Source organism: Vitiosangium sp. GDMCC 1.1324 (assembly GCF_003044305.1).
Classification (GTDB): Bacteria; Myxococcota; Myxococcia; order Myxococcales; family Myxococcaceae; genus Archangium.
The window spans coordinates 344,205-401,186 of record NZ_PZOX01000010.1; the positions used below are offsets into that span (position 1 = coordinate 344,205).

The following is a 56,982-nucleotide window of genomic DNA, read 5'->3' on the forward strand; positions in this document are numbered from 1 at the left end:
CGCGCGTGGCGCGCGAAGTGGGTACGGAAGGAAAGCTGGGCGGCCAGGCCGTCGTGCAGGGCGTGTCCGGCACGTGGAAGGACCTCACGGACAACGTGAACTCCATGGCCAGCGGCCTCACCGCCCAGGTGCGCAACATCGCCGAGGTGACCACCGCCGTGGCCCGCGGCGACCTCTCCAAGAAGATCACCGTGGACGTGAAGGGCGAGATTCTGGCCCTGAAGAACACCATCAACACGATGGTGGACCAGCTCTCCTCCTTCGCCTCCGAAGTGACCCGCGTCGCCAAGGAAGTGGGCACGGAAGGAAAGCTGGGCGGCCAGGCGCAGGTGGAGGGCGTCGCCGGTACGTGGAAGGACCTCACCGACAACGTGAACTCCATGGCCGGCTCGCTCACCACCCAGGTGCGCGACATCGCCAAGGTGACGACCGCCGTCGCCAACGGTGACCTGAGCAAGAAGGTCACCGTGGACGTGAAGGGCGAAATCCTCGAGCTCAAGAACACCATCAACACGATGGTGGACCAGCTCTCCTCCTTCGCCTCCGAAGTGACGCGCGTGGCACGCGAGGTGGGCACGGAAGGAAAGCTGGGCGGCCAGGCCGTGGTGCGTGGCGTCGCCGGTACGTGGAAGGACCTCACGGACAACGTGAACAGCATGGCCAGCGGCCTCACCGCCCAGGTGCGCGACATCGCCAAGGTGGCGACCGCCGTTGCCAACGGTGACCTCGGCCAGAAGGTCACCGTGGACGTGAAAGGTGAAATCCTTGAGCTGAAGAACACCATCAACAAGATGGTGGACAACCTCAACACCTTCTCTGGCGAAGTGACCCGCGTGGCCCGCGAGGTGGGCACGGAAGGAAAGCTGGGTGGTCAGGCGAAGGTCGAGGGCGTGTCCGGCACGTGGAAGGACCTCACGGACAGCGTGAACTCCATGGCCGGTTCTCTCACCACCCAGGTGCGAGACATCGCGGACGTCACCACGGCAGTGGCCCGCGGCGACCTCAGCAAGAAGGTCACTGTGGACGTGAAGGGCGAGATCCTCGCCCTGAAGAACACCATCAACACGATGGTGGACAACCTCAACACCTTCTCCGGCGAAGTGACCCGCGTCGCCCGCGAAGTGGGTACCGAGGGCAAGCTGGGCGGTCAGGCCAAGGTGGAAGGCGTCAGCGGCACGTGGAAGGACCTCACGGACAACGTGAACTCCATGGCCAGCGGCCTCACCGACCAGGTCCGTAACATCGCCGAGGTGACCACCGCCGTTGCTCGCGGTGATCTGAGCAAGAAGATCACCGTGGACGCGAAGGGTGAAATCCTCGAGCTGAAGAACACCATCAACACGATGGTGGACCAGCTCTCCTCCTTCGCTTCCGAAGTGACGCGTGTGGCGCGCGAAGTGGGTACGGAAGGAAAGCTGGGCGGCCAGGCCGTCGTGCAGGGCGTGTCCGGCACGTGGAAGGACCTCACGGACAACGTGAACTCCATGGCCAGCGGCCTCACCGCCCAGGTGCGCAACATCGCCGAGGTGACCACCGCCGTGGCCCGCGGCGACCTCTCCAAGAAGATCACCGTGGACGTGAAGGGCGAGATTCTGGCCCTGAAGAACACCATCAACACGATGGTGGACCAGCTCTCCTCCTTCGCCTCCGAAGTGACCCGCGTCGCCAAGGAAGTGGGCACGGAAGGAAAGCTGGGCGGCCAGGCGCAGGTGGAGGGCGTCGCCGGTACGTGGAAGGACCTCACCGACAACGTGAACTCCATGGCCGGCTCGCTCACCACCCAGGTGCGCGACATCGCCAAGGTGACGACCGCCGTCGCCAACGGTGACCTGAGCAAGAAGGTCACCGTGGACGTGAAGGGCGAAATCCTCGAGCTCAAGAACACCATCAACACGATGGTGGACCAGCTCTCCTCCTTCGCTTCCGAAGTGACGCGCGTGGCGCGCGAGGTGGGCACGGAAGGAAAGCTGGGCGGCCAGGCCGTGGTGCGTGGCGTCGCCGGTACGTGGAAGGACCTCACCGACAGCGTGAACAGCATGGCCGGTGGCCTCACCGCCCAGGTGCGCGACATCGCCAAGGTGACGACCGCCGTCGCCAACGGTGACCTGAGCAAGAAGGTCACCGTGGACGTGAAGGGTGAAATCCTCGAGCTCAAGAACACCATCAACAAGATGGTGGACAACCTCAACACCTTCTCCGGCGAAGTGACCCGCGTCGCCCGCGAGGTGGGTACGGAAGGAAAGCTCGGCGGTCAGGCGAAGGTCGAGGGCGTGTCCGGCACGTGGAAGGACCTCACGGACAACGTGAACTCCATGGCCAGCGGCCTCACCGACCAGGTGCGCAACATCGCCGAGGTGACCACCGCCGTGGCTCGCGGTGACCTCTCCAAGAAGATCACCGTGGACGTGAAGGGCGAAATCCTGGAGCTCAAGAACACCATCAACACGATGGTGGACCAGCTCTCCTCGTTCGCTTCCGAAGTGACCCGCGTCGCCAAGGAAGTGGGTACGGAAGGAAAGCTCGGCGGTCAGGCCCAGGTGAAGGGCGTCAGCGGCACCTGGAAGGACCTCACGGACAACGTGAATTCCATGGCCGGCAACCTCACCGCCCAGGTGCGTGACATCGCCAAGGTGACCGCCGCCGTGGCCAATGGCGACCTCAGCAAGAAGGTCACCGTGGACGTGAAGGGCGAGCTCGCCGAGCTCAAGGGCACCATCAACACGATGGTAGACCAGCTCTCCTCGTTCGCCTCGGAAGTGACGCGCGTCGCCCGCGAGGTGGGTACGGAAGGAAAGCTGGGCGGCCAGGCCCTGGTGCAAGGCGTCGCCGGCATCTGGAAGGACCTCACCGACAACGTGAACAGCATGGCCAGCAACCTCACCGCCCAGGTGCGCGGCATCGCCACGGTGGTGACCGCCGTCGCCGCCGGTGACCTGAAGCGCAAGCTGGCCCTCGCCGCCAAGGGTGAGATCGCCGCCCTCGCCGACACCATCAACGGGATGATCGACACGCTGGCCACCTTCGCCGACCAGGTGACCACGGTGGCCCGCGAGGTGGGTATCGAAGGAAAGCTGGGCGGCCAGGCCAAGGTGCCCGGCGCGGCCGGCACGTGGCGCGACCTCACGGACAATGTGAACTCGATGGCCGGCTCGCTCACCACCCAGGTGCGCTCCATCGCCGAGGTGGCCACCGCGGTGGCCAAGGGCGACCTGACCCGAAGCATCTCCGTCGAGGCCCAGGGCGAGATGGCCGCCCTGAAGGACAACATCAACCAGATGATCGCCAACCTGCGTGACACCACGCAGAAGAACACCGAGCAGGACTGGCTGAAGACCAACCTCGCGCGCTTCACCCGCCTGCTGCAGGGCCAGCGCGAGCTGGAGACGGTCTCCAAGCTCATCCTCAAGGAGCTGGCGCCCCTGGTCCAGGCGCAGCACGGCGTCTTCTACCTCATGGACGGCGCCGAGAAGACGCAGGTGCTCCGGCTGCTCTCCACCTACGCCTACAAGGAGCGCAAGAGCCTCGCCAACTCCTTCAAGCTGGGCGAGGGTCTGGTGGGCCAGTGCGCCGTGGAGAAGGAGCGCATCCTCCTCACGGACGTGCCGGACGACTACATCCGCATCAACAGCGGCCTGGGTGAGGCCAAGCCGCTCAACATCGTCGTCCTCCCCGTCATCTTCGAGGGCCAGGTGAAGGCCGTCGTCGAGCTGGCCAGCTTCTACCGGTTCAGCGAGACGCACCTGTCCTTCCTGGACCAGCTCACCGAGTCCATCGGCATCGTGCTCAACACGATCGCCGCCGGCATGCGCACCGAGGAGCTGCTCAAGCAGTCGCAGAGCCTCGCCGACGAGCTGCGCAGCCAGCAGCAGGAGCTCACCGAGACGAACCGCCGCCTGGAGCAGCAGGCCAAGAGCCTCCAGGCCTCCGAGGAGCGCCTCAAGCAGCAGCAGGAGGAGCTGCAGCAGACCAACGAGGAGCTCGAGGAGCGCAGCCGCCTCCTCCAGGTGCAGAACATGGAGGTCGAGCGGAAGAACCGCGAGATCGAGCAGGCCAAGGTGGCCCTGGAGGAGCGCGCCCAGCAGCTCGCCCTCTCCTCCAAGTACAAGAGCGAGTTCCTGGCCAACATGAGCCACGAGCTGCGCACGCCGCTCAACAGCCTCCTCATCCTCTCCAAGCTGCTGGCGGAGAACTCCGAGGGCAACCTCAGCGGCCGCCAAGTGGAGTTCGCTCAAACCATCCACGGCGCGGGAAGCGATCTGCTCTCCCTCATCAACGACATCCTGGACCTGTCGAAGATCGAGTCCGGAATGATGAGCGTGGACGTGGACGAGGTGCCGCTCAACAGCTTGAAGGACTTCGTGGAGCGCACCTTCCGCCAGATGGCGAATGACAAGAATCTGGACTTCGAGCTCGCGTTCGCCCAAGCGCTGCCCTCGCACATCCTCACCGACGGGCGCCGGCTGCAACAGGTGCTCAAGAACCTGCTGGCCAACGCCTTCAAGTTCACCGAGAAGGGCCGCGTCACCCTCGACGTGCGCCCGGCCCTCGGCGGCTGGAGCATCGATCACCCCATCCTCAACCAGGGCGGCGCGGTGCTCGCCTTCTCCGTCAGCGACACGGGCATTGGCATCGCGGAGAACAAGCAGAAGATCATCTTCGAGGCCTTCCAGCAGGCGGATGGCACCACCAGCCGCAAGTACGGCGGCACCGGTCTGGGCCTGTCCATCAGCCGGGAGATCGCCAGGTTGCTGGGTGGCGAAATCAAGGTGGTCAGCTCCCTGGGCAAGGGCAGCACCTTCACCCTCTACGTGCCGCAGACGTATGTGCCGCCGTCCAACCAGGCGCGCCCGCAGCCCATCAGCGGCAACAGCAATGGCTCCAACGCCAGCCGGGTGGCGTCCGAGGAGCGGCTGCACGCCCTGCGCGCGGAGGTGGAGTCCGCGGTGCAGGACGCGGAGCTGGCCCGCGAGGAGGAGGTCGAGGACGACCGGCGCAACATCCAGCCGGGAGACCGGACGCTGCTCATCATCGAGGATGACATCGTCTTCGCCCGCATCATCCTCGGCCTGGCGCGCGAGAAGGGCTTCAAGGGCCTGGTGGCACTGCGCGGTGACACGGGCCTGGCCATGGCACGCCAGTACCGGCCGGAGGCCATCACCCTGGACATCGGGCTGCCCGTCATCGACGGGTGGAACCTGTTGGATCGCCTCAAGCACGACAGCCGCACCCGCCACATCCCGGTGCACATCATCTCCGCCAGCGAGGAGGAGCGCAGCCGCGGCCTGAGGTTGGGCGCCCTCGCGGTGCTGCAGAAGCCCGCCAGCCGAGACGCGCTCGGCGAGGCCCTGGGCCGGGTGAAGGGCTTCATCGAGCGGCCGGTGAAGAACCTGCTGGTGGTGGAGGACGATCAGCGCCAGCGCGAGAGCATCGTCACCCTCATTGGCAACGGCGACGTGAAGACGACTCCGGTGGGCAGCGGGCAGGAGGCCCTGGCCGCCATGCAGGAGAAGTTCTTCGACTGCGTGGTGCTGGACCTGGGCCTGCCGGACATGACGGGCCTGCAGCTCATTGAGCAGATGAAGGCCCAGGGACACACCCCGCCCATCATCGTCTACACGGGCAAGGAGCTGTCCGAGGAGGAGGAGACCGTCCTCAAGCGCGTCACCGACGCCATCATCATCAAGAGCGTCAAGTCACCCGAGCAGCTCCTGGACGAGACGGCGCTCTTCCTGCACCGCGTGGAGGCCAACCTCCCCGAGAACAAGCGGGCGATGATCAAACAGGTGCACCAGAGCGATCCGGTGCTGGCCGGCAAGAAGGTGCTGGTGGTGGACGACGACGTGCGCAACATCTTCGCCCTCACCAGCGTGCTGGAGAAGCACAAGATGCAGGTGCTCTACGCGGAGAACGGCCGCAAGGGCATCGACATCATCCGCACCACGCCGGACCTCAACGTGGTCCTCATGGACGTGATGATGCCGGAGATGGACGGCTACGAGACCATGCGCGCCATCCGCCAGGTCAACGAGCTGAAGACGCTCCCCATCATCGCGCTCACGGCCAAGGCGATGAAGGGCGACCGCGAGAAGTGCATCGACGCGGGCGCCAGCGACTACATCACCAAGCCGGTGGAGACCGAACAGCTGCTCAGCCTGCTCCGCGTGTGGCTGTTCCGCACCGCGGAGCGTCTGCACAACGGGTAACGGGCGATGAAGGATGCACTGGTGCGGGAGGCGGTGGAGGGCGAGCATGCCCTCGAGGACATCGAGCTGGAGCTGCTCCTCGAGGGCATCCTGCGGCGCTACGGACTGGACTTCCGTGGCTACGCCCGCGCATCGCTGAGGCGGCGGGTGTGGAACATGGCGCATGCCCGGAAGCTGGAGACCATCTCCGAGCTTCAGGCGAAGGTGCTGCACGACTCCGCGGTGATGGAGGAGTTGCTGCAGCACCTGTCGGTGAACACCACCACCATGTTCCGAGACCCGAGCTTCTTCGAGGCGTTCCGCGACAAGGTGGTGCCGCACCTCTTCTCGGCCCCCTTCGTGCGCATCTGGCACGCGGGGTGCTCGACGGGTGAGGAGGTGTACTCGCTGGCCATCCTCCTCATGGAGGCGGGGCTGTACGAGCGCAGCCGCATCTACGCCACGGACATGAACGCGGCCGTGGTGGAGCGGGCCAAGTCGGGCATCTTCCCGCTGGAGCACATGCGCGAGTACACCGCCAACTACCTGCGGGCCGGGGGCTCGGCGGCCTTCAGCGACTACTACACGGCCAACTACGACCACGCCATCTTCAAGGCCCCGCTGCGCAAGAACATCGTCTTCGCGCAGCACAACCTGGTGAGCGACGGCACGTTCAATGAGTTCAACGTGATTCTGTGCCGCAACGTGCTCATCTACTTCGGCCCGCAGTTGCAGGAGCGGGTACACCGGCTGCTGCACCAGTCCCTGCGCCGCTTCGGCATCCTCGCGCTGGGGCGCGGCGAGACGCTGCGCCACACGGTGATTGAAAACGACTACGACGAGGTGGACTTCCAGGAGCGCCTCTACCGGCGCCGGGCATAGGGCCCTTGCGCGGGCTCAGTGGGAGTCCGGTGGAGGGGGCTCGGCGTGCTGCTCGGGAGGGAGCTGGTGCTCCACCTTCTGGCGCACCAGACGTTGGGTGGCGATCTCCTCCTCCTCGGCCCGCTGGCGCCGGCGCACCAGGCCCTGCGACTCGTCCACGAACCAGAAGAGGACCCGGTAGAAGGCGGCGATGACGGTGAGGAGGATGGAGGAGAAGAACCAGCTCAACACGAGCCCCACCCAGCCCCCCACCACCACCCGGATGGGGTAGGTGCCCGTGAGCGGGACCAGGACGAAGGCAACATAGTGTGAGACGCAGTAGGGGCAGGACACGAGGTAGCCACACCATCGCTCCTTGCCCCCCAGCCGCTCGCGCAGGGGCGCGAAGATGCGCTCCTTGGTGATGGTCTGGGAGATGCCCATCACCACCGCGGCCACGGCGAAGAGCTGGAACAGGTCCGTCATGCGGCCAAAGGTGGCGACGGACCCGGGCGGATGCGTGGGCCCCCTTCACACGACCGGAGACCGGCCTTGCGAAGGGGCAAGCGCCGCTCAGCGCGCCCGCCGCTCCTGGCGCTCACGGGCTTCGGCCTGCTTGCGGCGCGAGGCCTCGGCGGCCGTCTCTGGAGGCACCAGCGCCTGCGGCCCACGGCCAATGAGGTCCTCCCGGCCCGCCAGTGACAGGGCCTCGCGCGCCAGCGGCCAGTGCTCGGGGTTCCAGTAGAGCAGCAGCGCCTTCTGCAGCCGCTTCTCCCTCAGGCCCTTCGCCGTGTAGACGGGCTCCATCTTCAGAGGATCGATCCCCGTGTAGTACATGGTCGTGGCCACGGCCATCGGCGTGGGGATGAAGTCCTGCACCTGGCGCGGGCGCTTGCCGTTCTTCTTCAGCCACAGCGCCAGCTCCACCATGTCATCCAGTGTCGAGCCCGGGTGGCCGCTGATGAAGTAGGGGATGTCGTACTGCTCCTTCCCCGCCTCCTCGCTGGCGCAGGCGAACATGTTCTGGAAGCGCTCGAAGCTCTCGATGCCGGGCTTCTTCATCTTCTCCAGCACCCGGGGCGACACGTGCTCGGGCGCCACCGAGAGCTGGCCTCCCACGTGGTGCGCGGCCAGTTCCTTCACATACTCGGGCGAGCGCTCTGCCAGGTCGTAGCGCACCCCGCTGGCGATGAAGACGTGCTTGACGCCCTCCTCCTCGCGCACCTGCCGCATCACGTCGATGAGCGGCCCGTGGTCCGTCTGCAGGTTCTCGCAGACGCCCGGGTGCACACAGGACAGCTTGCGGCACTTGCGCTCGATGTCCTCGCTCTTGCACTTGAGCTTGTACATGTTGGCCGTGGGGCCACCCAGGTCGGTGATGGTGCCGCGGAAGTCCCCCATGCGCCGCAGGGCCCGCACCTCGCGCAGCACACTCTCCGCGCTGCGGCTCTGGATGACGCGGCCCTCGTGCTCGGTGATGGAGCAGAACGTGCACCCGCCAAAGCAGCCGCGCATCAGCACGATGGAGTGCTTCACCGTCTCGTAGGCGGGGATGCGCTCCTTGTACATGGGGTGCGGAACGCGGTTGAAGGTCAGGTCATACAGCTCGTCCATGGCCACCGACGCGCCATCGCCCTTGCCCACCCCGTCCTCCAGCGGCCGCGCCGGAGGGTTGAAGTAGACGGCGCGATTGCCATGCCGCTGCGCCAGGGGCCGCCCGTTACCGGGGTTGGTCTCCATCTGGAAGTCGCGCGACATGCGGGCGAAGGCCTCCTTGTCCGCCGTCACCTCCTCGTAGGAGGGCAACACCACCACCTTCTGGTCCACGGCCCGCTTCGCCGGGTCCGCCTCGTGGGCCTTCATCTCCGCGTCGTTGATGATGTACGCGGTGCCACGCACGTCGCGGATGTCCTCGATCCGCTCGCCCCGGCGCATGCGGTCGGCCACCTCCCAGATGGGGCGCTCCCCCATGCCGAAGACGAGCAGGTCCGCCTTGGAGTCGAAGAGGATGGAGCGCCGCACCTTGTCGCTCCAGTAGTCATAGTGGGCGATGCGGCGCAGCGAGGCTTCGATGCCACCGAGGACGATGGGCACGTCCGGGAACGCCTCGCGGCAGCGCTGGGCGTAGACGATGGTGGCGCGATCCGGCCGGCAGTTGGTGCGCCCGCCCGGGCTGTACTGGTCCTCCGAGCGGTTCTTCTTCTGCGCGGTGAGCCGGTTGAGCATCGAGTCGAGGTTGCCGGCAGCCACCCCGAAGAAGAGCCTCGGCTTGCCCAGGGCCTTGAAGGGCTCGGCCGAGTGCCAGTCCGGTTGGGAGATGATCCCCACCTTGAAGCCGCGCCCCTCGAGAAAACGGGCGATGAGCACCGGGCCGAACGCGGGATGATCCACGTACGCATCCCCGGAGACGATGATGATGTCGAGCTGCTCCCAACCCCGGGCCTGCATGTCGGCACGGGTGGTGGGGAGGAAGGGATGCGAATAGCGGATCTGTGTTGCCATGGGGGCGCCCATCCTCCCCTAACCCTTGAAGACGCCCGGATGCAAACGAATGCTCTCCGGGGAGGGGGCCGTCCCCCTACCCGACTGTCCGCTACAGACCCGGGCCTGAACTCGCACCCATGGAGCACGAGGAGCAGGGTCACGAGCGCCAAGGAGGCGTTTCGCCGACATGGCCGCTGATAACAGAATTCCCCCGGAGGCCGTCTGGAGTGGTAGAGGCCAGGACACCTCGCCATGACGCCCCCGCCCAAGACGATCGTCTTCGACCTCGACGGCACGCTGGTGGACTCGCTGCCGGACATCATCGCCAGCTTCCAGTACAGCTTGACGAGCCTGGAGCTCCCAACGCCCTCGGACGCGGAGGTGCGCATGCTCATCGGCCAGCCCCTGGAGGACATGTACGCGCACTTCGCGCCCGCGCACGTGACGACCCTGTGCGCCATCTACCGCGAGCACTACCCGCGCAATTTCGTCAACCGCTCGCGCCCGTATCCGGGCGTCATCGAGTTGCTGCGAACGCTGCGCGAGCGGGGCTACAAGCTGGCCATCGCCACCACCAAGCGCACCGACATGGCGAGGCGCTTCGTCGAGGCGCTCGGGATGATGCCCGCCGTGGACCACGTGCAGGGCACCGACGGCTTCCCGCACAAGCCCTCGCCGGACGTCATCCACCGGGCCCTGGCCGCACTGGGCGCCGAGGGCCTGTGGATGGTGGGGGACACCACCGCGGACATCCTCGCCGGACGGGCCGCGGGGCTGCGCACCTACGGCGTCACCTGGGGCAACCACGACGCCGGAGTGCTCGCCACCGCGACCCCGGACGAGCTCCAGCCAGACCTGGCGCGCCTGCTCGCACACCTTCCTCCGCTCGCCTAGGCGGGCCACCCTCGAGCCGCTGCCCGTCCGCCAAGGCGCGAACCTGTGCTATCCAGAGCAGGTCTTCAACCCGGAGGGTTCCATATGGCTGGCAAGAAGCTGCTGATGCTGGTGGGCGACTACGTCGAGGACTACGAGGTGATGGTGCCGTTCCAGGCCCTGCAGGCGGTGGGGCACACGGTCCACGCCGTCTGCCCGGACAAGAAGACGGGCGAAACGGTGCGCACCGCCGTGCACGACTTCGAAGGGGCGCAGACCTACAGCGAGAAGCCGGGCCACAACTTCGCCGTCAACGCCACCTTCGCGGAGATCGAGGCCTCGCAGTATGACGGGCTGGTGATTCCGGGTGGCCGGGCGCCGGAGTACCTGCGTCTCAACCCGAAGGTCCTCCAGGTGGTGCGCCACTTTGCCGAGGCGCGCAAGCCCATCGCCGCCGTCTGCCACGGCCTGCAGATACTCGCGGCCGCGGGCGTGCTCGAGGGCAAGCGCTGCACGGCCTACCCGGCCTGTGGTCCCGAGGTGACGCTCGCCAAGGGCACCTACGTGCAGGTACCGGTGGATGATGCGGTGGTGGACGGCAACCTCGTCACTGCTCCCGCCTGGCCCGCGCACCCGCGTTGGATCGCCGGCTTCCTCCAGGTGCTGGGCACCCGCATCCAGCACTGAGCCTCCCCATTTCCCCCGGCGGTGCCCGGTGCCGCCGGGGCAGTTCCCCTGCCCGGAGCCCCACGTGGCTTCACGCCGAACCGGCCGCCGGTGAGTCCTCGCCGTGCAGGTGTGCCTTCTGCTCCCGGTAGTCGGTGATGTGCTCGTAGACGCTCTCCGGAAACTGGAGGTCCTTGTAGACGTTGCAGGCGTCCGGGTCCTCCGGGTTGGGGCAGAGAGGGAACTCCTGCTGCGCCTGGAATTGGAGCACCTTCTCGCGCCGGGGAGGGCTGTAGTCCCGCCCCTTCACCTGCTCGATGAGCGCGAGCGCCTGCCGTTCATCACAGGCCGGGTCTTGCAGGAGCGTCTCGCGCAACTCCCGCTCGTCGAGGAAGTAGCGCGCCACCATCGCGAACACGAGCCGGCCGAAGTGCCCGATGTCCTGGCCCGCGTCGAGCGAGTCCAGCAGGTGCGCCATCATCCCGTTGCGCCGAAGCACCTCCCGCCCGCTGCTGCTCCGGCCCTCCTTGCGTGTGCGTGCCATGACGGAAGTCCTCTCGTGGAATCGTCCGATTCCCACTCATCTGAAAACACGTTCAGTCGTCTTCTCGAAGTTAGGCACCGCCTGACGCATGGCCAGGGCACCGCCATGTTCGTCCGGCGAGCAGGCACTCGGACTGGCGAAGCGGCCCACCGTGCCCCATACAAGGGACCCGGGCGCGCATCGCCGCCCACCTGGTCTGCAACCCCTTGTCCTCCCAGGAGTCAATCGACCCATGGACCTCGAGCTTCGCAACCGCCGCGCCCTCATCACCGGCTCCACCTTCGGTATCGGCTTCGCCATCGCACGTGCCCTGGCCGCCGAGGGTTCCAGTGTGATCATCAATGGCCGCAAGACTGAGTCGGTCGACAACGCCATCGCCCGCATCCGGAAGGAGTTCCCCAGCGCCCAACTCGAGGGCGTGGCGGCCGATGCCAGCACCGCCGAGGGAGCCCAGGCCGTGTTCGCCCGCATTCCCCAGGTGGACATCCTCGTGAACAACCTCGGCATCTTCGAGCCCAAGCCGTTCTTCGAGATTCCGGACTCCGACTGGATGCGCTTCTTCGAGACGAACGTCCTGAGCGGCGTGCGCTTCGCCCGCCACTACGCGCCAGGCATGCGCGAGCGCGGTTGGGGCCGCATCCTCTTCGTCTCCAGCGAGTCCGCCCTCAACATCCCCAAGGAGATGATCCACTACGGAATGACCAAGACGGCCCAGCTCAGCGTCTCGCGCGGGCTGGCCATCGAGCTGGCGGGAACCGGGGTGACGGTGAACGCCCTGCTGCCCGGGCCCACGAAGACCGAGGGCGTGCAGGACTTCGTCCAGAACCTCGCCAAGGGCAGCGGCAGGACGCTCCAGCAGACAGAGACGGATTTCTTCCGCACCGAGCGCCCCACCTCGCTCATCCGCCGCTTCGCCACCCCCGAGGAGGTGGCCAACCTGGCCGTCTACCTTTGCAGCCCGCGAGCCTCGGCCACCACCGGCGCCGCGCTCCGTGCCGACGGAGGTGTCGCCAACTACATCCTCTGAGGAGGATCCTCTCGAAGCGGGTTTCCCTGGAGCGTGGGGATGCTATGTCCTCGGAGCCATGCCCACGCTCTCCAATCTGACTGACGCCCTGACCCGCCTCGCCTCCGCCGAGACCCTGCGCCGCGCGTGGGGCGTGCTGCGCCACGCTCCCGGGGGTGGAATCCTGATGGGGCAGCTCCTCGGCAACCTCGCGCCCTATACGGGCACCATCCACCCGGAGGTCCTCTCCCTGGAGGAGGGCTACGCCCGGGTGCGGATGCGCGACCGACGCGGCGTGCGCAACCACCTGCGCTCGGTGCACGCCATCGCGTTGATGAACCTGGGCGAGGTAGCCACCGGCGTGGCCATGATGTCCGCCCTGCCCGAGGGCATGCGGGGCATCATCAGCCACCTGGAGATGGACTACCTGAAGAAGGCCCGCGGCCCCATCACCGCCGAGTGCCGAGCCCCCACCGCCACGCCGGGCGAGCGGCGCGAATACGACGTCCAGGCGGACCTCACCGATGAGTCCGGCGAGGTGGTGGCCCGGGCCCGCGCGCGCTGGCTCATCGGCCCGGCCATTCACTGAACCGGGCCTTCGGGCTCCGTGGGGTCAGTGCCCCCCGTCGACTCCGCCATCCGTGGGCTGGGTGCCACCATCGGACAGCGTGCCACCATCACCGTCCACGGGCTCCTGGTCGTAGCAGTGGTACGAGTCGGTGCCACCATCCGGCGCGGGCGTGTCACAGGGGGGCATGCCGTAGCAGGCCATCAGCGTGATGGCCGCCACACCCGCGCTGGCCAGGCAGAACAGGCCCTTCACCATCACGCCTCCACGTGGCGCCTCCATCATCGGAGCGCCGCAGTGCACGCACTCGGCGCTCGCGGGCGGGACGAAACCACGACACTTCTGACAGGAGGAGAGAGCGGACATCGGTACACCTCGTTCCAGGGGCCACCCGCATGGTGGCCGGGTGGGCGGGCCACCAGCGAAGAGCGTGCCGCGTCCAATATACTGAAAGGACAGGGTTTTCCTCTCCACCCCCTCTGACACGCGTGTCAGGGGGAGGGCCTCGCGCCCGCTTCTTGCTCCGTCGGAACGTATGTCCATGTTGCGCCGACTCGACGTCACCCGCCCGGACCACCACCCCGCTTACGTGGTCTGGGAGCTGACCCTCCGTTGCGATCAGCCCTGCACCCACTGCGGCTCGCGAGCCGGGACACACCGTCCCGACGAACTCTCCACCGACGAGGCGCTGGACGTGGTCCGGCAGCTGCGCGAGATGCGCGCCCGAGAGGTGGTGCTCATTGGTGGTGAGGCCTACCTGCACCCGGGCTTCCTCGACATCATCCGCGCACTGAAGGAGGCCGGCATCCGCCCGGGGATGACCACCGGCGGCCGTGGCATCACCGAGGCACTCGCCCGGCAGGTGGCGGAGGCCGGCCTGTACGCGGCCTCCATCAGCATCGACGGCCTGGAGCCGACGCACGACCTGATGCGCGCCGCTCCGGGCAGCTTCGCCTCGGCCACGGCGGCGATCCGCTACCTGGCCGAGGCCGGCGTCCGCGTGGCCGCCAACACCAACCTCAACCGGCTCAACCAGGCCGACCTCGAGCCGCTCTACGAGCACCTCGAGGGGCTCGGCATCCGCGCCTGGCAGCTCCAGATAACGGCCCCACTCGGGCGCGCGGCCGACCGCCCGGCCATGCTGCTCCAGCCGTGGGATCTGCTCGACCTGCTCCCGCGCATCGCGGCCCTGAAGGCGCGCGCCTTCGAGGACGGCATCACCCTCATGCCCGGCAACAACCTGGGGTATTTCGGGCCCGAGGAAGGCCTGCTGCGCTCACCCCGCCCCGACGCCGGAGACCACTGGCGGGGCTGCATGGCCGGCCGGTACGTGATGGGCATTGAGTCGAACGGAGCCGTGAAGGGGTGCCCCTCCCTGCAGACGGCGCACTACGTGGGCGGCAACCTGCGCCAACAGCCCCTGCGCGACATCTGGGAGGGCTCCCGGGAACTCGCCTTCACGCGGACGCGCACCGTGGAAGACCTCTGGGGCTTCTGCCGCACCTGCCCCTTCGCGGCGACGTGCATGGCCGGGTGCAGCTTCACCGCGCACTCCCTGTTCGGCAGACCGGGCAACAACCCCTACTGTCACTACCGCGCCCGGACCCTGGCCCGGCAAGGACTCCGCGAGCGGCTGGCCCCCCAGGCTCCCGCGCCCGGCAAGCCCTTCGACAACGGCCTGTTCGACCTCATCCTCGAGCCCCTCGACGCACCGGATCCACGCCCCCCCACCCCGCGGGAGTTGGTGAGGAAACGAAAGTGGCCCGTGGCTGGTACGCCGTGAAGAATCCGGGGCATGCTGGCCCCTGTCGCAGCCGGCTCCTGAGGTTCCCATGGCATCCTCCGTGTTCGGATTCGCCGATCTGCATTGCCACATGATGGCGCACCTGGGCTTTGGCGGGCACCTGCTCGCCGGATTCCCGGATGGAGACATCGAGAGGGCACTCTCCCGGTGTGACATCTTCCCCCATGGCAAGTGGGGTCTCGGCTCCTTCGGGCGGGGCTGGTCGCTGGTGCAGCCCTTCATCGAGGGCACCTTGGGCCACGGGCCCTGCGGCCATGGCACCTATGCCAACTGGCCCTCCTTCACCACCATGGTCCACCAGCAGGTCTTCGTGGACTGGCTCAAGCGGGCCCATGACGGAGGGCTGCGCCTGTTGTGCAGCGTGGCCGTCAACAACGAGCTGCTGGCGGAGCAGTTCGGCCATCCCGACAAGGACGAGAGCTCCATCGAGAAGCAGATGCGCGAGCTGCGCCGCTTCACCGAGAGGCACGCGGACTGGATGGGCCTGGCCCTGAGTGCCTCGCAGGCCCGCCAGCTCATCACGTCCGGCAAGCTCGCCGTGGTGGCCGGGGTAGAGGTGGACTCCCTGGACAGCATCCTGGGGGACCGCGCGGCACTCAACCGCCAACCCCTCGCGCCCGAACAGCTCCCCCGCATCCTCCAATGGCTCCGGGAGCTGGGCTTCCGGATGATGACGCCGCTGCACCTGGCCAACAACAGCTTCGGCGGTGCCGCCGTCTATGACGACAAGTTCAACCTGCTCAACCACTTCCTGCGTGGGCGCTTCTTCGACGTGCAGGGCAGTCCCAGCGTGGGCTTCCGGCTCGGGCAGGATTTGGACACCCAGAGCAAGGCAGCCATCGTCTTCTACGAGCTGACACGCCGGGCGCACTACCCCCATGGCTATGCCCTCAACGCCCCGGGCCAGGGCCATGTCAACAAGCTCGGGCTCACGCCCATGGGCGAGGCCTTCCTGCGCGCGGCCATGCGCCAGGGTTTCATTCTCGACGTGCAGCACATGTCCGAGCGCTGCACCCATGAGGTGCTCACCCTGGCCGAACAGGCGGGCTACCCCGTCGTCGCCTCGCACTGCTCCTTCCGCGAGCAGGGCCTGGGCGCCCAGGAGACGAGCCGCAAGGAGAAGCGCGCGAGTGAATACATGACGACGCGCGATCATGCGCGGCGCATCCTCGCGCTGGGCGGGATGTTGGCCCCCATCACCCACCAGCGTGAGCTCCAGGACCTCCCCGGCAGCACGGTGGAGAACGACTGCGCGGGCTCGTCCAAGACGTGGGCACAGTCCTATCAGTACGCCCTCTCCGTGCTGCGAGAGGTGGGCTCCGGTGGCGTGGCGCTGGGCACCGACTTCAACGGACTCAACGAACAGCCGGGCCCCCGCTACGGGCCCAATGCCGCCCACGGATTGCTGAACGACGCGCTGCGCATCAAGCGGCGGCCCGTCCAGCAGAAGCGGCAGAGCGAGGAGCTGAAGCTGAAGTACACGGGCACCATGCACCGCACGGATGTGCCCTTCGTGAAAGCTCGCGCCGGCTCGCGCGAGTTCGACTACAACACCGACGGGCTCGCCCACGTCGGCCTGCTGCCCGACTTCCTCCTCGACCTCGTCCAGGTGGGCATGACCCCCGAGCAGTTCGACCCGCTCTTCTCCTCGGCCGAGGCCTTCCTCCACATGTGGGAGACGTGCGAGGCCCGAGGCGCGGCCCTCACCGCGGGCGAGCTGGTGAACGCGGCGATTCCCCGGTTCCCGGCGGAGCCCGCCCCGGAATAGCCCGCACCAACTCCAGACTCGACATCCCGGCGCTCACAGCGGTGAATCTGGCAACGAACAGCCGCGCGAGCCATGGGTGTCTCGTGCGTCACCCTGGCCTCGCGCCCGGGGGCGATTTCACCTCTGGTGCGCCACCATTATGAATCGTTGCATTCGCGTGGCGACGATTCCTTCGCATCGCCGCTCCACGCCACACAGGAGGCTGCCATGGCGGAGAGAATTGCCACGCTCGTGCTTTCCGGAGGAGGAGCCAAGGGTGCATTCGAGGTCGGTGCCGAGCGCGTCCTGCGCGAGGAGTTCGGGTTCCGATGGGAGCGCATCTTCGGAGTGTCCGTCGGAGCACTCAACGGCACACTCCTCGCCCAGGAGGAGTATGCGCGGCTGATGAACCTCTGGCTGACGATCCGGGAGGGGGACATCTACAAGAAGATCCCCTGGCCCCTCGTGGCATTCCGGGTCGGCATCCAGAGCAAACTCGGGTTCTACGACAACACGCCGCTGCGAGCGCTCATCCAGAAGCATGCCGCGGGGCGGCCCTTCCGCATCCCCGCCCATGTGGGCCGTGTCTCGCTCGTGTCGGGAGAGTACGAACAGGTCGACAGCACTGCGCCAGACTTCCTGGACGCGGTGTGGCACAGCGCGACGATGCCCGTCATCTGGGAGGCGATTGGTTCCATGGCCTACGTGGATGGAGGCCTGCGCAATGTCACCCCACTCGGCGATGCACTGAACTCCCAGCCGAAAGAGATCGTCGTCATCACCTGTAACTCGGCCCGTATGGATACGATCAAGCCACCCTCCAACATCCTGGATGTGGCCAAGCGCAGCCTCACCGACATCACCATCAACGAAATCCTTCGCAACGACGTCGAGGAGTTCGTCCGAATCAACGACCTCGTGAAGCAGGCACACGATGCAGGGGTGACGCTCAAGAAGCCAGACGGCACCCCCTATGTCTACTGCCCCATCGTCACGATCGAACCGGAGAAGCCGCTGGGAGACACCCTCGACTTCTCGCAGGAGACCATCCGGCTGCGCATGCGCCACGGCGAAGAGGTCGCACGGTCCGTCATCCAACAGACCGGGGTGGCCCGGCCCCAGCTCGCCGCCACACTGCCCACGCCCGAGCACCCCACCCCCGCGTAAGCCTCGGGCCGGGAATAGAAAAAGCCACTGGGTGTCGTGGGGAGCAACCAGGGGGCCGGGCCATTCGTGGCCCGGCCGCTTCCATTCCCTGCGCCCAGCCCCTTCGATTCCCGACCCATGACCACTTCCCGAAGGCAGTTCCTCCAGTTCTCCCTGGCCGCGGCCGCGTTGACGGCATGCAGCCCGGGCATGCGGGCCACGTCCTCGGATGGCCGCGCCGCCTCCAAGAAGAAGATCCTCGTCCTCGGCGGGACGGGCTTTCTCGGCCCCGCGTTCGTCACCGCGGCCCAGGCACGTGGGCACTCGCTGACGCTCTTCAACCGCGGCAAGACGCGGCCGGAGCTCTTCCCGGACGTGGAGAAGCTGCACGGCGATAGGGATCCAAACAAGGATGAAGGCCTGAAGGCGCTAGAAGGCCGCTCGTTCGACGCGGTCATCGACACCTCGGGCTACTTCCCGCGCATCGTCCGCGCCTCGGCGGAGCTGCTGGCCCCCAACGTCGGGCAGTACATCTTCATCTCCAGTGTGTCGGCCTACGCGAAGAACGACACACCCCACGCGGACGAAAGCGCGGAGACCGCGACGCTCGCCGACCCGAACGTCGAGACGATGGGCAAGAACTTCGAGTACTACGGCGGGCTGAAGCGCGCGTGCGAGGAGGCCGCCGAGAAGGCCATGCCGGGCCGCGTCACCGTCGTCCGCCCCGGCTACATCGTCGGGCCCGAAGATCGCTCGGATCGCTACACGTACTTCCCCCTGCGCTACGAAAAGGGCGGTCAGATGCTCGCGCCGGGCAGCCCGTCGGATCCGCTGCAGATCATCGACGTGCGAGACCTGGCCGAGTGGATGGTGTTGCTGGTCGAGCGCAACACCACCGGCATCTTCAACGCCGTGGGGCCGGAGAAGCCCTGGTCCATGGGTGAGATGTTCGCGGCCTGCAAGGAAGTGACGGGCAAGGACACGAAGCTCATCTGGGTGCCGGGGGAGTTCCTCCTGAAGAATGGCGAGGACGGAGAGGGAGCGCTCCCCATCTGGGCACCGGCCTTCGGGGCCTATGCGGGCATGCACCTGCGGAGCAACACCCGGGCGGTGCAGGCCGGGCTGAGGTTCCGCTCGCCGGTCATCACCACCCGGGACACGCTCGCGTGGTTCAAGAGTCTGCCCGAGGAGCGCCGCGACAAAGCACGCGCCGGGCTTCCCCCCGAGCGTGAGGCGGAGTTGCTCTCGCTCTGGGCCCAGGCCCAGGGCAAGCAAGGCGGTTGAGCTCGAACCGTGCGGGGGTCGACGCCGCCGTCACCCTCAGGTCTCCACCTTGCGGGCGAGCAACCCCCGCGCCGTCCTCTCGGGGCAAGACGATACGGAGGAGCGCTCGTTGCCGCTCCGCAAGGGAGCATCACCTTTGCGCGAGCCATCTCATGCAGGAGGCAAGCGCATGGCGAATACCGATGTCGAGACGCTCAACTCTTTCCTTCGCGGTGAGCTCTCCGCGGTGGAGACCTACCGGCAGGCCATCGATCATGTGTCGGATGACCGGATTCGCAGCAACCTGGAGGACTGCCTGCACGACCACGAGCACCGCGTGGAGACCCTCCGCGATCGCATCGAGAAACTGGGCGGTACGCCCTCCGAAGGCTCGGGTCTGTGGGGGACCTTCTCGAAGCTGGTGCAGGGGGGAGCAGCTCTCATGGGCGAGAAGGCAGCCGTCCAGGCGCTCGAGCAAGGAGAAGACCTCGGGCTCGCGGACTACCAGCGCGACATGGACAAGACGCACGGCGAGGCCCGGCGCTTCGTCCGGATGGAGTTGCTGCCCGCGCAGAAGCGCACCCATGAGCGGCTGAGCCGTCTCAAAAGGACCCTGCACTGACGGCAGTCGAGCGGCGTGGACGTGAGCGCACCACCCACGCCGCTCCCGGTCTCCCGCGCCCGGTCAGGGGCCATGTACACTCCAGGTGATGGAGAGTCCCCTGCCCAAGGCCTGCCCCCGCTGTGGTGAGCCTCGCATCCTCGCGCCGGAGTGTCCGAGGTGCGGAGTGCTCTACGCCAAGGCAGAGGCCCGTGCCGCGCAGATCTCCGCGAAGGCCTCACCACCACCTCCCGCCCAGGAGGAGCCGCAACCGCTCCCTCCCCTCACCTACGCCGAACCCGAGCGCCCTCCCCATCTCCCGCCGGAGAGTCCCTCCTGGGGCGGAGAGCTCGAGGACGCACGGCTGGAGCTGCGGCTGCGCCAGTTCGCCCTTCCCGTGGCGCTGGGCGTGGCCTGGCTGCTCGTGAAGAGTCCGATGTGGGGAGGCCTGCTTCGCATCTTCCTCTCCATGTGGATCCACGAGCTGGGCCACGCCGTCACCGCGTGGTTCTGTGGCATCCCCGCCATCCCCGGACCCTGGGTGACTCGCATCGGGGAGGAGCGCTCCACCGTCGTCTTCCTGCTGCTCGCCGCCGCCCTCGGGGGATTGGGCCTCCGGGGCTACCTCACCCGGAACCGGCTCCTGGTGATCGCGGGCGCCACGGGACTCGTCCTCCAGTTCGTGGGCACCGTGCTGCTGCCACCCTCGAAGGGCCTGCAGCTCGTCACATTCGGAGGCGACGCCGGCTGCATGGTGCTCGGCAGCCTCCTCATGACGACGCTCTACGCCCCCAGGGACTCCGCCCTGCGCCGGGGTTGGCTGCACTGGGGGTACCTGGTCATCGGCGCCGCCGCCTTCATGGACGCCTTCGAGCAGTGGTGGGCCGCCCGGACCGACTTCGCGCGCATCCCCTTCGGCGAGATGGAGAACGTCGGGCTGAGCGACCCCTCCAAGCTCGTCGACGTCTACGGCTGGGGCGAGCTGGAGCTGATCCACCGCTACAACGGACTGGGACTGGCCTGTCTGGCCGCACTCGCCGTCCTCTACGGGGTGGGGCTGCTCCGCGCCCGCACCGGGCTGCGCGCGCTGGAGCATCAGCCCGGCGCCTGACGGACGCCGGGGCACGACTCAGGTGCCGCGGGACTTCCCCAGGGAGTGTGCGCCAGAGGGCTCCGCCAGAGCCTGGATGGACTGGATGCGCCGCTCCGCCTCCTGGGCGTCAAGGAAGATGTGCAGCATGTCGCGGATGCTCGGCAGCGCCCTCGCCAGGGACGCGGGGGTGAGCAACTGCGGCTCCACCCCGGCCTTGCGGCACGCACGAGCCATGGTGGAGGGGGCGATGACAGGAGACAGACCGCAGCGCGCCACCAGGGCATCGAAGAGGGAACCATGGGGCGAGCCGACGGACGGCGCGGGAGTGGCGGGAGCCGCGTGCGGCGCGTGCGCCACCGGGGTGGCATGTGCATGTGCTACCGGGGCGGCCGGGGCCGCGGCGTGGGGCAGATGGGGCGCGGCCGGCGTGCCCGGAGCGGACTGCTCGGACTCCGCCCGGCGCCGCAGCTCGGTGCGCACCTGCGCGCGCAGCACCTCGATGTCCTCCGTCTTGGAGCAGAAGGCATCCACCTTCACCGCCAGCGCCTCGGAGATGAGCTTCGCGTCGAAGCCGGCCGTCAGCCCCACCACGGCCACCTGGGCCGTCGCCGGCAGGGACCTCACGGCGCGCACCCACTCCGGCCCATCCAATCCCGGCATCTCCAGGTCCAACAGGATGCAGTCCACCGGCTGGGCCTCCAGCAGCCGCATGGCGTCCTCACCGGACTCGGCGATGATGACGTCATGGCCGTCCTTGCGCAGCGCGTCCGCGGCGCGGTGGCGGAAGTCGATGCGGCCGTCCACCACCATCACCCGCCGGCGCCTGCCAGCCGACACCAACCGGGGCGTACCATCCGCCTCGGGCACCTGCGTCAGCTCGTGGGCACGCCGCACCACGTACGCCGAATCGTAGGGCTTGCCCACATAGTCGTTGGCGCCATGGGACAGGCCCTTGAGCCGCTGCATGACCGCCGCCTCGGTGGACAGCATCAGCACCGGCAGGTGCGCGGTGCGGGGCACCCGGCGCAGCTCCTCCAGCAACTCCACGCCCTCGCCATCCGGGAGCAGCATGTCCAGGATGACCAGGTCGAACTCACTCTCGCTCAGCGCCTTGCGGGCGACTGCGAGGCTCTCGCACAGCGTGGTGCCAAAACCCGCGGCGCTCAACACCCCGCGCATGTCCGCCCGGACCGTCGCGCTGTCGTCCACGATGAGCACACGTGCCTTCATGCCGTTCCTTCCCTGGCGCCCGCTCGCGCGAGAGCCGTCAGCAGGGGGGGGATGTTCGTCAGCCCCACCACGTGCTGTGCAGCCCCCAGCCGGATGGCCTCCCGGGGCATGCCGAATACCACGCAGGTCGATTCATCCTCCACCACCGTCGCGGCGCCCGCGCGTCTCAGCGCCGCCAACCCCTCCGCCCCGTCCCGTCCCATGCCCGTCAGCAGGCAGCCGATGGAGGCCGCCCCCAGTTCCCGGGCCACGGACTCGAAAAGCTCGTCCACCGAGGGCCGGCACGAGTGCCGCTCCGGCCCGTCCACCAACCGCAACCTCCCGGCCCGCACCACCAGATGCCGGTTACCCGGCGCCATCCGCACATTCAACCGGCCCGGCAACGGTAGCAACTCTCCGTCCACCGCGTTGCGCACAGTCAGGCCGCTCTGCGTTTCCAACCACTCGGCCATGGCGGTGTCGAAGTGTTCGGTGATGTGCAGTACCAATAGCACCGGTAATGGGAAATCCGGGGGCAGCGAGCGGAGGATGTGGCGGACGGCCGCCGGCCCACCCGTGGAAGCGCCCATCACCAGCAACCGGGGGGGCACGCTGGGCGCCGACACCCGCGGCGGCACGTGGACCTGGACCTCCTCCTGCCGCAGCCGGGCCCGGACGTGGGTGATGACCCGCACCCTCGCCGCCACCCGCACCCGCGACACCAGCGTCTCCATCCACTTCGCGTCCAGGAGGCCCGAGGGCTTGTCCACCGCGTCCACCGCCCCCGCGGCCAGCGCATCCATCGTCCGCAAGCCCTCCGTGCGATTCTCAGCCGCCGAGAGCACGACGATGGGGGTGGGACAGTGGGCCATGATGAGCTCGGTGGCCCGGAGCCCGTCCACCCGCGGCATCACCAGGTCCATCGTCACCACGTCCGGGCGCAGGCGCTGACACTGCTCGAAGGCCTGCTGACCATCCGAGGCCTCGCCCACCACCTCGCAGGTAGTGTCGAACGCGAAGGCATCCGCCAACCTGCGGCGCACCGTCAGCGAGTCGTCGACGATGAGGACTCGCAGGCGACTCATGCGGGCCTCCGCCCGGAGGCCGCCAGGCGGGCCACCGTGTCCAGGAAGCTGTGCTGGTGGAACTCGCCCTTGACGATGTAGGCCGACACGCCCGCGTCCCGGCCACGCCGCTTGTCCTCCTCGGTGGCCAGCGAGGACACCATGAGGATGGGGAGGGACTGCAGCGCGGGCATGGCGCGGATGCGGCGGGTGACGTCCAACCCCGACATCCCCGGCATCTCCACGTCGACGATGAGCAGGGAGTGGCCGCCACGCTGAACCTTCTCCAGGCCCTCCTCGCCCGAGGCGGCCAGTTCCACCTGGTAGCCGGCGGCCTCGAGGATGCTCTTCTCCAGCATGCGGGTGGTGACGGAGTCATCCACCACGAGGATGAGGTGCCGCTGCGAGACACGCGCCTTGGGGGGCCCACCCGAGGAGCCCGCCTGCACCAGGCGCACCAGACCCGCCGCATCCAGCAGCAACAGGGGCACCCCCTGCTCGTCGAAGCTGGCCCCGGCCACCAGCGGCAACTGCGGCACGGTGGCGGGCAGGGGCCGGCTCACCCGGCGGGAGATGCCCAGCAACTTCTCCACCCCCACCGCGGCCCGGCCCGCCGTACCCGCGTCGAGCACCAGCACGGACCATGCACGCGGCCGCTGCGTCCCACTGGTGTTCCCCAGTGCGTCCACCAGGGGGAGGAAGGGCAACACCTCGCCCGCGTAGGAAATGCAGGCGCGAGCCCCCGTCCAGGTGACGGCCTCGGCAGGCAGGTGGATGGCGCCGTTCAACGCCTCGAGCGGAACCAGCAGACGCTGTCCGCCGGCCTCCACTCCCAGCATCTCCAGCGAAGCCAGCGTGAGAGGCACTTCCAGCGTGATACAGGTCCCCAGCCCCTGCCGGGAGGTGATGTGCACCTCGCCCTTGAGCCGGCGAACCATGTCCCGCACCACGTCCAGTCCCACGCCGCGGCCAGACACCTCGGTCACGGCGCGGGCCGTGCTGAAACCGGACTGGAAGAGCAACTCCAGCAGCCCCTGCTCGTCCAGGGAGTCCACCTCGGCGGCGGTCACCACACCGCGCTCCACCGCGACCTGACGCACCCGCCCCAGGTCCACGCCGCGCCCATCGTCCTCGCACAGGAAGGAGACGCGTCCGCCGCGCCGCTGCACCTTCACCGAGAAACGGCCCGTGGGCGGCTTGCCCGCCGCCCGCCGCTCGTCGGGCGCCTCCAGGCCATGGTCCACGGCGTTGCGCACCACGTGCACCAGCGACTGGCGGACCGCCGCCAGCACGTGTCCATCAATCTGGATGTCACCGCCCTCGGCGCTCACCTCCACCTGCTTGCCCAGCAGGGCGGCCGCGTCGCGCGCGGCCAGCTCCAACGGCCCGAAGAGCGTCTGCGTGGGAACGAGCCGCAGGGTGTTGGCCCCATCCCGAAGGCGTGCCAGCTCCGACTCCACCTGCCCCAACCCACCGCCGAGCTGCCGTCCCGCTTTCACCAGAGAGGAACGAAGGCTCTCCGTCACGGACAGCACGCGCGACAACCAGCGGGCGCGCTCCGCGGGAGAACCACTGGAGGCCACCGGCGCGGTGAGCTGCTCGATGAGGCTGCTCGCTCCGTGCTGGGCCTGCGCCAGCGACTCCACCGCCCCGCGCAGTCCGCCGAGCTGCACCACCGCCTCGGACAGACCCTCCAGCAGCGTGTCCAACCGCTCCAGTTCCACACGCACCACTTCGGACGAGGGGCCCTCGGGGAGCACCAACGCCGGAGCCCCCTCCTGGGGCTGGCTCGTCTCCTCGGGAGCGGAGGCCGGCGTCGGGGCGCCCAACCCATCCAGCGCATCCGCCATCTGCCCCACCAGGCGCAGGAACTCGCGCACGCTGTCGGGAGGCAGGGACTGGCCGCTGTTGCGGTAGGGAGAGAGCGCATCCTCCACCGCGTGTGCCATCTCCGCAATGCGCACCTGCCCCACCACCCGCGCCGCCCCCTTGAGGGTGTGCGCGTAACGGAAGAGCTCGGGAACGGCCTGTGCACCACCCTCGCCATCATCCAGCGAGAGCAGGCCCTGCGTGAGCTGCTCGATCAGCTCCTGGGCCTCGATACGGAAATAGCGGTAGGGATCGCTGTCGAGGCTCATGCGGAGGCGCGAGAGTCGATGATGGAGTGGAGCTGCTTGGAGAGCTGGATGAGCCGGGTGGCCGTCTGCAGCGTCTGCGTGGAGCTGACCTCGGACTGACGCGCCGTCTGAGCCACCTCGAGGATGGCGGTGTTCACCTGCTCCACCGCCGTCGTCTGCTGCTGGGTGCTCAGCTCGATCTCCCGTGCCACATCGAGGTTGGCGCGCACCAACTCCGCGATGCGCCGGAAGCTGCCCGCCACATCGGAGAACTGCTTCGCACTACTCTGCACCGCCTTGGAACCATCCTCGGTGGCCATGATGGTGGTGTTGGAGGCAGCGCGGATTTCGTCGATGAGCACGCGGACGTCCTTGGTGGCACTGCCCACCCGGTCCGCCAGCTTGCGGATCTCCTCGGCCACCACGGCGAAGCGCTTGCCATGCTCCCCCGCCCCGGCGCTCTCGATGGTGGCGTTGATGGCGAGGATGTTCGTCTGCTCGGCCAGCTCGTTGATGATGTCCAGGATGCCGCCGATCTCCTGCGAGCGCCTGCCCAGCTCCAACATGTGGTTGACGATGGAGTCCACCTGGCGGCGCACCGTATCGATGGCGTCCTGGGCCTGGTGCACCGTCTCGTTGCCCGTGCGGGCGGCACCGGCCGTCTCGTCCGCCACGCGGGCCACCTGCTGCGCGCTCGAGGCGATCTGCCGCGAGGTGGACAGCAGCTCCTTGACGGTGGTGGAAATTTCCGTAGTGGCCGAGGCCTGCTCGCGCGCGCCCGTGGCCTGCTGAGAGGCCGCCGACTGGAGCTCGGCCGAGGAGCCCTGCACCAGCGAAATGGCCGCTCCAATCTTCTTCTGCAGGCCGATACCAACCAGGGTGGCGGCCAGAACGACGAGGAGGGTCGCCACGACGCCTCCCCACTTGTAGAGCCCCTCGAAGGATTCCGAGTCGCGCGCGAGCTGCGCATCCCGCGACTCGAGCCGCTTCAGCTCCGCCTGGCGCAGCTCCTCCATCGCGCTCCGGATGGCCGCCATCAACTCCTTGCCCTCACCCGCGCGGAGGGCAGCCAGGGCGGCATCGAAGCCCCGGGTGCGACGCAGCTCGATGTTGGCACTCAGGCTGTCCAGCTTCCGCGTCAGGAGGGGACGCAACGCCTCCAGGCGCTGCGCCTGCTCGGCGTCGTCGGCGACGAGCTCGCTCACGCGCGTGAGCTCCGCCTCGAGGCCGCGCTGCGACTCCTCATAGGGAGCAAGGTAGGACGCGTCACCGGTGAGGACGTAGCCGCGGTGCCCCGTCTCCGCGTCCTTCATGCTGGAGAGGACGCGCTCCAACCCGTTGATGACCCGGTGGGAGTGCTCCACGGAGGTGGCGGCCCCCGTGAAGTTCCGGGTGCTCTTGAGGGCCAAGGAGACGAAGAGACCGATCAGCAGCACCACCATGGCCACCGCGGCGGCGAACTGTTGGACCAGGGTCCATTTCGAGAGCGTCTTCATCATCGCACCTGCAGCGGGCCCGAGGCCTCCTCCAGCAACTTTCTCACGAGAGAGTCGACATCGAGCACCGGTACGGGAGGGATGTTCGGAAGAAGGATGCTGGTGCTCAGCATGGGGTGGGTGGACGCATCACCTGCGGGCCGCATCTGCTCCTGGGTGGCACGCAGCTGCCCCTCGAATCCCGCCGCCGCCAGCCCCACACGCCGGGTGCCGCCGGCCAGCAGGAGCCAGCGGGGAGCCTCACCGGTCTGCAGACCCAGCAGCGCCGCCAGGTCGTGCACGGCGATGAGCTGCCCTCGGAGCCCCGCCAACCCCAGCAACGAGGCCGGGCTCCCTGGCAGGCGCACCAGGCGGGGCATGAGGTGGAGGCCGGAGAGGTTCCCCAGCCGCACGGCCAATGAGGAGCCCCCCACGCGCAGCCGCAGCAGGGCCTCGCCGGGCTCCCGTTGTGGAGGAGGCGGACGGGAGAAGGAGGAGTCGAAGCTGTCACGCAGCTCGTCCAACCGCAGTGTCACCCGGGTGCGAGGCAGACTCATGAAACCTCCGTACAGGCATGCAACTCCTGCAAGACCACTTGCATCAGCCCGTGGCGGCCGAAGCCCCCGCCGAAGAGCGCCAGGTACAGCGGCTTCTCCTGGGGCAGCAGCGAGAGGGCCATCCGCAAGGACACCCGGGCGTCCACCACGTCCCCGGCCCGGCGCGCCAGGGTCCCCGCACGCAGCTGGCCCAGGGCGAAGGTGGGATCCGCGCGCACGGCCGCGGCGTACCGACTGCGGGCACCGAACTCGTCCCCGAACTGCTCCAGGCACAACCCCAGGAGATAGTGGGCCGGAGCCTCGGTGGCGCTCTCCGTGGCCAGCTGCCGCCCCAACTGCTCGGCCTGTCCCAGGCGTCCCGCATGCAGGTGCAGCACCGCGCGCAGGAGCAGCGCCCTGGGTGAAACCTGGGTCTGCGATTCCAGGAGCCCCCAGGCCTCGGTGTAGCGCTCCGCCTCGAGCAGATGCAGTACCCCCTCCAGCCCGTCCGGCAACGGCGGCGGGGTGTGAGACGAAAGCACCGGCAGCTCCAGGTGCGACGGTGTCCGCTGCGGGGCGGCGGAGGGCGCCGGTTGCCTCAGGCGGTAGTAGAAGGCGTCCCCCCCTCGCAGCAGCTCGAAGTCCTCGGAAATACCGCGCAGCGTCTCACTCGGTCCGAGGAAGAGGTAGCCGCCGGGAACCAGCGCCTGCGCCATGCGGGCGATGATCTTCCGAATCACCTCGGGAGGGAAGTAGAGCACCACATTGCGGCAGAGGATGGCATGGAAGGAGCCCGGGGCCCAGAAGGCGGGGGCCTCCTCCAACAGGTTGCGCTCCTCGAAAATAACCTGGTCCCTCACCTGGGGCCGGAGGGCGAAACCCTCGGGAGTGCGCTGGAACCACTGCTCGCGCATGGCGAGCGGCATGGCCCGCAGCGACCAGGGCGAGTAGCAGGCCCGGCGGGCGTGGGAGATGGCACGAGGATTGACGTCGACGCCGAGGATCCGCAGGCGGGAAACATCCACGCGGCCGCGCTCGCGGGCGAGGAGGGCGATGGAGTAGGGCTCCTCTCCGGTGGAACAACCCGCGCATAGCACGCGGATGTTGGGCGTCTGGCGCATGAAGGAAGGCAGCACCTGCTCCACCAACGTCTCGAGCTGGGTGGGGTGGCGCAGGAAGTACGTCTCTCCCACGGTGAGCCGCTCGGCGAGCGCCTTCCACTCCGCCTGCGAGGAGGTGGAGGCCAGCTGCTCCAGGTAGCGCTCCACGCCACTCCCGGCGGCTCGCTCGGCGAGCAGGGACTCCAGCTCACCCCATTGGGCCTTGTCGTAGTGCAGGCCCAGGCGCTGCTCCACGAGCGCGGCGAAGCGGCCCACGGGGGTACGGGGGGGCGTGGCAATCACGCGCCCCCCTCCTTGGCGGGGCTCTCCAGGCGGCGCCAGAGCTCCTCGGGCAGCAGGTGGGATGCGCCCAGCACGGCCAGCAGGCGGCCGTCGAACGAGCCCAGGTGCTGAAGGTGGCCGCTAGCGGTGGCACGCAGCAGGGCGGGTACGGAGTCCAAGGTGCCCTCCTCCAGCCAGCGCAAGCCCCGCACCTCCTCCACCTCGAGCGCCAGACGCCCCTCGGGCGCGCGCAGCGAGACGAAGCGCTGGCCGGTGCTGGCCTGGGCCTGACCTCCCCCCAGCAGCATCGCCAGGCTCACCACCGGTGCGGGTGCGCCTCGCATCACGCACACTCCCCGCACGAATGACGGGGCCGCGGATACCGGGGCGACCGGCAGCGGCCTCATCGTCTCCTCCACTTCCTCGAGCGGCAGCGCGCACATCCACTCCTGCGCCCTCACCACGAGGAAGCAGCGCGACCCCTGCCTGGGCATGACTCCCCCTTCGGGTTCGAAATCCACGCAAATCATGCACCGTCAGCGTATGTCAAGGCGAGGGCAAGCCGCGTCCGACGGCCGCCTGGATGGTCCGGCTCCGCCCCTGGGGGGGTACTCGAACGCACCCCCGAGCACACACACGCGGGAGCCACGGAAGCTTCACCCACTTCCCGAGCCCACGGCACATCCACCGACGGCCCCGCGTTAAAGTCAAACGGAAATTTGGCATGCGCGCGAAAACGATCCACGTACGCGGCGTCTTGCAAATCATTTCCCGTGAAGAATCCACGCCGCCCCATCACAAAGCCTCGACATTCCGCTCGCCATCCGGATAATTGAGAATTGCCGAGTAGGCGTGGTCGGACAAGGGATTACACCCGCCTTCCCTCGAAGCGAAACAGCATCTGGGTTGTGCTCGAAGCGGAGGGGCGCAGGTCTTTTTCCTGGCTGCGGGAAGTCATTACACGCATTGTCTTGGCTTGACTTGACCGACAGTGATTGCCACAAACCTGCCCTGAGCAGGCCGCCGGGTCGGAACCACGGGAACGGAGTCGACACATATGATTCGGATCGGGCGAAGGCAGTTCTCAGCAGGATTGGGGGCCTCGCTGCTGGCGACCCCGCTGTTGAACTTCCTTAGCGGGGAGGCCCAGGCGGCAACACCCGTGGCGAAGCGGCTCATCGTCTTCTTCACGCCCAACGGCACGGTCCACCGCTATTGGCGGCCGAGTGGCTCGGAGACGGACTTCACGTTCCCCGCTGGCACCATCCTGGAGCCGCTCAACCGGCACCGCGCCAACGTGCTCGTCTGCGAGGGCATCGACTTCGTGGAGGTGGACAACCACGAGGCGGGCATGGCCAACATGCTCACCGGCGGAGGCACGGCGCAGAGCATCTCCGGGGGCCTGTCCGTCGACCAGTTCATCGCGAGCAAGATTGGCCAGGGCTCGCGCTTCCAGTCGCTGGAGTTCGGCGTCCAGACGAGTCTCTGGGGTGCCGCGCGCTCGACGCGCATGTCGTACTCGGCCCCTGGCGTCTTCGTCTCTCCCGAGGACAACCCGCGCAATGCCTTCCAGCGCCTCTTCGGCGCGCTCGGGGGTGACACGGCCAGCGCCGACAAGCTACTGCGGCGGCGCAAGAGCGTGCTGGACCTGGTGCGGGGCGAGATGAACGACCTGTCCCAGCGGGTGGGCGCGGAGGAGAAACGCAAGCTCGAGCAGCACCTCGAGGCGCTCCGCCAGACGGAGAAGGGGCTGACCGAGCCCGTGGCGCTCCCAGGGTGCCCCTCCGCCACGGCGCCCGCCGCCATGGAAGTCTTCGCGAACGCCAACTTCCCCAACGTGGGCCGCGCCCAGACGGACCTGATGGTGAGCGCGCTCACCTGCGGCATGACGCGCGTGGCCTCCCTCCAGTGGGCCCATACCGTCGCGCCCCAGGTCTTCACCTGGGAGGGCGAGGCCGAGTCCCACCACGAGCTGTCTCACAAGGACGACTCCAACACCACGGGGCTCGCGGATTTCGTCAAATGCGAGCGATGGTTCGCCGAGCAGTTCGCCTACCTGCTCGACGCCCTCAAGGCCCGCCCTGACCTGGAAGGGGGCGGCACGATGCTCGACTCCACCCTGGTGGTATGGGCCAAGGAGCTCGGCGACAGCCGCCTGCACACCTGCCGCTCCGTCCCCTTCGTCCTCGCTGGAGGCGCGAGCAGCTACCTGCGCTTCGGGCGCTACCTGCGCTTCAACGGAGCCCCGCACCAGAAGCTGCTCACCTCGGTCTGCCACGCCCTGGGCGTCACCATCGACACCTTCGGTGATGCCACCAAGGCCACCGGTCCGCTCGCCGGGCTCGTCTGACCGCCCTCCCCCTTCACAGTCATCCCTCGCGATTAGGAGGCAGACCCGTGCTCAACTCCCGGCACCTCACTGCCCTTGGCGCCCTCTTCTTCTCCGCGGTCCTTCTTTCCGCCTGCAGCAAGTCCGATACGGGCGGCTGCCCTGATGATCTGGAGTTCTTCCGCTCCCGGATGTGGGAGCCGGTGATGTCGACGCAATGCATCGCCTGCCATAAGTCCGACGGGCTCGCGGCCGGAACACGCATGGTGCTGCTCCCCCCCTCCGAACCGGGCGCGGTGGAGAGCAACTTCATGACGGTGCGGGCGATGGCGCGCGAGAAGGTCGACGGCGTGCCCCTGCTCCTGCTCAAGCCCTCGGGCATGCACCCGCAGGGACATGGGGGTGGCACGCTCGTGGCCCAGGGCAGCACGCGCTACGTGGACTTCCAGCGCTTCACGGATCGCATCAACGGTGTCGAGGGGGCCTGTGAGGCCTCCCCCGTGGTGGCCTGCCAGCCGAACGCGCTCGACCCCAGCGCGAAGCGGCGCATCCGCATGCTCACCCGCTTCGAGTACGACAACACCCTGCGCGACCTGCTCTACCTGGACTCCAGCTGGGGACAGTCCCTGCCCGCGGAAGAGGTGGTGAACGGCTTCGACAACAACGCGGACGCGCGGGCGGTGGGTCAGTTGTTGACCGACAAGCTGCTCAGCGCCGCAGAGCAGGCGGCCGAAGCGGCCATGGCGAACCTGTCGCGGCACGTGTCCTGCGCGCCGGGAGATGCGTGCGCGCAGCAGTTCATCCAGGACTTCGGCCTGCGCGCCTTCCGCCGGCCGCTCACGGACGCGGAGCGGACCCGCTATCAATCCCTCTACACGAGCGTGGCGCTGGAGGATGGGTACACCGGAGGCATCAAGGCGATCATCACCGCCATGCTTCAGTCCCCGAACTTCCTCTACCGCACGGAGCTGGGACAGCATCTGGGTGACGGGCGGTACGCGCTGACGGACTACGAGATCGCCTCGGAGCTGTCCTATCTCTTCTGGGGCTCGATGCCGGATGAGACGCTCTTCGCCAAGGCGAGTGCGGGCGCCCTGCACTTGCCCGAGCAGATCTCCGTCGAGGCGCGCCGCATGCTGGCGGCCCCCCGAAGCCGCCCCATGCTCGAGCATTTCGTGAGCCAGTGGCTGGACCTGGAGAAGCTCAACCAGGCCCAGAAGGACGCCATTGCCTTCTCGGACTTCAGCCCCACCATCCGCGCGGCGATGAAGGCCGAAACGACGGAGTTCTTCGACTACATCGTCCGCAACAGCAGCGGGCAGCTCCAAGAACTCTTCTCCGCGGACTACACGTTCGCCTCGGACGGGCTGGCGATGTTCTACCGTCTGCCTTCCGGACCGGTGTCTTCCTCCACGGCAGCGGCCAGCAGCGGCCTGCGGATGTGGGAGCTGACGGGCTCGGGGCGCGGCGGCATCCTCACCCAGGGAAGCATCCTGGCCGCCCAGTCCACGCCGCAGACGTCCTCTCCCGTGCGCCGCGGCAAGCTCATTCGTGAACGGATGCTGTGCCAACCCCTCCCGCCTCCTCCGCCGGGCCTCAACGTGCAGCTGTCTCCCGTGGATGAGCAACTGCCCAACCGGGGACGCTTCCAGGAGCACTCGAGCAACCCGGCCTGTGCGTCCTGCCACAAGCTGATGGACCCCATCGGCTTCGGCTTCGAGCAGTTTGACAGCGTAGGCCGCTTCCAGCCCGAGCAGAACGGCAACCCGGTGGATGCGAGCGGCGAGGTGCTGTCCTCGTCCGCCACCAATGGCACCTTCAACGGTGTGGACGAACTCCAGCAAAAACTGGCGCAGAGCCCGGACGTGCACGCCTGTTTCTCGAAGCAGTGGCTGCGCTTCGGCTACGGCGTCTCCGGGGATGACGAGGCGTGCGTGAGCCGCCAGCTGACGGACACCTTCCGTCAGCAGGGGCTGAGCATTCCCGAGCTGGTCATCTCCCTGACCCAGCTTCCGCGCTTCACCCAGCGCCTGGGAGACACGAGCGGCACGGTCGACCCGGGTCCGGGAACGGGCGGCAACACGGGCGGCGGTAATACGGGAGGTGGCAACACGGGCGGCGGGACGGGGACTCCCCCACCGACCTCCAGCAACGCGCAGATCTCCATCTCCGTCCAGGATGACTGGGGAACCGGCTACTGCCACAACGTCAAGGTGACCAACAGCGGTACGGCCCCGCTCGTCTGGACCGTGACCCTGACCATCGAGGGCACCTTCACGCACGCCTGGAGCGCCAACTCCACCCATTCCGGAAACCAGAGCACCTTCACGGGCTTGGACTGGAACGACGAGCTGGAGCCGGGCGAAAGCACGAGCTTCGGTTTCTGCGCGACCCGGTAACCCTCTCGCCGGGCTTGAACCTCGCGCTTCCTGCCGCTAGGGAGGCGCGAGCCCCATGTCCCCCCTCCCGCGCCGTCCCTCCAAGAGAGGGCTCCTCGTCCTCCTGTTGCTCGCCCTCCTGATCGCCGTCAGTGGGTTGGCCGGGCATACATGGCTCCAGGGAGAGGCGGTACGCGCTCGGGTGCTCGCCCGCGTGAAGCCCGCCCTGGAGTCCCGGCTGGGTCCCGTGCACATCGGCGAGGACTTCCACATCGGGTGGACCGGTACGGTGATGCTGGGGCCGGTAGAGCTTCCGGGCACGCGGCCCGAGGGCCCTCCCGTGGTGAGAATCTCGCGTGTCACCGTGCACCTCCGGCGGATGGCACTGCTCTCGGGCCACGTCGAGGCGAGTCGGGTGGTGCTCTCGGGGGTGGCGGTCGAGGCCGGGCCACGGGGGCAGGAGGTGCGGGCACTCGTAGCGCGAGTGCGCGACGCGCGAGAGAAACGGCATCCCGTCCCCGCCTCGTCCTCGGATGGGGACTCGTCCCGCGAGCTGCCCGAGCTGGTGCTGAAGGACGTGCGACTGGCCTTCGAGCGACATGGCCGTGTGGAATGGGGTCCGCTCTCGGCCCGGGTGCGACTGGAGGGTTCGGCGGAGGCGCCTCGGCTCGAGGCGACAGCTGAGCTGCCCGGTGGAGGGAGCGCGGCATTGTCCGTCCAACGTGGGGAGTCGGGCTTCTCGGGGACGCTCCGGGGACAGGATGTCCAGGCCGGCCCACTGCTGTCGCTCGCGGAGCCTCCGGTGCGTCTGGAAGGGGGCACCCTGGAGGGTGAGGTGCGGGTGGACGCTTCAGGCGGGACCTTCTCCCTGGTGATGACAGGTCTTTCCGTGAGCAGTCCCCAGCTCGCTCCCGAGCCGATGGGGCCATTCGCCTTCTCTGCTGAAGGCCGTGCGCACTGGGACATGAAGGGCCGGCACGCGGAGCTCGAGTCCCTGCGGCTGACAGTCGGTGAGCACCGCGAGGCGCACGTCGAGGTACACGGCGAGGCCGCCTGGAGCCGGGAGCCCCACTTCTCGCTGCAGGCGGAGTTGCAACCACTCTCCTTCGAGCAAGCCATGGCGGCGCTGCCCGCGGCCCTGGTGCCCGGCTCCGAACTGGCGCGACTGGAAGGCCATTTCCAGGCCTTTCTGACGCTCTCCGGCCCGATGCTCCACCGCCGGGACTGGGAGGTGAAGGCGAAACTGGACCTATCCGAGCTGAAGCACTCGGCCAGGGCGGGACCCCTGGCATGGCTGCGCGAGCCCTTCGACTACCGGCCGCTGACGAATGAGGGCCGCGGGCGGGAGCTGAACATCGGCCCGGAAAACCCATCCTACGTACCGCTGGCCGAGCTCCCACGGCCATTGGTGCGCGCGGTGCTACGGAGCGAGGATGCCGCCTTCTGGATTCACCGGGGCTTCGACTTCGACTCGCTCCGGACCATCCTGCTGGCGCCCGAGGACAACAAGGTACGCGGCGGCTCCACCCTCACACAGCAGCTCGCCAAGAACCTCTTCCTGTCCCGGGAGAAGACATACGCGCGCAAGGTGAAGGAGGCGTTCCTCACGCTGGGGCTGGAGGCTTCGGTGCCCAAGGAGCGACTGCTCGAGGTGTACTTCAACATCATCGAATGGGGCCCCAATCTCTATGGCATTGGCGAGGCGGCACGACACTACTTCGGCAATGATGCGCGTGAGCTGAGCATCCGCGAGTCAGCCTTTCTGGCCACCATCATCCCCAACCCGGTGCGCTATCACGTGTACTGCAGCCGGGGAGCCCTCTCCGACATCTGGAAGAAGAACGTGGACGACCTTCTGACGGAACTGTACGCGGGGGGCGACATCACCCAGGCGGAGTACCAGGAGGCACTCACCGCCCCACTCGTCTTCGCCGGCCACCATGGCTCGCAACCACTCTCCGATGAGGAGACGCCGATCCGCGCCATTCCTTGAAGGCGACGGACACCGGCACGACGACCCGACCCCAATCCACTGCGCATCGATGCGCAGTGGATTGCCCCCACCCCATTTCACTGCGCATCGATGCGCAGTGGATTGCCCCCACCCCATTTCACTGCGCATCGATGCGCAGTGGATTGCCCCACCCCATTTCACTGCGCATCGATGCGCAGTGGAACCCGAACCTCGCGCGGAGGGACATCGGGAGTCCCTGTTCTTGGACAATCCCTCCGTGAGTTGAGATTCCCTTGCACCCTCCCACCACATAAATGTGCGAATTCAGGGGCCCGGATGCTGGCCTTCGAGTTGCTTGACGTCGCCCTGCCGCAATTCGCGGCTCTACCGCATCAAGGAAGGCGACACATGCAACCGACGAACGGAAACAACACACTTTCCGAGCTGACGCTCGAGCAGGTGCGTGACTCCATCATCAACTACCTGGAGCAAGGCAATTCCGGGCACTACAACATCGGCCGGCTCTACAACCACACCGTGGACCACAAGCTGGCGGAGAAGAACGGGTACGAGAACGCCCAGGCCTTCTTCAACCAGCACATCAAGGCACTCTCGCAGGCGATGCTGACGCGGTATGGCGCCGTGGCCCGGCAGTTCACCGAGGAGGCGTGCAGGAAATACGGTGTCACCAATCTGCTCGCCCTGCGAGCCTACGCGGTAGCGGCCAACATCCAGCCCACGAGCGGCGACCCGGGCCCCACGCCCATCGACGTTCCACAGGAGGGCGGCAACCCCGTGCAGAAATCCTTCTCCGAGTGCAGCGTGGCGGAGTTGAAGCTGGCGGTGAAGCACAAGCGGGCGCCCTCCCGGGCAAACGTGCCTACCGCCGACTCGGCCCGTGTCGAGTTCATCAGGGAAAGCTTCGCGCGGCACTTCGCCCAGCGCGCCCGCGTTCAGCTCAAGACGAGCGTCCAGGGCGGTGAGACCGTCCTCACCATCCAGGGCGTGCCGCTGAAGGAAGTGGATCGCCTCATGGAAGCGCTCCTGGATGGCTTCATGCCCCAGCCCGTGCGCGCGGCGGGCTGAGAACACGGGAGTCCGTCAATCCGGTCAGGTGTCCGCGCGAAGCGTGAAAATGGACACCTCGGCCGGCACACCGAGCCGGAAGGGCAGCCAGTGACCCGTGCCACCTGACACGTAGAGCTGGCCGTCCCCGCGCCGGTAGCGGCCCAGCATGTAGTCGAAGGCGAACCGGAACAGCGGCATGCCGAGGATCGCCACCTGCCCGCCATGCGTGTGGCCCGCGAGCGTGAGCCGCGCACCTCGCTCCAGCGCGAAGGGAAAGAAGTCCGGGTGGTGCGTCAGGCAGAGCACCACTTCATCCGCCGACGTGCCCCGGAAGGCCACCTCCGCCGAGCGCCGCATGCGATCCGCCTTCGCGCTCATGCCACGCCCGCGCCCCATGGGGTAGTCCACGCCTACCACGCGCACCCGCTGCCCGGCATGCTCGAGCACATGCGCCTCGTCCACCAGGAGGCGGACCGGACTCCCGCGGCGCTCACTCGCCGCATAGGCCTCACGAATGGGGTGGATGCCCCGCCAGTGCTCATGGTTGCCCAGGATGGCGAGCATCCCGTGCGGCGCCTGGCACGTTTCGAGCGCGGCCATCGTCTCGTCGAGCTGCGTCAGGTCGTCGATCAAGTCCCCCGTCATCACCTGGAGATCCACCTGCGCCTTGTTCATCGCCTCCACGGTGGCGCGCACGTACGCGGCGTCGATGAACGCCCCAACGTGGATGTCGGTAATCTGTCCGATCCGAAAGCCGTCGAGCGCCCGGGGCAGGCTCCGCAGCCGCACCTCCACCTGGCGCACCTCGAAGCCAGAGGAGCCGGCCACGATGCCCGCCGAGCTCGTCCCCGCCGCCAGCAAGGGCAATGCACGCCCCACCCCCGTGAGCAGACTCCTTCGTTCCATGTCGACCTCGACCACTGGAGCGGCGGCCACGAGGGCCGAGCCCTCCTGGCCTGATTGCAATGCGGGAACCAGGCGCGCCTGGGCGCGCGCGCTGCGGCTGCGCAGGAGCGCGAGGGGCCATCCCAGGAGCATCACCAACCCCACCGCGACAACCCACCCCGAGCTGAAGAGCTTCAGGGGCATGCCCACCACCGGCAGTACGCCGTGCTCTCCGAACCCCAGCGTCAACGGGAGGGCGAAGGCCAGGACCGAGAGTCCCGACAGCCCGAGGAATACCTGTCGGCGCCACCCCTCACGGATGCTGGGCCACAGCTGGCGCAGAACGAGAAACGAGCCGAGGTTGACGAGGACGATGAAGAGGAGTCTCCCCATGGGCGCCAGTGCATAACAAAGCGGGCATCTGGATGCCGGTCGAATGCACGTCCGCTCTCCAGGTCGGCCTTCGTGCGACGAGGCATCCGCTGGTGCCAGGAAACCTTGGCCAGGGTGTCCCCATGTGCGACGGTGGGGCACCATGAGTGAACAGGACAAGGGCGCGGCTCGGGACGTCCGCGAGCGCTACCGGGAGCTGGCCGCCAAGGTGGACACCTTCTTCACCCGCGTGCAGTCACGCCATGGAAGCGCCATGCAGTGCAAGGCAGGCTGCACGGCCTGTTGTCACGTACGGCTGTCCGTTACCGCACTCGAAGCCAGTGTCATCCGCGAGGGGCTTGCCGGATTGCCGGAAGAGGAGCGCGTACGGCTGGCCCACCGGGCGAAACAGGGGGCTCCGGGAGCCTGCCCGGCGCTCGAAGCGGACGGGCGCTGCGCCATCTACACCTGGCGTCCCCTGGTGTGCCGCTCACACGGAGTGCCCATCCGCCACCGGGAGCCGGATGGCGAAACATCCGTCTCCGCATGCGAGAAGAACTTCGAGGCCGGGGCCGGGTTGCCCGACGTGTCCCCAGACTGTGTGCTCGACCAGACAACCCTGTCCACCGTGCTGGGTGCCCTGGACGCGGCCTACGCGGACGCGCGAGGCGCCCGGCGGGGCGAGCGCATCCGACTCGACACGTTACTGGGGGACTCTCTCTTGTGAGGAAGGCTCTCTAGTATCCTGGGGACATGCCCACCAGCCTCCTGGTCGTCCATGTCCACGTCCACGTCAAGCCCGACTCGGTCGATGCCTTCCGCGACGCCACCCTCGCCAATGCGCGGGAGAGCGTGAAGGAGCCAGGCATCGCCCGCTTCGACGTCGTCCAGGACACCGAGGACCCGACGCGGTTCGTGCTCGTCGAGGTCTACAAGACACCCCAGGCGCCGGCAGCCCACAAGGAGACGGCCCACTACCTGAAGTGGAGGGATACCGTGACGCCGATGATGGCCGAGCCGCGCACGTCCCGGAAGTACGTCAACTGCTTCCCCGAGGATGCGGGGTGGTGAGATGAGTGTGACGGGCTTTGAGTTCACCACCGCCACACGCATTGTCTTCGGCGCCGGCAAGCTTGCCGAGGCTCCCGCAGCAGTGAAGGCCCTGGGCGCGCACAAGGTTCTGCTGGTCACGGGCCGAGATCCCACGCGCGCCGGGCCGCTGCGCGAGGGACTCGGCAGGCTCGGCCTCTCCACCGTGCCCCTGGCGGTGGAGGGCGAGCCCACCGTGGAGCTGGCTCGCGAGGGAACCGCCCTCGCGCGCACCGAGGGGTGCGACGCGGTGGTGGCCTTCGGCGGAGGCAGTGCACTGGACGCGGGCAAGGCCATCGCCGCACTGGCCGCCAACGGCGGCGAGCCGCTCGACTACCTGGAAGTGGTGGGGCGGGGGCAGGCGCTGACAAAGCCCTCGCTTCCCCTGGTGGCCATTCCCACCACTGCGGGCACCGGCTCCGAGGTGACGCGGAACGCGGTGTTGGGGGTGAAGAATGCCCAGGTGAAGGCCAGCCTCCGCAGTCCCCTCATGCTCCCCCGATTGGCCCTCGTGGACCCGGACCTGCTTGCGGGCGCTCCTCGAGGTGTGCTGGCGTCCAGTGGACTGGACGCGCTCTCCCAGCTCATCGAGCCCTTCCTCTCGGCCCGCGCCAACCCGCTCACCGATGCGCTGGCACGCGAGGGCATCGGCCGTTCGGCGCGCTCCCTGCGCCGCGCGGTATTGGAGGGCCCCGATGCGGCGGCGCGGGAGGATCTGGCACTCGCGAGCCTCTTCGGCGGCCTGTGTCTGGCCAACGCGGGCCTGGGCGCGGTGCACGGTTTCGCGGCTCCGGTGGGAGGCATGTTCGAAGCGCCTCACGGCGCGGTGTGCGCGGCACTGCTCCCCGCCACACTGGAAGTGAACCTGCGCGCACTGAGGGCCCGTACTCCGTCGCACCCGGCGATTCCACGCTTCCAGGAGGTGGCGGTACTGCTCACTGGACGTGCGAACGCCCAGGCCGAGGACGGCATCACCTGGGTGAGGGAGCTGTGTCAGGCGTTGGGCATTCCGGGGCTCGAGCGCTACGGACTCACCGAGGCCGAGGTGCCTCAGCTCGTAGCCCGGGCCAAGGCAGCCAGCAGCATGAAAGCCAACCCCCTTCCCCTCACGGACGAGGAGCTCACGGAGATTGCCGTCCGCTCTCTGTGAGCGCCCGCGCGGTGCGCTCCTGGTGGACGAAGACGAGAGGACCGCATGGCCAACAGGATCAGCCGCATCACCACCTACGTCGAAAAGAAGAAGCTCGGCTTCGGTGTCGCGCGCCTCATCATGATGAGCGGAGTAAATGTCCGCAGCTTTGGCCCGAATGATCCGGACCCGCCAGACGCACTGCGGCGTCTGGAGCAGGCGCTGCCCCAGCTGTTGTCGGCCCAGGAGCTGCTGGAGCTCCAGTCACTTCTCACGGAGGCATGAAGATGGCGGTCTCAATTGGAGTCGGAGTCGGAGATGCCGTGGACGTGGAGAAGGCCGTCCGGACGGCGGTGGAGCAAGCCCGAGCCGCGCTCGGAGGCGTGCCCGCCCAGGCGGCCTACATCACCGCGACAGTGGATTACGAAGCCCCACGCGTCCATGCCGCCTTCCGGGAAGCGCTGGCGGGAGTGCCTCTGCACGGGGTGACCACGTCGCTGGGAGTGCTCACTCCGGCGGGCGTGCGCAACGAGGGCCACGGCGCGGTGGCGGTGATGCTGGTGGGGGGTGCACCGGGAACGGCCTTCGTGGCCTCCTCCACGGAAGCGGACGGACGCCGGGCCGGGGAAACCGCGGCCCGGGAGTTGGTGCGCAAGGCCGGCGGGAAGATGCCGCGGATGATCCTCTTCAACGCCTCGCCCGGCGAGGAAGAGGAGATGCTGGCGGGCATCGCGAGCGTGTGTCCGGACGTGCCGTGCCAGGGCGGCAGCGCCGCGGACCATGCCATCGCTGGACAGTGGAGCGTCTTCACCCAGGAAGGTCCGGTACCCGCGGGCGTGTCACTGCTGGGTCTCTTCAACGAGGTGCGGGTAGGCACGGCGCTGTCCACGCCCTACAAGCCCACGGGAGTGCACGCCCGGGCCACGGCGGCCGAGGGCCGCACCCTGCTGTCACTGGATGGCCAGCCCGCCGCGCAGGTGCTGGGACGCTGGATGGAGGGAGCCATCGACGACCAGATGCGCTCGGGCGGCAACATCCTGGCGCAGACGGCGCTGAGACCCATTGCCGTGCGCCGCGAGGTGGGCCACCGGGACCATTACGTGACGGTGCACCCGGCCCATATCCACGCGGACCGGGGGGCGGTGGATGTCTTCGCCCGCATCGAGCCGGAGGACGAGGTCTGCCTGATGAGCGGCACGTCCGAGGGTCTGGTGAACGAAATGGCCCACCTCATCGACACGGCTCTGGCCCAGGGCGGCCTGACGACGCGGGACGTGAAGGGAGCCTCGCTCATCTTCTGCGCCGGGTGCGCGGGTGCGCTGGGGCCTCGCATCGACGAGGGCCTGCGGACCTTCGCACGGCTGCTGCCCGGGGTACCCGTGCTGGGCCTGTGCACCTTCGGTGAGCAGGGCCACATCCCCGGCCTGGGCAACGTGCACCAGGACCTGTCACTCAGCCTGACGCTCTTCGCCAATACCTAGCGCTGGTGCCCCTTCACCTTCCACCAGAGCAACCCGAGGAAGGTGTCGGGCAGCGGCGCTGGCGGACGGAGGGACTCGTCTTCAACCTCCGGTGGAGACGCGGGGCGGGGATGGGGGTGGGCTGGCTCGACCAGCGGCTCCGCTCGACCCAGACCCCGCTCCTGGCGCTCCAGCACCTCGGCGAAGGAGCGCCGCGACGAGCCCCGCCGCTCGACAGGCGCCGTCCCCGAGACGCGCTCCAGCGCGCGGACGCGGAGGATGACGTCCGCGCCCTCCGCGCGAGAGATGCCCGTCACGCGCTCCACTGGACCTCGGGGTCTGCGTCCGTATCCCATGCGGAGCCTCCCTTGAGTGAGGGCAGCGTAGCACGCGTGCGTCAAGCCCCACGCCCCATGCATCGGAAGCCTCCGAATTCGAGGACTCCGTAAAGCTCCGCCACGGGTGCCACACGGCCCGTCACATGGGTGCACTGCTCGTCGCACATCCAACAGACAAGGAGCCATCCGCGCTATACCTGCACCGTTCCCTCCGCTTCCGGCGGACGACAGGAGCGCGTCGCACATCATGGCTCGTCGGTCTCCCGTGCATCCCATCCTGGCGCTGGTGGCACTCGCCACGAGCGCCTGCGCGTGGATTCCTCCCGCGGAGCCCGAGCCCCCTCTCCCACCCGAGAAGAAGGCACCTCCACCCGAGGAGCCCACGGCCTGTCTGACGGCGCCCATCGTGACGAATGGCAGCCGGAGCCGGATGCGCATCGCCCTCACCTTCGACGCCTGCTCCACCCACAAGAACGAGTATGACGAGCGCGTCATCCGCACCCTGCTGGAGACGGGGACTCCGGCCACGCTCTTCATCGGCGGGGGTTGGGCCCTGGCCAACCCGAGACGTGTCCAGGAGCTCGCGCAGTATCCTGACTTCGAACTCGGCAACCACACCTTCAGCCATCCGAACATGCCCAAGGTGAAGGATGACCGGAAGGTGCTGGAGGAGCTGCAGCGCACGCAGCAGGTTGTCTATGACCTGACGGGCCGCATCCCCAAGTACTTCCGCCCGCCATTCGGGGAGGTGGACAGGCGGGTCGCTTGGCTCGCGTCCCAGGCCGCGCTCACCACCATCAACTTCGACCTCCCCTCGGGAGACCCGGACGAGACCGTCACGCCGAAGCGGCTGGTGGACTGGGTGCTGCGCAAGGCGAGCCCCGGCGGCATCGTGGTGATGCACATGAACCACAAGCGCTTCCCCACGGCCGAGGCGCTCCCGGAAGTCATCAAGGGGCTGCGCAAGCGCGGCTTCGAGCTCGTCACGGTGGGCACGCTTCTCGAGGACACCACCTGGCCCATGTGCAGGCCCACCGACGAGCCCGAGCGGGCCATGGTGGCGGAAGTCATCCCCTGACGCGCGGCTTCCAGAAGACGAACTCGGTGACGCCCGGGGCGGCGAATCCCGGGAGCTGGCCGACCTGGCGGTACCCATGCCGCTGGTAGAAGCGCTGCGCCCCCTCGTTGAAGTCCGAGGTGAGCAGGAAGTAGCCCCCAGGAGGCTCCCCACACCCGGCCTCGTAGGCCGCGAGCAGCTGAGCACCCAGGCCCGAGCCATGGCGGTCTTCCCGGATGGCGAGCGTCCGCAGGTAGGCGCCCGTACCGAAGGTGCCCCGGGTGAGGAACCAGCACACGCCCACCGGGCCACTCTCGTCGGAGGCCATGAGCAACCCCTCTCCCCTGTCGAGCGCGCCGCGGAAGCGGCCCGCCAGCGCCGTGGCATCCAGGCCATAGGCCTTGAAGAGCGGGAGTGGCGCCAACGCGGCGGCGAGCGCGGGGAGGTCCTCCGGGGTTGCGGGGCGGATGACTGCGGGCATCAGGTCCTCTCGGTTGCGGGAGCGCCGGGAGATTGGACCGGAGCGCCGTACCGTACAACAGGACTCGTTCTCAGCCATTGGCCAGAGCCACCGAGAGATGGGGGAGCACCTCGCCCGCACGCGCCTCCACGCGCACGTCCGCCAGCTCACCGCCACGACACTCACCCATGTTGATGAGGCCAATGGGCATGTGGCGATCGGCTGCTCGCTGGAGGAAACGGAAACCCGAGTAGACGGCCAGGGACGACCCCACGACCAGCAGCGCATCCCCCTCCTCGAGCAGCGCGAACGCGGCCTCCACCGTGGGGGGTGGAACGTTATCGCCAAAGAACACCACGTCCGGCTTCAGCGTCCCACCACAGCGGGTACAGCTGGCGACCTGGAAGGCCTGCACCGCCTCGACCGGCAGCTCGGCATCTCCATCTGGCCGCAGCTCGGCGGTACGCTCCGCGAAGCCGGGGTTGAGTGCCAGCAGCCGCTCCTGCAGTTCCGCGCGGGACTCGATGGCCTCACAGTCCAGACACCGCACCCGGGCGAGCGCACCGTGAAGCTCGATGACCCGCTGGCTGCCAGCGGCATGGTGCAGGCGATCCACGTTCTGGGTGATGAGGCCGCGCACGAAGCCGTCGCGCTCCAGGACCGCCAGGGACTGGTGCGCCGCATTCGGACGGGCCGACGAGAAACGCGGCCAACCGAGCAGGCTCCGGGCCCAATAGCGCGCACGCACCTCGGGCCGGGTGAGGAACTCGCGATGCTGGATGGGGTTGCGGGCACGGGCGCGCGTACCGGGCCCCCGGTAGTCCGGGATACCCGACTCGGTGCTGCATCCGGCTCCCGTGAGCACCACGACGCAGCGGCCTCGAAGCAGCGCGGCCAGGACTTCCGCGCCCTCGAGCGCATCGAAAACGGACGGTTGTTCCAGGCGGGCGGTCATTCGGGAGGAATCTATAACGTGCACCCGGTGCGCTCGCCGACTCCCGGCCTGGAGACCGGGCGTCCGGGCCTCCTATGGGCACTCCGGCTCCTCCTCCAGTACCACGTGTCTGGGCCGATGGAGGACGTACAACAGGCTGATGCCCACGAGGATGCCGCAGTGGTGCGCGGACATCCGACTCGGCGCCCAGGACACGGCCGGCGATGATCACCAGACAGACCAGCACGCCAGCGGCGGGGACGGCCACCGGCACCTCGAAAGCGCCCCGGGGCTCACCCGGACGAAGCTTCAGGACGCTCAGCCCCATTCACCACCACGAAGGCCCCCAGCAGCAGCAGCGACGTGGCGTCGGCGAGCTGGCGGATGTCGCCTCATGGTGCGGGCCAGGGTCGGCTGCGAGGAGGGAGTGTCTTCGCCAGCGGCCATGACGGGCCGTCTTATTCCCGGTGCCCTTCCGGCGGCTCCTGGCGTCGGGGCCAGCTGTCAGGAAGCAGCCAGCTGCCACCGGCCAGCTGGAAGCGCCTCAACGGATTCCCGCGCGTGCTGACATGATGAACACCATGAGGAAGGTGCTCTGGCTCGCTGGCTATGTCTGGGCGCTCCCGGTGACGTTGCTGGGTCTGACGCTCGCCTTACTCTTCGCACGCCTCGAATCCGTGGACGAGGAAGGCATCCTCCACTTCGTCGTCGAGCCCGGCGGACTTCTCTCCTGGTACGTGCGCCACTTCCACATCGCCGCCTTCACCCTGGGTGCAGTGGTGACCTACGCTGGAGCGGACGGTCCGAGGCAGATCCGCCTGGTGCGCCACGAGCGAGCGCACGTCGTGCAGACGCTCGTCCTCGGGCCGATGTTCCTCCCCCTCTACGGCCTCGCCTCACTCTGGCAGCTCGCGCGAGGGCGCCACCCGTACCGCGACAACTGGTTCGAGGTCCGGGCGCGCGCAGCCGAAGTGCCGGGCACTCGCACTCTGCGGCTCGTGCGTTAGACACGCCCGTGTGTGAAAGAATGAAGGCGTCATGCCAGCCCAGCCAGCCATTCGCGGCTTCATGTCCAGGATGATCCTCGAAGCGGCCAGGAGCCTGCCAGCCGACAAGAAACAGCGGGTATTCGCACTCGTGCCGCAGCAAGTGATTGCCCTCATCGACGCCACGCCCCGGTTGGGTTGGGTTCCACTCGAGGAGAACATGAAGCTGTCTGGCGCCCTCCACCAGGTGTTGGGCAATCCGGGCTTCCGCCAGTTCTTCTCGTCTCTTTCGGAACGCATGCTGACCTACCCGCTGCTGCAGTCTTTCTTCGACGGGGCGGTGCGGCTCTTCGGCCTGACGCCCCAGGCGCTGCTGAAGTGGACCACCTATGCCTGGGAACAGGCGTTCCGGGACTGTGGGAAGATCAGGTACCAACCCCACCGGGAAGCGATGAACCACGGCAGGGTGACGATGGTGCTCGAGGGTTTTCCTCCCGCGCAGCTCCGCACGGGCACCTTCATCGAGTCGCTCGCGGGTACCTTCGACATGTACCTGCGGCGGGTCTCCAAGAAGGGCTGGGTGGAGATCCACGACGCCGACAAGGACAAGGGCCTCGTGGCATATGAGATTTCCTGGGAGTAACGCCGGACGGATTCACCCGCGCAGAGAGACACCCTCAAGAATCGGAGGGTGCGACGGGTCCATGCCCTTTGGGCGGGGCGGCGGCGACAGGCATGGTGAAGAGGAAAGTGCTGCCATGGCCCGGCTCACTCTCCACCCAGATTCTTCCGCCATGCGCATCGACGAGCCCCTTGGCGATGGACAGCCCGAGACCGGAACCACGGCGGTCGCGCCGGTCGGCCTGCCAGAAGCGTTCGAAGATGTGCATGAGCGCCTCCGGAGCGATTCCTGGACCCGTGTCATGCACCTGAAAGCAGATGGTTCCTCCCTCCACCCGGGCGCTCACCTTCACCTCTCCACCAGGCGGGGTGAACTTCAACGCGTTGCCCAGCAGGTTGGAGAACACCTGTAGGAGCCGATCGCGATCCGCGAGCACTGGAGGCAGCACTTCGGGCAGCTCGAGCACCAGGTGGACTTCTTCGGCCTGGGGGCGGGCGGCCTCGATGACCTCCCGGAGAAGCGTCTCGGTGGGCTGCGGACTCGGGCGGATGGACAGTTGACCGGCATCCATCCGGGCCACGTCCAGCAGGTCGTCGATCAGCCGATTCATGCGCCGCACGGAGGAGACAATCGTCCCCAGTGCGTCTGCGGCCCGGGGGGTATCGGCTGCGGCGTTCCCCTTCCACCGCTGCAGCGCCTGGGCGCTGAGAATGATGGAATTCAAGGGGCTGCGGAGATCATGCGCCACAATGCCCAACACGTCGTCGCGAGCCCGGGTGGCGCGACGAGCGGACTGGTATGACCGCGCGTTCTCGACCGCCAGGCTGGCCAGCCGCCCCAACCCTCGTGCGAACTCCAGGTCATCCGCGGTGTAAGGTGCGCCCGGACTCGGAGGAGATGAACATGAGCGCCCCGAGCAGCCGCTCATTCGCCACGAGGGGAACACCCAGGAACGAGCGCGCCTCCAGCCGCTTGAGCAGCTCGAGGTGCTCGGCATTCTGCGCCATGGATGCGAGATGCTCCATCGTGGTGTGGGGGATGAGCAGGGGCTCCTGGTGCATGATCACCTCCCGCGCGAGGAAGGGCTGGAGCACATCGAGAGGGATGCGCTGGAGTTCCGCAGCCAGTTCCTGCTTGTCGGCCGTGCGGTGGACCACCTTCGGCCGGCGCATCGTGCCTCCCTCCCAAAGGTAGACGATGCACCAGTCCGCGAGTGACTGCACCGCGAGATGGGCGACGCTGGAGAGCGTCCGCTCATAGTCGAGGGAAGAGGAAGAGAGGAGTTCCCCGGCCCTCACCAGGAAGCGCTGCTCCTCCTCCACCCGCTTCTGGGCGGAGACATCCCGAAGGATGACGGTCAGGATACGTGCCCCACCCACCTCGAGCTTGGAGATGGCCGCCTCGGCGGGGAACTCCTCGCCGCTCTTTCGCAGACCGAAGAGGAGCCGACGCTCACCCATCCTCCGGGCCGACACGGTCCCCCCGGCGAAGGCCTGGATGAAATGGCGGTGGTGGGTCCGGAAGCGCTCCGGGAGGAGCACGTCGAGCGGTTGCCCGAGCACCTCCTGCGCGCTGTAGCCGAAGATGGTCTCCGCCCCGGTGTTGAAGATGGTGATGCGCTGCTCCTCGTCGACGGAGATGATGGCATCCGCGGCGATGGAGACGATGCCCGCGAACCGCGCCTCCGAGGCCGCGCGCTCCGCCGCGTTCCGCTCCGCCATTTCCTGCGCATCACGTCTGCGGTGGAACTCACGCATCACGATCGCCGCCTGCGTCACCAGGGCCGCCACGGCCACAGGAATCCCAAACAGGTACGCCCGCACCGAGCTGTCGACCACCTGGTTGGCCCAGCGCTGCGCGGCCTCCATCTCCTCCTGCTGATAGCGCACCAGGAGCGCCATGTTCTCATCCAGCGCCGCGCGAAGGGATTGCAGCTCTCCGTCGACGCGCGGCAGGAGCTGCTCGAGAGGCGCGCCTCGCTGGCGTTGCTCGAGCAGCTTCTGTGACTGGGCTCGGATGCGCGCCTCGCTTCGCGCGCTTGCCTCCAGCAACTCCCGCTCCCTGGGCGTCCGGCTCATCTCCAACATCCACCGCAGGAGAAGATCGATCTGCTCCCGTGAGCGCTCGATTTCCACCAGTGCCCGCGGGTCCGGAGAGAGCAGGTAGCTACGGACCATCCGCCCCTGGTACTGGAGCTCCGCGTTCAGGCGCTCGGCCTCCACGGACTTCTCGGCGGCGGTGGTGTAGCGCCGCAGCGAATCCTGCTCCACCCTCACCACACGGAGGACCACCAGCAGGGCCCCTACCGCAATCAGCGCGGGGAGGAGCACCATCGCGGTAGCGGTGGAGAGGAATCGGTGCATGTCGTGGCCAGTCCTGGCCCCAGCCCCAATCGGAGCACAGCACGTGGACAGTGCCCGGCGCCATGTACTGCGAAGCGCTGGGACCCACCATGCGACTCCAGGACAACGCGATTGCCGCCCGAGTGACGGCGGCCGGTCCGCAACGCACCGCGCCCCCGGTGGCCCTCACATGGTTTGAATTGAACAGATGAAAGGATTCTGCCGCGCCGCGTTACAAGGGCGGCCTCTCCCGGGAGAGCCCTTATGGCAACCCGTTCTGACCCGACCATTTCTTATCGAGCAGTTTTTCTGTTATATCGGCGAAGCCGGCGAATCAGCCGAGCCCCTGCTTCACTTTGTAATCCCGATATCCCAGGAGCCGTCCATGTTCTCTCGTCTCAACGGGCAAGGGGTGTCCCTTGCCGTGACGCTCGCGGCCACCCTCGTGGTGGGCGGTGACGCGTTCGCGAGCACCATCAATCAGAACACGTCGTGGACCATCAACCGCTCGGGCGCGACTTCGACGTACCGCGTCGTGGCCTACGGAGACTCCATCTTCGCGGGCTACAACGGCTCGCTCTTCAGCGTGGCGAAGCGTGCGGCGCCCCTCGTCGAGGGCGAGTATCTGGCCAAGACCTTCAACGCCAACATCGAGGTCGTCCGCCGCACCAAGTCCGGCGCGAAGGCCGATGACATCTATAACAACAAGATCGTCTCCGAGCGCTCGTACATGCAGGCGAGCAACACCCGCGCGGTGACGTTCGAGATGTGCGGCAATGACTACCTGCAGGCACGCTCTGCCTTCACGGACCAGACGGGCACCTGCAGCTACAGTGGCCTGGACACGGCCCTGGCCAACTGCACCACGTACACGGAGAAGGCCATGCAGGCCATCAACCAGTACGCGACGACGGCCACGGCGAAGATCGTCATGAACATCTACTACCCGGGCTACGACGCGGACAACGTGCTCACCGGCTGCACGGACTCCGCCACCGGCGCGAAGATCAACAAGCGCGCCAAGTTCCTGCCCTATCTGGCCAAGAGCAACTGGCGCACCTGTAACCTGGCGGAGAAGTACGGCTTCAAGTGTGCCGACGCGTTCGCCGAGATGATGGCGGCCGACTACGACTCCGACGGCGACGGGCAGATCGACCGTGACGCCATCCGCTACCGCTCGGGCGAGACCGAGGCCGCCTACGTCACCCGCGTCACCAGCACGTATGCCAGCACCCTGCGCGACGCCAACACGCACTTCGTCAGCTCGAGCGCCAGCTACGACTACATCCAGTCCGACAACACGCACCCGACCTACTACGGCGGAACGATCAGCACGGGCTCCGGCTCGGGCGCGGCGGACTTCACCGACGCGCAGATCGTGAGCGGCAAGAACCCGCAGTGGGACAAGTGGGGCCACGAGCGCTCGGGGTGGAGCCTCTCCACGTTCAACCCGACCACGCCGTAGTCGAAGGAAGCACCCGGGCAGGGACCCGTCTCCCTGCCTGGAATCCCCCGTCCCTCTTGCACTCCAGCAGAGGGCCGGGGTGAGGGGTCTGATAGGGTGCGCGCCCATCGCGGCAGGAGCCGCCCCCCCCCGATGAACCCGTCCCCCTCCCTGGTCCCGCCGCCTCCCCCCTCGTCCGAGCCCCTCCCCATGGAAGGTTGGCTCGCCCCGCTGGCACTCGCCGGCCATGCCTTGCTGGGCTTCGCGCTGGGGCGGACGCGAGGGCTCTACCGAAGCGACTTCATCATCGTGGTCGCGGGCGCCCTGCTGCTCTGGCTCGTGGGATTGCTGGCCGTGTCACGGCCGGGCCAGGCGGCTGTGGTGCGCAACAGGACACGCGCCTGGGCCTGGGGCGTGGCCGCCTTCTTCACGGTGTACAACCTCGCCCTTCCTCCGGGCCACAACATGGTTCCGGAAGCCGACCTGCGCCCCTTCTCGTTCCTGGGTGGGCTCGCGGTGCTGCTGGTGGGAAGCTGCGCCGTGCCAGCGGCCTCCTCCTCGCGGTTCGCCTGGTTCCTGCGCTCGGCTCGCACGGTGGGATTCTTCGTCCTCCCGCTGGCGCTCGGGCTCGAGCTCATCGCCGCGTCGCCCAAGCCCCTCATCGACGTGTGGGAGCTCCACCAACAGGGCGCGCACGCGCTGCTGAGCGGGCAGCCCGTTTACGGCGGGGCCCTGCACGCCATCGACACGCACACCTTCGCGAGGACGATCGACTCCTACGCGTACCCTCCGCTCAACCTGCTCCTCACCACCGCCGCGTATGCCCTCACGGGGGAGACGCGGCATGCCCAGCTCGCGTGCATCCTCGTGGGCGCCTTCCTCCTGTGGCGTGCCGCCCGGCGCGAGGTGGAGCCGGGAGATCCACTTCCCGAGCTGCTCGTGGCCTGCCTCGTCTTCCACCCTCGAGCCCTCTTCACCCTGGAACAGGCCTGGGGCGAGCCCCTCGCACTGCCGTTCCTCGGTGCCTTCGTGTACTTCCTCGGTAGAGGCCGAGGGACGGCCGCCGCGGTGGCGCTGGGCCTGCTCTGCGCGACGAAGCAGCACTTCGTGCTGTACCTGCCGCTCGCCCTGCTGCTGCCCGGGCCTCGCTGGCGGGGCGCGGCCATCGCCGTGGGGACGGCGGCGGCCACCTTCGTCCCGTTCCTCGTCTGGACGCCCGAGGGGCTGTGGAAGGACCTGGTGGTGCACCACCTCACCAACCCCTTCCGGCCGGACTCGCTCTCGCTGCTGGCCTGGTTCGCACACCAGGGCGTGTCCCTGCCGGGCTGGCTCGGGTTCGCGGGGGCGCTGGCGCTCTGGGTGCTGACGCTCGCGCGGCGCCGCGGCCCGGAGACGGTGGTGCTGGGCAGTGCGCTCGTCTTCGGGGTGTTCTTCTTCCTGGGCCGCCAAGCGTTCTGCAACTACTACTACCAGGCCGGGGCCACGGTGCTCGCGGCGGTCGTCCTGTCGTTGAGGAAGAACCGCCCGGTGGAGGAGGCCCGTGCCAGCCCGCCCGGCGAGGAGTCCAGTGCCGCCGGTGCACCTCCGCTGGCGGCTTGAGCCGGGAGTCCTTGAAGGGAACCCTCAACATCTCCGGTGTTCACAGGTAGGGTGCGCGACATGAATCGGATGCTGGAACTTCGAGCGCGGTGGACCCTCGTCACAGGCGCCTCTTCCGGACTGGGCCAGGAGATTGCCCGGTCCATCGCGAGGGAGCACGGCGGCAACGTGCTCGTGGTGGCACGGCGCAGGGAGCGGCTGGAGGCCCTGTGCGAGGAGCTGCGCTCGCGTCATGGCGTGCAGGCGGACTTCATCGTGGCCGACCTGTCGCGTCCCGAGGACGTGGAGCGCGTCTTCACCGAAGCCACCCGTGAGCGGGAAATCCACGGTGTCATCCTCAACGCCGGCGTGACGTACTGGGGCGAGGCGCTGAAGCTGGACTGGAAGGAGTTCCAGTCCATGCTGGACACCAACGTCACCAGCCTGGTGCGCCTGTCCACCCTGTTCGCGCGCTATTTCGTCGAGCGGCGGGTGGGAGGCGGGCTGATGTTCGTCTCCAGCGTGGCGGGGTTCATCCCGGTGCCGTACCAGGCGGCCTACAGCGGCACCAAGGCCTTCATCCTCAGCTATGGCCAGGCACTGGCACAGGAGGTGCGGCGCGAGGGCGTGTCCGTCACCGTCTTCGCGCCGGGCGGCATCTCCACGGAGCTGCTGGACAAGGCCGGGCTCTCCAACCGCTTCAAGGCGGGAGACATGGGGGTGATGAGTGCCGAGGAGTGCGCCTCCCACGCACTGCGGGCCTTCATCCACCGCAAGGAGCTCTACGTCCCCGGGTTGATCAACCAGACGCTGACTCTGGCCGCGAGGTTGCTCCCGCGTGGATTCCTGGCCCAGCGCACGGCCGCCATGTACCGGCCCTGACGCAGAGCCCTCCGGGGAGCCCCGTCCTCGCTAGACGTGCCTCGGCCGGCGCCAGAAGGAGGGGCGCCGGGGGCCTCGCTTCTCGAGCTGCTCCGCCACGTCCCCCCGTAGCGGGAGTTTGAGGCGCTCGCGCCGCAGGAGGAGCAGCTCGCGGATGACGATCTGACAGGTGCCCACGATGGGCACCGCGAGGAAGGCCCCGAGCACGCCGGCCAGCTCGGCGAAGAGGAGGATGCCGAGCAGCGTCACCAATGGGTTGAGCTTCACGGTGTGCTTGTAGATGACGGGCGCCAGCACGTGGTTCTCGAACTGCTGGTAGACGATTGTGTAGACGGCCACCGACAGACCGTCGAGCACCCCGCTCGAGGCAAGCGCCACCACGGACAGCAACAAGCCGGCCAGGGTGGCGCCCAGCAGGGGGATGAGGCTGCCCAGGCCGGAGAGGATTCCCAGCGGCAGGAAGAAGGGCACGCCGAGGATGGCCAGGAAGAGGGTGGCGCACGTGGCATTCACCACGGCGATGAGGGCCAACCCGCTCAGGTAGCCGCCCACGGAGTGGTACACCTTGTCCAGCACCCGCTCGTAGCGCTGGCGGTGGGCTGGAAGGGACTCGGCGAGCACTCCGCGCACCACCCTGCCGCCATAGGCCAGCATGAAGATGACGAGGAAGAGCACGGTGACGAAGGCCCCCAGTCCGGCCACCAGTCCCCGCAGCACGCGCAGGGCCGGGTCGACCGCCTGCTGCAACAACCCGGAGCTCCCCTCTCCGAGCGCTCCCAGCCGCTGCTCCAGGCCAATCCGAGCGTCGAGCCATTGGAAGAACCTCGTCTGGTGGATGCGCGCATTGAGCTCCGGCAGGCGATCGGCCAGGTCTCGCACCTGGCTCACCGTGGGAGGGATGATGAGGAAGCTCGCGCCGATGAGCGCTCCCACCACTCCGAACATCACCACCACGATGGCCAGAGGCCGCTTCAGTCCCCACCGCTCCAACCGCTCCACACCGTGGTTGAACGCCACCGCCAGGAGGACGGCCGTCACGGTGAGCGTGAGCATGACGATGCCGTGAATCACCACGTAGAGGGCGGCCAGCACCCCCACCACGGCGCCACAGATGGTGAGCACGGTCTTCACCGTCACCTGCGAGCGAGGCACCGGCACCGGCTCGAGATCATTCACCGGCTCGACAGGCGGACGAACGGGCCTCTCGGGATCCACACGCCACCTCCCCAGGAGCAAGGAGCCTCCGGGAAAGCTGGGGCTCCGCTGGCTGGAGCGGCAGTGCACTCCATCCGAGAAGATGCCGATGGGCCGTCCGCATGCCCGCCCGGGTGCCCTTCTTCAAGGATTCATCAGGGACACTCCCGGAAATCCAGGGAGAGGCGGGGTCCGCGCCGGGTCCCCGGTGGCGGGACCTTGCGCTTCAGAGCACCCGGCTAGAATGCCACGCCCATGGGTGCCAACCGATGGACCGATGAGTTCCTCGACGGGTGTCGCCAGCGGGGAGACCCGCTCGCGGACGAGACCGTGAAGAACCTGTTCCGCCAGGGGCAGGTGGAGACTGCCAACGCGCTGATGAAGCAGCTCATCCGGAACGACCAGCTCGTTCCCGAGAAGCTCCCCGGACTGCTGCGTGAGTACCTCGCACAGACCGGAGGCCTGCCGTCATGGGCGGACCCCGAGGTCATGCGCCAGGGCGAAGCACTGTTCGGCCGGTACGGGCCCCAGGCGGTCGTCGCCCTCTTCTGTGGCGCCCTGCCAGCGAGCTACGCGGCGGCCAAGGGGGTTCAGGTCATCCACCTCACCGCCCGGCTGGCGACGGATCCCTTCCGCCGCATCATGGAGACGGCGCAGATGCTGGTGGACGTGCTGGCCCCCGGGGGCCTCGAGCCGGGGGGCAACGGCCTGCGCAGCGCGCAGAAGGTGCGGCTGATGCATGCAGCCGTGCGCCACCTCATCCTCGAGAGCGGAGAGTGGAACCCCGAGTGGGGCCATCCCATCAACCAGGAGGACCTGGCCGGGACGCTGGTCGACTTCTCGTACGCGGTCGTCCTGGGACTCGAAAAGCTGGGCTGCACGATGTCCGAGCAGGAGCAGAACGCCTACCTCCACTGCTGGAAGGTGGTGGGACACGTGATGGGGCTGGACCCGGCCGTCATCCCGGAGGACATGGCGGACTGCGCGGCGCTCGCCGAGGCCGTCCAGCGGCGCCACTTCCGCGCGAGTCTCGAGGGTCAGGAGCTCACGCGCGCCCTCATCCAGATGGCCGAGCACGTCACGCCGGGTGATCTCTTCGATGGAATGGCGGCCTCGCTCATGCGCCACATCCTGGGAGAGGAGATCGCCGAGATGCTGAAGGTGCCGCCCGCGGACTGGACGCGGTATCTGATTGGCCCGATGGCGCTTCTGGGGAGGGCCTCGGACGAGTTGGGAGACCGCTCCCGGGCGGTGGCGAAGCTCGCGGAGATATTCGGCCGCAAGCTGGTGGAGGGGATGGTGTGGATGAACCGCGGCGCCGAACGGCCTCCCTTCCGGATTCCCCAAATGCTCCGGGACACGTGGCGCGTGGAAGGCCAGTAGCCGCCCGGTCCCGATGAACGCGCAGGCACGAGGGCCCGTACGCCACCCCCTGGCGTAACGGGCCTTCTTGCGTCAGCCCGTCCCCTGTCGAGCACCTCACGACCCCAGCCCGCGCCGGGACTCCAGACCGGAGGACCCCGGGCCAGAAAAAGTCCGCCGCATCAACATATGCAACTTGATTGCATGTGACTCGTGATGGCACAGTGTTGCCAGGTTCGACGGAAGACCTGGAAGCACCGGCGCCGGACAACGGCGGCACACCTGACGGTCCCCTGCCCTCCGCCACTCACGAAGCGTCAAAACAAGCAGTCCCCATCACAAAGGAGTCACACCTTGAAGAATGTGTTCAAGAAGCGCCTGCTCGCGACCAGCATGGCGCTGTTGCTCACCGGTTGCGGAACCATCGAGTCCGAGGAGGAGACGTCGCTGGAGTCCCAGGAGCAGTCGCTCGCCGCCTGCGAGAACACCACGGAGTTGGCGGAGGCAGCCGAGCACTCGTGCACCCATGCGGAACTCGGTCCCTTCCAGAACGTGACGGCCGCCGCGCTGGGAACCATCCCCTTCGTCGACGTGAGCGTCCCGCACACCGCCTACGTCGTGACCCTGCCGGCCGCGAGCTGCGGCGGTTACGGCGGCTCGGTCATCTTCACCCCGGAAGAGTCCACCGAGTACGCCTTCCTGACGTCGCGCTCTCGCGGCCTGCGCATCTTCGACGGCAACACCGAGGTGACGCGTGAGTGCCGTTACGAGGTGCCCCAGGACGTCTGCGGCAGCCTGCGCGCCGCCACCATCGCGGACCTCGAGGCCGGCAAGGACTACCGGCTCGAGTTCAAGGCCATCCGGCAGACGAACGCCCAGTTCACCCTCGTCATCGAGGAGACCGCCCACCACGACCACGAGGAGTAATCCCTCCTCCTCGGGCCTTCCAGTCTGACGCGAGGTCCGCAGGCCCCACGCCCGCGGACCCCGTCCGCGCCTTCATGTCTCTCGTTCACATGTCCACATCGCCGTGGATGGAAAGTCGCGCATGCGCCCTCTCCTCCGAGTCTTCGTCCTGGCCACCAGCGTCTCGGCGCTCGCCGCCTGTGGCCCCCCTCCAGAGCCGGAACCCGAACCTTCCGGTGACCCGCCCCAGGAGCAGGGAGATCCCTGCGCGCCCCACGGTCACATCCACCGGGAGCCCACGGGGGACTGGTGCCACTGCGATCGCGGCTACCTGGCGGCCGAGCAGGGTCTGTCGTGCCAGCAGGACCCAAACTACGTCCCACGCGAGGGCTTCGACTTCGGTGACAACGGCAAGCACGCGTGCTGGCATGTCACCAACGGTCCCTTCGCCACGGTGAGCGCGTCCGTGGACCGGCAGCCACGCGTGGATGCCTTCCATACCCACTACACCGTGAAGCTGCGTCCGGAGGGCGGGCAGTACGTGGGCACCTTCAATTTCAAGGGCTACGCCACGGGTGACTTCGTCGTCTACCTGAGTGACGCCAGCGTCCCCGTCTCGCTCAGGGAGGGAGCGCGCCTCGTGGAGCCGGTCGCCACCGCCCCCGTGCCCCCAGAGGTCTGCACCGGCCTCGTGCACATGGTGGGCTACGAGCTCACCGACAAGGTCCAATACACTGTCTCCTTCGGCCCCACCTCTCTTCCCGAGCTGGGCCTCGTCATCGAGCACCTGGAGTGAATCCCTCACGGCGCTCGAAGTGACGAAGACACTATTGCAACCATGTTACATATGCGGCATCACTGATCGCGCCGCGGAGCACGTGGTGCTGGCGCAAAGCGCCGCGCCGCTCCCGGTTCACTGAAAAGGACAAACCATGAAGATGACGATGCGAAACATCTGTGGCGCGATCCTCGGCCTGTCGCTGGCGGCCTGCGGGCCCGCCCTCGAGGCAGAGGAAGGCGCTGGGCAGCAGGGGCAATCGCTGGAAGCGGGCTGCACGCAGCTCGGCTCCAGCATCACCACCCACGCCTGCACCCACGCGAACAACAGCGCCGATCAGGTCTCCGTGACGGCAACGAGCGGTCTCACCGCCAGCACGCCGAGCATCAGCACCAACCACAAATACTACAGCGCGACGCTGCCTTCCGGCGCCGCGGGCACCGTGAAGTTCCGGCCGTCCGCCGCCGGCTCCTGGGCCTTCTATCTGACCCAGAACATCACCCTGACGGTGAAGGACTCCTCCGGCACTCCGGTCAGCCCGGTGCTGGGCCATGCCGTGTCCGCAACCGGCTGCTCGCTGGTGAAGGTGGCCGTGTATGACCTCACCAGCACCACCACCGACTATGAGGTGATTCTCGGGACCGCGTCCGGCAACCTGGTGGGCGTGGTGCCCGAGCGGCTCGAGGACAACCGCGTCCGTTTCTACCAGGACGCGGACAGTGACGCGTACGGCAACAGCAGCGTCTCCGTGTTCACCGCCTGCGTGCCGCCGGCCGGATACATCACCCAGCGGTTCGACTGCAACGACGCCGAC

General features: G+C 68.0%; 49 protein-coding genes (2 of these 49 running past the window's edge). 31 read left to right on the forward strand and 18 right to left on the reverse strand.

Going from position 1 to position 56,982, the window contains the following annotated elements; all coding sequences use genetic code 11:
* Window positions 1-6,203, forward strand: partial view of a HAMP domain-containing protein gene (locus DAT35_RS28745; protein ID WP_199243019.1) — the 3' portion only. 760 nt of this gene lie to the left of the window's left edge; 6,203 of the gene's 6,963 nt are visible here — the last part of the coding sequence; its start codon lies off the left edge, out of view; the stop codon is at window positions 6,201-6,203.
* Window positions 6,204-6,209: 6 nt separating this feature from the next.
* A complete protein-coding gene (locus DAT35_RS28750) occupies window positions 6,210-7,064 on the forward strand; it encodes a protein-glutamate O-methyltransferase CheR (protein ID WP_199243020.1) in 855 nt (284 codons plus the stop codon).
* A 15-nt stretch (window positions 7,065-7,079) separates the two neighbouring features.
* On the opposite strand, the gene DAT35_RS28755 is transcribed toward DAT35_RS28750, so the two are convergent.
* A complete protein-coding gene (locus DAT35_RS28755) occupies window positions 7,080-7,529 on the reverse strand; it encodes a hypothetical protein (protein WP_108070852.1) in 450 nt (149 codons plus the stop codon).
* 87 nt (window positions 7,530-7,616) lie between these two features.
* The gene (locus DAT35_RS28760; RefSeq protein WP_108070854.1) at window positions 7,617-9,545 is read right to left on the reverse strand and encodes a YgiQ family radical SAM protein; all 1,929 of its coding nucleotides are present in this window, start codon (window positions 9,543-9,545) and stop codon (window positions 7,617-7,619) included.
* 234 nt (window positions 9,546-9,779) lie between these two features.
* On the opposite strand from DAT35_RS28760, the gene DAT35_RS28765 reads away from it, so the two are divergent.
* Both DAT35_RS28765 and DAT35_RS28770 read left to right on the forward strand, forming a co-directional pair.
* Entirely contained in the window at window positions 9,780-10,421 is a 642-nt protein-coding gene (locus DAT35_RS28765) for an HAD family hydrolase (RefSeq protein WP_108070855.1), read from the forward strand.
* An 84-nt stretch (window positions 10,422-10,505) separates the two neighbouring features.
* Window positions 10,506-11,087 (forward strand): DJ-1/PfpI family protein, encoded by a 582-nt coding sequence (locus DAT35_RS28770; protein ID WP_108070858.1) that lies wholly within the window; start codon window positions 10,506-10,508, stop codon window positions 11,085-11,087.
* Window positions 11,088-11,157: 70 nt separating this feature from the next.
* Here the strand turns inward: DAT35_RS28770 and DAT35_RS28775 are convergent, their stop codons facing one another.
* Window positions 11,158-11,610: a hypothetical protein gene (locus DAT35_RS28775; protein ID WP_108070860.1), complete on the reverse strand. Its 453-nt coding sequence runs from the start codon at window positions 11,608-11,610 to the stop codon at window positions 11,158-11,160.
* A gap of 232 nt (window positions 11,611-11,842) precedes the next feature.
* Between DAT35_RS28775 and DAT35_RS28780 the strand changes: the two genes are divergently transcribed.
* Both DAT35_RS28780 and DAT35_RS28785 read left to right on the forward strand, forming a co-directional pair.
* Window positions 11,843-12,637: an SDR family NAD(P)-dependent oxidoreductase gene (locus DAT35_RS28780; RefSeq protein WP_108070862.1), complete on the forward strand. Its 795-nt coding sequence runs from the start codon at window positions 11,843-11,845 to the stop codon at window positions 12,635-12,637.
* Window positions 12,638-12,695: 58 nt separating this feature from the next.
* Entirely contained in the window at window positions 12,696-13,205 is a 510-nt protein-coding gene (locus DAT35_RS28785) for a hotdog fold domain-containing protein (RefSeq protein ID WP_108070864.1), read from the forward strand.
* A 24-nt stretch (window positions 13,206-13,229) separates the two neighbouring features.
* On the opposite strand, the gene DAT35_RS28790 is transcribed toward DAT35_RS28785, so the two are convergent.
* A complete protein-coding gene (locus DAT35_RS28790) occupies window positions 13,230-13,550 on the reverse strand; it encodes a hypothetical protein (RefSeq protein WP_108070866.1) in 321 nt (106 codons plus the stop codon).
* Window positions 13,551-13,725: 175 nt separating this feature from the next.
* Here DAT35_RS28790 and DAT35_RS28795 point away from each other — a divergent pair, with 175 nt between their 5' ends.
* The 6 genes from DAT35_RS28795 (at window position 13,726) to DAT35_RS28820 (ending at window position 20,856) form a co-directional block, all read left to right on the forward strand.
* The gene (locus DAT35_RS28795) at window positions 13,726-14,967 is read left to right on the forward strand and encodes a radical SAM protein (protein WP_233261763.1); all 1,242 of its coding nucleotides are present in this window, start codon (window positions 13,726-13,728) and stop codon (window positions 14,965-14,967) included.
* Window positions 14,968-15,016: 49 nt separating this feature from the next.
* Window positions 15,017-16,756 (forward strand): membrane dipeptidase, encoded by a 1,740-nt coding sequence (locus tag DAT35_RS28800; protein WP_108070870.1) that lies wholly within the window; start codon window positions 15,017-15,019, stop codon window positions 16,754-16,756.
* Between the two features lie 207 nt (window positions 16,757-16,963).
* Entirely contained in the window at window positions 16,964-17,902 is a 939-nt protein-coding gene (locus DAT35_RS28805) for a patatin-like phospholipase family protein (RefSeq protein WP_108070872.1), read from the forward strand.
* 117 nt (window positions 17,903-18,019) lie between these two features.
* Complete coding sequence (locus DAT35_RS28810; RefSeq protein WP_108070874.1) at window positions 18,020-19,165, forward strand: SDR family oxidoreductase; 1,146 nt, start codon at window positions 18,020-18,022, stop codon at window positions 19,163-19,165.
* 169 nt (window positions 19,166-19,334) lie between these two features.
* Window positions 19,335-19,766 carry a demethoxyubiquinone hydroxylase family protein gene (locus tag DAT35_RS28815; protein ID WP_108070876.1) on the forward strand — a complete coding sequence of 144 codons (432 nt, stop codon included), beginning with the start codon at window positions 19,335-19,337 and terminating at the stop codon, window positions 19,764-19,766.
* Window positions 19,767-19,932: 166 nt separating this feature from the next.
* Window positions 19,933-20,856 (forward strand): hypothetical protein, encoded by a 924-nt coding sequence (locus tag DAT35_RS28820; protein ID WP_233261764.1) that lies wholly within the window; start codon window positions 19,933-19,935, stop codon window positions 20,854-20,856.
* 18 nt (window positions 20,857-20,874) lie between these two features.
* On the opposite strand, the gene DAT35_RS28825 is transcribed toward DAT35_RS28820, so the two are convergent.
* From DAT35_RS28825 to DAT35_RS28855, 7 genes are read right to left on the reverse strand one after another with little or no spacing between them, the layout of a single operon-like run.
* Entirely contained in the window at window positions 20,875-22,068 is a 1,194-nt protein-coding gene (locus DAT35_RS28825; RefSeq protein WP_108070880.1) for a PleD family two-component system response regulator, read from the reverse strand.
* A complete protein-coding gene (gene cheB, locus DAT35_RS28830) occupies window positions 22,065-23,132 on the reverse strand; it encodes a chemotaxis-specific protein-glutamate methyltransferase CheB (protein ID WP_108070882.1) in 1,068 nt (355 codons plus the stop codon). Before cheB ends, DAT35_RS28825 begins: the two co-directional genes overlap by 4 nt.
* Entirely contained in the window at window positions 23,129-25,249 is a 2,121-nt protein-coding gene (locus DAT35_RS28835; protein ID WP_108070883.1) for a response regulator, read from the reverse strand. The genes cheB and DAT35_RS28835 overlap by 4 nt, the downstream gene beginning before the upstream one ends.
* On the reverse strand, window positions 25,246-26,727 hold the full coding sequence (locus DAT35_RS28840) for a CHASE3 domain-containing protein (RefSeq protein WP_233261765.1): 1,482 nt from the start codon (window positions 26,725-26,727) through the stop codon (window positions 25,246-25,248). The genes DAT35_RS28835 and DAT35_RS28840 overlap by 4 nt, the downstream gene beginning before the upstream one ends.
* Window positions 26,724-27,260, reverse strand: coding sequence for a chemotaxis protein CheW (locus tag DAT35_RS28845; RefSeq protein WP_108070885.1), 537 nt, complete (start codon window positions 27,258-27,260; stop codon window positions 26,724-26,726). Before DAT35_RS28845 ends, DAT35_RS28840 begins: the two co-directional genes overlap by 4 nt.
* Complete coding sequence (locus tag DAT35_RS28850) at window positions 27,257-28,642, reverse strand: CheR family methyltransferase (protein ID WP_233261766.1); 1,386 nt, start codon at window positions 28,640-28,642, stop codon at window positions 27,257-27,259. Before DAT35_RS28850 ends, DAT35_RS28845 begins: the two co-directional genes overlap by 4 nt.
* Window positions 28,639-29,115: a chemotaxis protein CheW gene (locus DAT35_RS28855; protein ID WP_108070887.1), complete on the reverse strand. Its 477-nt coding sequence runs from the start codon at window positions 29,113-29,115 to the stop codon at window positions 28,639-28,641. Before DAT35_RS28855 ends, DAT35_RS28850 begins: the two co-directional genes overlap by 4 nt.
* 563 nt (window positions 29,116-29,678) lie before the next feature.
* On the opposite strand from DAT35_RS28855, the gene DAT35_RS28860 reads away from it, so the two are divergent.
* The 4 genes from DAT35_RS28860 to DAT35_RS28875 all read left to right on the forward strand — a co-directional run bounded on the left by DAT35_RS28860 (window position 29,679) and on the right by DAT35_RS28875 (window position 36,368).
* Window positions 29,679-30,971 (forward strand): DUF1552 domain-containing protein, encoded by a 1,293-nt coding sequence (locus DAT35_RS28860; RefSeq protein ID WP_108070889.1) that lies wholly within the window; start codon window positions 29,679-29,681, stop codon window positions 30,969-30,971.
* Window positions 30,972-31,018: 47 nt separating this feature from the next.
* Complete coding sequence (locus DAT35_RS28865; protein WP_108070891.1) at window positions 31,019-33,349, forward strand: DUF1592 domain-containing protein; 2,331 nt, start codon at window positions 31,019-31,021, stop codon at window positions 33,347-33,349.
* 55 nt (window positions 33,350-33,404) lie between these two features.
* Window positions 33,405-35,321, forward strand: coding sequence for a biosynthetic peptidoglycan transglycosylase (locus DAT35_RS28870; protein WP_108070893.1), 1,917 nt, complete (start codon window positions 33,405-33,407; stop codon window positions 35,319-35,321).
* A 369-nt stretch (window positions 35,322-35,690) separates the two neighbouring features.
* Entirely contained in the window at window positions 35,691-36,368 is a 678-nt protein-coding gene (locus DAT35_RS28875) for a hypothetical protein (protein ID WP_108070895.1), read from the forward strand.
* 24 nt (window positions 36,369-36,392) lie between these two features.
* Here the strand turns inward: DAT35_RS28875 and DAT35_RS28880 are convergent, their stop codons facing one another.
* Window positions 36,393-37,628: a metallophosphoesterase gene (locus DAT35_RS28880; RefSeq protein WP_108070897.1), complete on the reverse strand. Its 1,236-nt coding sequence runs from the start codon at window positions 37,626-37,628 to the stop codon at window positions 36,393-36,395.
* A gap of 142 nt (window positions 37,629-37,770) precedes the next feature.
* On the opposite strand from DAT35_RS28880, the gene DAT35_RS28885 reads away from it, so the two are divergent.
* From DAT35_RS28885 to DAT35_RS28905, 5 genes are read left to right on the forward strand one after another with little or no spacing between them, the layout of a single operon-like run.
* Window positions 37,771-38,334: a YkgJ family cysteine cluster protein gene (locus tag DAT35_RS28885; RefSeq protein WP_108071027.1), complete on the forward strand. Its 564-nt coding sequence runs from the start codon at window positions 37,771-37,773 to the stop codon at window positions 38,332-38,334.
* Between the two features lie 26 nt (window positions 38,335-38,360).
* Entirely contained in the window at window positions 38,361-38,678 is a 318-nt protein-coding gene (locus DAT35_RS28890; RefSeq protein WP_108070899.1) for an antibiotic biosynthesis monooxygenase, read from the forward strand.
* Between the two features lies 1 nt (window position 38,679).
* Window positions 38,680-39,846: an iron-containing alcohol dehydrogenase gene (locus tag DAT35_RS28895; RefSeq protein WP_108071029.1), complete on the forward strand. Its 1,167-nt coding sequence runs from the start codon at window positions 38,680-38,682 to the stop codon at window positions 39,844-39,846.
* Between the two features lie 45 nt (window positions 39,847-39,891).
* A complete protein-coding gene (locus tag DAT35_RS28900; protein ID WP_108070902.1) occupies window positions 39,892-40,110 on the forward strand; it encodes a hypothetical protein in 219 nt (72 codons plus the stop codon).
* A gap of 2 nt (window positions 40,111-40,112) precedes the next feature.
* Window positions 40,113-41,306 (forward strand): FIST signal transduction protein, encoded by a 1,194-nt coding sequence (locus tag DAT35_RS28905; protein ID WP_158501912.1) that lies wholly within the window; start codon window positions 40,113-40,115, stop codon window positions 41,304-41,306.
* Here DAT35_RS28905 and DAT35_RS28910 read toward each other — a convergent pair.
* On the reverse strand, window positions 41,303-41,641 hold the full coding sequence (locus DAT35_RS28910) for a hypothetical protein (RefSeq protein ID WP_146209916.1): 339 nt from the start codon (window positions 41,639-41,641) through the stop codon (window positions 41,303-41,305). The two genes, DAT35_RS28905 and DAT35_RS28910, sit on opposite strands and share 4 nt — an antisense overlap.
* A gap of 229 nt (window positions 41,642-41,870) precedes the next feature.
* Here DAT35_RS28910 and DAT35_RS28915 point away from each other — a divergent pair, with 229 nt between their 5' ends.
* Entirely contained in the window at window positions 41,871-42,701 is an 831-nt protein-coding gene (locus DAT35_RS28915; RefSeq protein WP_108070908.1) for a polysaccharide deacetylase family protein, read from the forward strand.
* On the opposite strand, the gene DAT35_RS28920 is transcribed toward DAT35_RS28915, so the two are convergent.
* Together DAT35_RS28920 and DAT35_RS28925 are read right to left on the reverse strand one after the other, a co-directional pair.
* A complete protein-coding gene (locus tag DAT35_RS28920; RefSeq protein WP_158501913.1) occupies window positions 42,691-43,161 on the reverse strand; it encodes a GNAT family N-acetyltransferase in 471 nt (156 codons plus the stop codon). The genes DAT35_RS28915 and DAT35_RS28920 overlap by 11 nt on opposite strands.
* Window positions 43,162-43,231: 70 nt before the next feature.
* A complete protein-coding gene (locus tag DAT35_RS28925) occupies window positions 43,232-44,095 on the reverse strand; it encodes an NAD-dependent protein deacetylase (RefSeq protein WP_108070912.1) in 864 nt (287 codons plus the stop codon).
* Between the two features lie 560 nt (window positions 44,096-44,655).
* Here DAT35_RS28925 and DAT35_RS28930 point away from each other — a divergent pair.
* On the forward strand, window positions 44,656-45,081 hold the full coding sequence (locus tag DAT35_RS28930; protein WP_146209917.1) for a hypothetical protein: 426 nt from the start codon (window positions 44,656-44,658) through the stop codon (window positions 45,079-45,081).
* Between the two features lie 31 nt (window positions 45,082-45,112).
* On the forward strand, window positions 45,113-45,703 hold the full coding sequence (locus DAT35_RS28935; protein WP_108070916.1) for a hypothetical protein: 591 nt from the start codon (window positions 45,113-45,115) through the stop codon (window positions 45,701-45,703).
* A 34-nt stretch (window positions 45,704-45,737) separates the two neighbouring features.
* Here the strand turns inward: DAT35_RS28935 and DAT35_RS28940 are convergent, their stop codons facing one another.
* Complete coding sequence (locus DAT35_RS28940) at window positions 45,738-46,610, reverse strand: sensor histidine kinase KdpD (RefSeq protein WP_255415215.1); 873 nt, start codon at window positions 46,608-46,610, stop codon at window positions 45,738-45,740.
* The gene (locus DAT35_RS28945) at window positions 46,543-48,045 is read right to left on the reverse strand and encodes a PAS domain S-box protein (protein WP_108070921.1); all 1,503 of its coding nucleotides are present in this window, start codon (window positions 48,043-48,045) and stop codon (window positions 46,543-46,545) included. The genes DAT35_RS28940 and DAT35_RS28945 overlap by 68 nt, the downstream gene beginning before the upstream one ends.
* A 364-nt stretch (window positions 48,046-48,409) precedes the next feature.
* Between DAT35_RS28945 and DAT35_RS28950 the strand changes: the two genes are divergently transcribed.
* The 3 genes from DAT35_RS28950 to DAT35_RS28960 all read left to right on the forward strand — a co-directional run bounded on the left by DAT35_RS28950 (window position 48,410) and on the right by DAT35_RS28960 (window position 51,928).
* The gene (locus DAT35_RS28950) at window positions 48,410-49,489 is read left to right on the forward strand and encodes an SGNH/GDSL hydrolase family protein (protein ID WP_108070922.1); all 1,080 of its coding nucleotides are present in this window, start codon (window positions 48,410-48,412) and stop codon (window positions 49,487-49,489) included.
* 189 nt (window positions 49,490-49,678) lie between these two features.
* The gene (locus DAT35_RS28955; protein WP_146209919.1) at window positions 49,679-51,067 is read left to right on the forward strand and encodes a hypothetical protein; all 1,389 of its coding nucleotides are present in this window, start codon (window positions 49,679-49,681) and stop codon (window positions 51,065-51,067) included.
* 60 nt (window positions 51,068-51,127) lie between these two features.
* On the forward strand, window positions 51,128-51,928 hold the full coding sequence (locus tag DAT35_RS28960) for an SDR family oxidoreductase (RefSeq protein WP_233261768.1): 801 nt from the start codon (window positions 51,128-51,130) through the stop codon (window positions 51,926-51,928).
* A 30-nt stretch (window positions 51,929-51,958) separates the two neighbouring features.
* Here DAT35_RS28960 and DAT35_RS28965 read toward each other — a convergent pair whose 3' ends face one another.
* Window positions 51,959-53,143: an AI-2E family transporter gene (locus DAT35_RS28965; protein ID WP_158501915.1), complete on the reverse strand. Its 1,185-nt coding sequence runs from the start codon at window positions 53,141-53,143 to the stop codon at window positions 51,959-51,961.
* A 234-nt stretch (window positions 53,144-53,377) separates the two neighbouring features.
* Here DAT35_RS28965 and DAT35_RS28970 point away from each other — a divergent pair, with 234 nt between their 5' ends.
* From DAT35_RS28970 to DAT35_RS28985, 4 genes are all read left to right on the forward strand, one after another.
* On the forward strand, window positions 53,378-54,505 hold the full coding sequence (locus DAT35_RS28970; protein WP_108070930.1) for an oxygenase MpaB family protein: 1,128 nt from the start codon (window positions 53,378-53,380) through the stop codon (window positions 54,503-54,505).
* 342 nt (window positions 54,506-54,847) lie between these two features.
* The gene (locus tag DAT35_RS28975; RefSeq protein ID WP_233261772.1) at window positions 54,848-55,411 is read left to right on the forward strand and encodes a hypothetical protein; all 564 of its coding nucleotides are present in this window, start codon (window positions 54,848-54,850) and stop codon (window positions 55,409-55,411) included.
* Window positions 55,412-55,532: 121 nt separating this feature from the next.
* Window positions 55,533-56,186: a hypothetical protein gene (locus DAT35_RS28980; RefSeq protein WP_108070932.1), complete on the forward strand. Its 654-nt coding sequence runs from the start codon at window positions 55,533-55,535 to the stop codon at window positions 56,184-56,186.
* A 136-nt stretch (window positions 56,187-56,322) separates the two neighbouring features.
* On the forward strand, window positions 56,323-56,982 hold the 5' portion of the coding sequence (locus DAT35_RS28985; RefSeq protein WP_108070934.1) for a putative metal-binding motif-containing protein. Its footprint extends 78 nt past the window's final position; the window shows 660 of its 738 coding nt (coding positions 1-660); the start codon lies at window positions 56,323-56,325; its stop codon lies off the right edge, out of view.

Bases quoted from the DNA above. Each gene is read 5' to 3' on its own strand.
- DAT35_RS28750 (WP_199243020.1), top strand. From the start codon at position 6,210: ATGAAGGATGCACTGGTGCGGGAGGCGGTGGAGGGCGAGCATGCCCTC.
- DAT35_RS28755 (WP_108070852.1), bottom strand. From the start codon at position 7,529: ATGACGGACCTGTTCCAGCTCTTCGCCGTGGCCGCGGTGGTGATGGGC.
- DAT35_RS28760 (WP_108070854.1), bottom strand. From the start codon at position 9,545: ATGGCAACACAGATCCGCTATTCGCATCCCTTCCTCCCCACCACCCGT.
- DAT35_RS28765 (WP_108070855.1), top strand. From the start codon at position 9,780: ATGACGCCCCCGCCCAAGACGATCGTCTTCGACCTCGACGGCACGCTG.
- DAT35_RS28770 (WP_108070858.1), top strand. From the start codon at position 10,506: ATGGCTGGCAAGAAGCTGCTGATGCTGGTGGGCGACTACGTCGAGGAC.
- DAT35_RS28775 (WP_108070860.1), bottom strand. From the start codon at position 11,610: ATGGCACGCACACGCAAGGAGGGCCGGAGCAGCAGCGGGCGGGAGGTG.
- DAT35_RS28780 (WP_108070862.1), top strand. From the start codon at position 11,843: ATGGACCTCGAGCTTCGCAACCGCCGCGCCCTCATCACCGGCTCCACC.
- DAT35_RS28785 (WP_108070864.1), top strand. From the start codon at position 12,696: ATGCCCACGCTCTCCAATCTGACTGACGCCCTGACCCGCCTCGCCTCC.
- DAT35_RS28790 (WP_108070866.1), bottom strand. From the start codon at position 13,550: ATGTCCGCTCTCTCCTCCTGTCAGAAGTGTCGTGGTTTCGTCCCGCCC.
- DAT35_RS28795 (WP_233261763.1), top strand. From the start codon at position 13,726: ATGTTGCGCCGACTCGACGTCACCCGCCCGGACCACCACCCCGCTTAC.
- DAT35_RS28800 (WP_108070870.1), top strand. From the start codon at position 15,017: ATGGCATCCTCCGTGTTCGGATTCGCCGATCTGCATTGCCACATGATG.
- DAT35_RS28805 (WP_108070872.1), top strand. From the start codon at position 16,964: ATGGCGGAGAGAATTGCCACGCTCGTGCTTTCCGGAGGAGGAGCCAAG.
- DAT35_RS28810 (WP_108070874.1), top strand. From the start codon at position 18,020: ATGACCACTTCCCGAAGGCAGTTCCTCCAGTTCTCCCTGGCCGCGGCC.
- DAT35_RS28815 (WP_108070876.1), top strand. From the start codon at position 19,335: ATGGCGAATACCGATGTCGAGACGCTCAACTCTTTCCTTCGCGGTGAG.
- DAT35_RS28825 (WP_108070880.1), bottom strand. From the start codon at position 22,068: ATGAAGGCACGTGTGCTCATCGTGGACGACAGCGCGACGGTCCGGGCG.
- cheB (WP_108070882.1), bottom strand. From the start codon at position 23,132: ATGAGTCGCCTGCGAGTCCTCATCGTCGACGACTCGCTGACGGTGCGC.
- DAT35_RS28835 (WP_108070883.1), bottom strand. From the start codon at position 25,249: ATGAGCCTCGACAGCGATCCCTACCGCTATTTCCGTATCGAGGCCCAG.
- DAT35_RS28840 (WP_233261765.1), bottom strand. From the start codon at position 26,727: ATGATGAAGACGCTCTCGAAATGGACCCTGGTCCAACAGTTCGCCGCC.
- DAT35_RS28845 (WP_108070885.1), bottom strand. From the start codon at position 27,260: ATGAGTCTGCCTCGCACCCGGGTGACACTGCGGTTGGACGAGCTGCGT.
- DAT35_RS28855 (WP_108070887.1), bottom strand. From the start codon at position 29,115: ATGCCCAGGCAGGGGTCGCGCTGCTTCCTCGTGGTGAGGGCGCAGGAG.
- DAT35_RS28860 (WP_108070889.1), top strand. From the start codon at position 29,679: ATGATTCGGATCGGGCGAAGGCAGTTCTCAGCAGGATTGGGGGCCTCG.
- DAT35_RS28870 (WP_108070893.1), top strand. From the start codon at position 33,405: ATGTCCCCCCTCCCGCGCCGTCCCTCCAAGAGAGGGCTCCTCGTCCTC.
- DAT35_RS28875 (WP_108070895.1), top strand. From the start codon at position 35,691: ATGCAACCGACGAACGGAAACAACACACTTTCCGAGCTGACGCTCGAG.
- DAT35_RS28880 (WP_108070897.1), bottom strand. From the start codon at position 37,628: ATGGGGAGACTCCTCTTCATCGTCCTCGTCAACCTCGGCTCGTTTCTC.
- DAT35_RS28885 (WP_108071027.1), top strand. From the start codon at position 37,771: ATGAGTGAACAGGACAAGGGCGCGGCTCGGGACGTCCGCGAGCGCTAC.
- DAT35_RS28890 (WP_108070899.1), top strand. From the start codon at position 38,361: ATGCCCACCAGCCTCCTGGTCGTCCATGTCCACGTCCACGTCAAGCCC.
- DAT35_RS28895 (WP_108071029.1), top strand. From the start codon at position 38,680: ATGAGTGTGACGGGCTTTGAGTTCACCACCGCCACACGCATTGTCTTC.
- DAT35_RS28900 (WP_108070902.1), top strand. From the start codon at position 39,892: ATGGCCAACAGGATCAGCCGCATCACCACCTACGTCGAAAAGAAGAAG.
- DAT35_RS28905 (WP_158501912.1), top strand. From the start codon at position 40,113: ATGGCGGTCTCAATTGGAGTCGGAGTCGGAGATGCCGTGGACGTGGAG.
- DAT35_RS28910 (WP_146209916.1), bottom strand. From the start codon at position 41,641: ATGGGATACGGACGCAGACCCCGAGGTCCAGTGGAGCGCGTGACGGGC.
- DAT35_RS28915 (WP_108070908.1), top strand. From the start codon at position 41,871: ATGGCTCGTCGGTCTCCCGTGCATCCCATCCTGGCGCTGGTGGCACTC.
- DAT35_RS28920 (WP_158501913.1), bottom strand. From the start codon at position 43,161: ATGCCCGCAGTCATCCGCCCCGCAACCCCGGAGGACCTCCCCGCGCTC.
- DAT35_RS28925 (WP_108070912.1), bottom strand. From the start codon at position 44,095: ATGACCGCCCGCCTGGAACAACCGTCCGTTTTCGATGCGCTCGAGGGC.
- DAT35_RS28930 (WP_146209917.1), top strand. From the start codon at position 44,656: ATGAGGAAGGTGCTCTGGCTCGCTGGCTATGTCTGGGCGCTCCCGGTG.
- DAT35_RS28935 (WP_108070916.1), top strand. From the start codon at position 45,113: ATGCCAGCCCAGCCAGCCATTCGCGGCTTCATGTCCAGGATGATCCTC.
- DAT35_RS28940 (WP_255415215.1), bottom strand. From the start codon at position 46,610: ATGAGCGGCTGCTCGGGGCGCTCATGTTCATCTCCTCCGAGTCCGGGC.
- DAT35_RS28945 (WP_108070921.1), bottom strand. From the start codon at position 48,045: ATGCACCGATTCCTCTCCACCGCTACCGCGATGGTGCTCCTCCCCGCG.
- DAT35_RS28950 (WP_108070922.1), top strand. From the start codon at position 48,410: ATGTTCTCTCGTCTCAACGGGCAAGGGGTGTCCCTTGCCGTGACGCTC.
- DAT35_RS28955 (WP_146209919.1), top strand. From the start codon at position 49,679: ATGGAAGGTTGGCTCGCCCCGCTGGCACTCGCCGGCCATGCCTTGCTG.
- DAT35_RS28960 (WP_233261768.1), top strand. From the start codon at position 51,128: ATGAATCGGATGCTGGAACTTCGAGCGCGGTGGACCCTCGTCACAGGC.
- DAT35_RS28970 (WP_108070930.1), top strand. From the start codon at position 53,378: ATGGGTGCCAACCGATGGACCGATGAGTTCCTCGACGGGTGTCGCCAG.
- DAT35_RS28980 (WP_108070932.1), top strand. From the start codon at position 55,533: ATGCGCCCTCTCCTCCGAGTCTTCGTCCTGGCCACCAGCGTCTCGGCG.